45 protein-coding genes, 1 tRNA gene and 1 pseudogene (2 of these 47 running past the window's edge) are annotated in these 57,671 nt (G+C 58.1%); 36 read left to right on the top strand and 11 right to left on the bottom strand.

Features of this window, described 5'->3' with window-relative positions; all coding sequences use genetic code 11:
• Both GXB81_RS02590 and GXB81_RS02585 read right to left on the bottom strand, forming a co-directional pair.
• Nucleotides 1-2,126, bottom strand: partial view of a DUF3320 domain-containing protein gene (locus tag GXB81_RS02590; protein WP_205988286.1) — the 5' portion only. It extends 3,805 nt beyond the left edge of the window; 2,126 of the gene's 5,931 nt are visible here — the first part of the coding sequence; its start codon is at nucleotides 2,124-2,126; the stop codon falls past the left edge of the window.
• Nucleotides 2,127-2,563: 437 nt separating this feature from the next.
• Nucleotides 2,564-2,734: a type I restriction-modification system subunit M N-terminal domain-containing protein gene (locus GXB81_RS02585; protein WP_205988299.1), complete on the bottom strand. Its 171-nt coding sequence runs from the start codon at nucleotides 2,732-2,734 to the stop codon at nucleotides 2,564-2,566.
• Between the two features lie 844 nt (nucleotides 2,735-3,578).
• Here GXB81_RS02585 and GXB81_RS02580 point away from each other — a divergent pair.
• From GXB81_RS02580 to GXB81_RS02565, 4 genes are all read left to right on the top strand, one after another.
• Nucleotides 3,579-6,278, top strand: coding sequence for a DDE-type integrase/transposase/recombinase (locus GXB81_RS02580; RefSeq protein ID WP_205988285.1), 2,700 nt, complete (start codon nucleotides 3,579-3,581; stop codon nucleotides 6,276-6,278).
• A 5-nt stretch (nucleotides 6,279-6,283) separates the two neighbouring features.
• Nucleotides 6,284-7,318, top strand: a complete 1,035-nt coding sequence (locus GXB81_RS02575; RefSeq protein ID WP_205988284.1) for an ATP-binding protein — start codon at nucleotides 6,284-6,286, stop codon at nucleotides 7,316-7,318.
• The gene (locus GXB81_RS02570; RefSeq protein ID WP_205988283.1) at nucleotides 7,315-8,607 is read left to right on the top strand and encodes a TniQ family protein; all 1,293 of its coding nucleotides are present in this window, start codon (nucleotides 7,315-7,317) and stop codon (nucleotides 8,605-8,607) included. Before GXB81_RS02575 ends, GXB81_RS02570 begins: the two co-directional genes overlap by 4 nt.
• 203 nt (nucleotides 8,608-8,810) lie before the next feature.
• Nucleotides 8,811-8,906 (top strand) — tRNA-Sec (locus tag GXB81_RS02565).
• A 404-nt stretch (nucleotides 8,907-9,310) separates the two neighbouring features.
• Here the strand turns inward: GXB81_RS02565 and GXB81_RS02560 are convergent.
• The 4 genes from GXB81_RS02560 to GXB81_RS02545 form a co-directional block, all read right to left on the bottom strand.
• The gene (locus tag GXB81_RS02560; protein ID WP_241016198.1) at nucleotides 9,311-10,111 is read right to left on the bottom strand and encodes an N-acyl homoserine lactonase family protein; all 801 of its coding nucleotides are present in this window, start codon (nucleotides 10,109-10,111) and stop codon (nucleotides 9,311-9,313) included.
• Between the two features lie 17 nt (nucleotides 10,112-10,128).
• The gene (locus tag GXB81_RS02555) at nucleotides 10,129-11,439 is read right to left on the bottom strand and encodes an MFS transporter (protein ID WP_205988282.1); all 1,311 of its coding nucleotides are present in this window, start codon (nucleotides 11,437-11,439) and stop codon (nucleotides 10,129-10,131) included.
• Between the two features lie 238 nt (nucleotides 11,440-11,677).
• Nucleotides 11,678-13,135, bottom strand: a complete 1,458-nt coding sequence (locus GXB81_RS02550; RefSeq protein ID WP_205988281.1) for an argininosuccinate lyase — start codon at nucleotides 13,133-13,135, stop codon at nucleotides 11,678-11,680.
• Between the two features lie 85 nt (nucleotides 13,136-13,220).
• Entirely contained in the window at nucleotides 13,221-14,285 is a 1,065-nt protein-coding gene (locus tag GXB81_RS02545; RefSeq protein WP_205988280.1) for a LysR substrate-binding domain-containing protein, read from the bottom strand.
• A gap of 569 nt (nucleotides 14,286-14,854) precedes the next feature.
• Between GXB81_RS02545 and GXB81_RS02540 the strand changes: the two genes are divergently transcribed.
• From GXB81_RS02540 to GXB81_RS02500, 9 genes are all read left to right on the top strand, one after another.
• A complete protein-coding gene (locus GXB81_RS02540; RefSeq protein ID WP_205988279.1) occupies nucleotides 14,855-15,802 on the top strand; it encodes a dihydrodipicolinate synthase family protein in 948 nt (315 codons plus the stop codon).
• A gap of 27 nt (nucleotides 15,803-15,829) precedes the next feature.
• The gene (locus GXB81_RS02535; RefSeq protein ID WP_205988278.1) at nucleotides 15,830-16,627 is read left to right on the top strand and encodes an enoyl-CoA hydratase-related protein; all 798 of its coding nucleotides are present in this window, start codon (nucleotides 15,830-15,832) and stop codon (nucleotides 16,625-16,627) included.
• Between the two features lie 71 nt (nucleotides 16,628-16,698).
• Complete coding sequence (locus GXB81_RS02530) at nucleotides 16,699-17,883, top strand: CaiB/BaiF CoA-transferase family protein (RefSeq protein WP_205988277.1); 1,185 nt, start codon at nucleotides 16,699-16,701, stop codon at nucleotides 17,881-17,883.
• 34 nt (nucleotides 17,884-17,917) lie between these two features.
• Complete coding sequence (locus GXB81_RS02525) at nucleotides 17,918-18,895, top strand: tripartite tricarboxylate transporter substrate binding protein (protein ID WP_205988276.1); 978 nt, start codon at nucleotides 17,918-17,920, stop codon at nucleotides 18,893-18,895.
• A gap of 51 nt (nucleotides 18,896-18,946) precedes the next feature.
• The gene (locus GXB81_RS02520) at nucleotides 18,947-20,020 is read left to right on the top strand and encodes a Gfo/Idh/MocA family oxidoreductase (RefSeq protein ID WP_205988275.1); all 1,074 of its coding nucleotides are present in this window, start codon (nucleotides 18,947-18,949) and stop codon (nucleotides 20,018-20,020) included.
• A 40-nt stretch (nucleotides 20,021-20,060) separates the two neighbouring features.
• Entirely contained in the window at nucleotides 20,061-20,516 is a 456-nt protein-coding gene (locus GXB81_RS02515; RefSeq protein WP_205988274.1) for a tripartite tricarboxylate transporter TctB family protein, read from the top strand.
• On the top strand, nucleotides 20,517-22,109 hold the full coding sequence (locus GXB81_RS02510; protein WP_205988273.1) for a tripartite tricarboxylate transporter permease: 1,593 nt from the start codon (nucleotides 20,517-20,519) through the stop codon (nucleotides 22,107-22,109). It begins immediately after the preceding gene.
• 136 nt (nucleotides 22,110-22,245) lie between these two features.
• On the top strand, nucleotides 22,246-23,322 hold the full coding sequence (locus GXB81_RS02505; protein WP_205988272.1) for a LacI family DNA-binding transcriptional regulator: 1,077 nt from the start codon (nucleotides 22,246-22,248) through the stop codon (nucleotides 23,320-23,322).
• 40 nt (nucleotides 23,323-23,362) lie between these two features.
• Nucleotides 23,363-24,736, top strand: coding sequence for an MmgE/PrpD family protein (locus GXB81_RS02500; RefSeq protein WP_241016205.1), 1,374 nt, complete (start codon nucleotides 23,363-23,365; stop codon nucleotides 24,734-24,736).
• Between the two features lie 43 nt (nucleotides 24,737-24,779).
• On the opposite strand, the gene GXB81_RS02495 is transcribed toward GXB81_RS02500, so the two are convergent.
• Entirely contained in the window at nucleotides 24,780-25,658 is an 879-nt protein-coding gene (locus GXB81_RS02495) for a LysR family transcriptional regulator (protein WP_205988297.1), read from the bottom strand.
• A gap of 258 nt (nucleotides 25,659-25,916) precedes the next feature.
• Here GXB81_RS02495 and GXB81_RS02490 point away from each other — a divergent pair, with 258 nt between their 5' ends.
• The 19 genes and pseudogenes from GXB81_RS02490 to GXB81_RS02400 all read left to right on the top strand — a co-directional run bounded on the left by GXB81_RS02490 (nucleotide 25,917) and on the right by GXB81_RS02400 (nucleotide 50,478).
• On the top strand, nucleotides 25,917-27,041 hold the full coding sequence (locus GXB81_RS02490) for a mandelate racemase/muconate lactonizing enzyme family protein (RefSeq protein WP_205988270.1): 1,125 nt from the start codon (nucleotides 25,917-25,919) through the stop codon (nucleotides 27,039-27,041).
• A 231-nt stretch (nucleotides 27,042-27,272) separates the two neighbouring features.
• Complete coding sequence (locus GXB81_RS02485; protein WP_205988269.1) at nucleotides 27,273-28,208, top strand: dihydrodipicolinate synthase family protein; 936 nt, start codon at nucleotides 27,273-27,275, stop codon at nucleotides 28,206-28,208.
• Between the two features lie 52 nt (nucleotides 28,209-28,260).
• A complete protein-coding gene (locus GXB81_RS02480; RefSeq protein WP_205988268.1) occupies nucleotides 28,261-29,067 on the top strand; it encodes an enoyl-CoA hydratase-related protein in 807 nt (268 codons plus the stop codon).
• 17 nt (nucleotides 29,068-29,084) lie between these two features.
• Nucleotides 29,085-30,197 (top strand): Gfo/Idh/MocA family oxidoreductase, encoded by a 1,113-nt coding sequence (locus tag GXB81_RS02475; protein ID WP_205988267.1) that lies wholly within the window; start codon nucleotides 29,085-29,087, stop codon nucleotides 30,195-30,197.
• A 90-nt stretch (nucleotides 30,198-30,287) separates the two neighbouring features.
• Nucleotides 30,288-31,073 carry an ABC transporter permease gene (locus GXB81_RS02470; protein ID WP_205988266.1) on the top strand — a complete coding sequence of 262 codons (786 nt, stop codon included), beginning with the start codon at nucleotides 30,288-30,290 and terminating at the stop codon, nucleotides 31,071-31,073.
• A 46-nt stretch (nucleotides 31,074-31,119) separates the two neighbouring features.
• Nucleotides 31,120-31,923 (top strand): ABC transporter ATP-binding protein, encoded by an 804-nt coding sequence (locus GXB81_RS02465; RefSeq protein WP_205988265.1) that lies wholly within the window; start codon nucleotides 31,120-31,122, stop codon nucleotides 31,921-31,923.
• Nucleotides 31,924-31,979: 56 nt separating this feature from the next.
• Entirely contained in the window at nucleotides 31,980-32,969 is a 990-nt protein-coding gene (locus tag GXB81_RS02460) for an ABC transporter substrate-binding protein (protein WP_205988264.1), read from the top strand.
• Nucleotides 32,970-32,991: 22 nt separating this feature from the next.
• Nucleotides 32,992-33,987, top strand: a complete 996-nt coding sequence (locus tag GXB81_RS02455) for a 3-hydroxyacyl-CoA dehydrogenase NAD-binding domain-containing protein (RefSeq protein WP_205988263.1) — start codon at nucleotides 32,992-32,994, stop codon at nucleotides 33,985-33,987.
• 966 nt (nucleotides 33,988-34,953) lie between these two features.
• Complete coding sequence (locus tag GXB81_RS02450; protein ID WP_205988262.1) at nucleotides 34,954-36,135, top strand: porin; 1,182 nt, start codon at nucleotides 34,954-34,956, stop codon at nucleotides 36,133-36,135.
• A 157-nt stretch (nucleotides 36,136-36,292) separates the two neighbouring features.
• Entirely contained in the window at nucleotides 36,293-37,300 is a 1,008-nt protein-coding gene (locus GXB81_RS02445; RefSeq protein WP_205988261.1) for an Ldh family oxidoreductase, read from the top strand.
• 39 nt (nucleotides 37,301-37,339) lie between these two features.
• Entirely contained in the window at nucleotides 37,340-38,545 is a 1,206-nt protein-coding gene (locus tag GXB81_RS02440) for an iron-containing alcohol dehydrogenase (RefSeq protein WP_205988260.1), read from the top strand.
• A gap of 40 nt (nucleotides 38,546-38,585) precedes the next feature.
• Entirely contained in the window at nucleotides 38,586-40,034 is a 1,449-nt protein-coding gene (locus tag GXB81_RS02435) for an NAD-dependent succinate-semialdehyde dehydrogenase (RefSeq protein ID WP_205988259.1), read from the top strand.
• 15 nt (nucleotides 40,035-40,049) lie between these two features.
• Nucleotides 40,050-41,177 (top strand): mandelate racemase/muconate lactonizing enzyme family protein, encoded by a 1,128-nt coding sequence (locus tag GXB81_RS02430; protein ID WP_205988255.1) that lies wholly within the window; start codon nucleotides 40,050-40,052, stop codon nucleotides 41,175-41,177.
• Between the two features lie 279 nt (nucleotides 41,178-41,456).
• A complete protein-coding gene (locus tag GXB81_RS02425) occupies nucleotides 41,457-42,746 on the top strand; it encodes an MFS transporter (protein ID WP_205988253.1) in 1,290 nt (429 codons plus the stop codon).
• A 730-nt stretch (nucleotides 42,747-43,476) separates the two neighbouring features.
• Nucleotides 43,477-44,674, top strand: a pseudogene (locus GXB81_RS02420) (IS3 family transposase).
• 561 nt (nucleotides 44,675-45,235) lie between these two features.
• A complete protein-coding gene (locus GXB81_RS02415; RefSeq protein WP_205988251.1) occupies nucleotides 45,236-46,456 on the top strand; it encodes a cupin in 1,221 nt (406 codons plus the stop codon).
• 76 nt (nucleotides 46,457-46,532) lie between these two features.
• Nucleotides 46,533-48,086: an ethanolamine ammonia-lyase reactivating factor EutA gene (locus GXB81_RS02410; RefSeq protein ID WP_205988249.1), complete on the top strand. Its 1,554-nt coding sequence runs from the start codon at nucleotides 46,533-46,535 to the stop codon at nucleotides 48,084-48,086.
• A gap of 10 nt (nucleotides 48,087-48,096) precedes the next feature.
• On the top strand, nucleotides 48,097-49,050 hold the full coding sequence (locus GXB81_RS02405; protein WP_205988242.1) for an alpha/beta fold hydrolase: 954 nt from the start codon (nucleotides 48,097-48,099) through the stop codon (nucleotides 49,048-49,050).
• 93 nt (nucleotides 49,051-49,143) lie between these two features.
• Nucleotides 49,144-50,478, top strand: a complete 1,335-nt coding sequence (locus GXB81_RS02400) for an MFS transporter (protein WP_205988232.1) — start codon at nucleotides 49,144-49,146, stop codon at nucleotides 50,476-50,478.
• A gap of 445 nt (nucleotides 50,479-50,923) precedes the next feature.
• Here the strand turns inward: GXB81_RS02400 and GXB81_RS02395 are convergent, their stop codons facing one another.
• Nucleotides 50,924-51,268, bottom strand: a complete 345-nt coding sequence (locus GXB81_RS02395; RefSeq protein WP_167048068.1) for a helix-turn-helix domain-containing protein — start codon at nucleotides 51,266-51,268, stop codon at nucleotides 50,924-50,926.
• 152 nt (nucleotides 51,269-51,420) lie between these two features.
• On the opposite strand from GXB81_RS02395, the gene GXB81_RS02390 reads away from it, so the two are divergent.
• Nucleotides 51,421-52,053, top strand: coding sequence for a glutathione binding-like protein (locus tag GXB81_RS02390; protein ID WP_167048071.1), 633 nt, complete (start codon nucleotides 51,421-51,423; stop codon nucleotides 52,051-52,053).
• Between the two features lie 312 nt (nucleotides 52,054-52,365).
• A complete protein-coding gene (locus tag GXB81_RS02385; protein WP_205988230.1) occupies nucleotides 52,366-53,580 on the top strand; it encodes an MFS transporter in 1,215 nt (404 codons plus the stop codon).
• A gap of 287 nt (nucleotides 53,581-53,867) precedes the next feature.
• Here the strand turns inward: GXB81_RS02385 and GXB81_RS02380 are convergent, their stop codons facing one another.
• Entirely contained in the window at nucleotides 53,868-54,419 is a 552-nt protein-coding gene (locus GXB81_RS02380; RefSeq protein WP_205988228.1) for a DUF4256 domain-containing protein, read from the bottom strand.
• A 119-nt stretch (nucleotides 54,420-54,538) separates the two neighbouring features.
• Entirely contained in the window at nucleotides 54,539-55,984 is a 1,446-nt protein-coding gene (locus tag GXB81_RS02375) for a DEAD/DEAH box helicase (protein WP_205988226.1), read from the bottom strand.
• Between the two features lie 345 nt (nucleotides 55,985-56,329).
• Here GXB81_RS02375 and GXB81_RS02370 point away from each other — a divergent pair, with 345 nt between their 5' ends.
• Nucleotides 56,330-56,929, top strand: coding sequence for a hypothetical protein (locus GXB81_RS02370; RefSeq protein ID WP_205988224.1), 600 nt, complete (start codon nucleotides 56,330-56,332; stop codon nucleotides 56,927-56,929).
• A 34-nt stretch (nucleotides 56,930-56,963) separates the two neighbouring features.
• Here GXB81_RS02370 and GXB81_RS02365 read toward each other — a convergent pair whose 3' ends face one another.
• Nucleotides 56,964-57,536 carry a RidA family protein gene (locus GXB81_RS02365; RefSeq protein WP_205988222.1) on the bottom strand — a complete coding sequence of 191 codons (573 nt, stop codon included), beginning with the start codon at nucleotides 57,534-57,536 and terminating at the stop codon, nucleotides 56,964-56,966.
• Between the two features lie 115 nt (nucleotides 57,537-57,651).
• Here GXB81_RS02365 and GXB81_RS02360 point away from each other — a divergent pair, with 115 nt between their 5' ends.
• Nucleotides 57,652-57,671, top strand: partial view of a LysR family transcriptional regulator gene (locus tag GXB81_RS02360; RefSeq protein WP_167048089.1) — the 5' portion only. 880 nt of this gene lie beyond the right edge of the window; the window shows 20 of its 900 coding nt (coding positions 1-20); it begins with the start codon at nucleotides 57,652-57,654; its stop codon lies off the right edge, out of view.

The raw sequence follows: 57,671 nt of genomic DNA, 5'->3' as shown, positions 1-57,671 counted from the left end.
CCCGGCGGACCTTCAATGACAAGATTCTTGCCTTCGGCGGCAACGCAAACGGCACGCAACTGCGACGAGTCCGACAGCAATGGGGTGAACAGGTCCTGAGGCCGGAATTTCTCATCCAGGGTGCCAGGTTCGAAGCCCGTTGCGCTGTCAGCAAATGCCTTGCCGGGGTTGTTAATCAGATGGGCGACAACGCTATTTTCCTGGAGCTGCTTCTGGCGGTCCTGGAGGTCCTTCCACATCAGGTATTTCGTGAACGCGAAGATACCCAGATGGACCTGTTCCTTGACCTCCCATCCCTTCAACTCGGCTACATGCAGGCGGAAGGTTTGTAGAATCCCGCTGACGTCGATGCCATGGTCATCGGCAGGCAAGACGTCAAACGATGGCAACTTCAGGCTGAAGTCCTGCTGCAGCTTTTGCAGCAACGTCGGATTCACGAGCGCGTCGTCGTCGTGACGTGCCAGGCGGAAACCACTTCGGACAGACTGGCGGGTCAACGTGACGGGGATTAGCAGAATCGGAGCCAGGTGACTGGATTCGGCATCCTTGGTCTCCTGCCATTCGAGCATTCCGAAAGCCAGAAACAGCGTATTGGCACCACCTTCCTCCATGCCTGTGCTGGCCGTCCGGAATATCTCGAGAAGCCGACCTTCCAGCGCCTCTTCCTCGACATCCGTGACGATTTCATTCCGGCCGAGTGCGTCAGTTGCGAGGTCATCCATTGCTGCCGAGCCGTTCCGGCCGGCGTACACATTGGCGTCGCGACCGTCCGAACCGGACATCAGCTTCGGCTTCGCACGAACGCGGAATTCTTTTCCGTCCGCAAGCCGGTCTTCCAGAGCACCCGGGTCAGGGCAGATAACACGTAGCGAAGATTTCGTCGGCTTGAAATTAAGAAGCTTGTTGCGGAGCGTCAGGTCGAGCAGCTTGCTCTTCCATTTCGCCAAGCGGCCTTCCGGAGTTTCCGGCGTAACATCATCGCGTAAGGGTATGACGACGGGGTCCAGTCGCGGCAACGGCGGTACGTCCTCGATGACGGGTGTTTCGGCCTTGGCAATCGGAACTTTCTGGTCATCGACCTGCGATGAACGGGATGGGAGCGGGCGAATCTGAACTTCGCGTGCGCGCCGGACATCGACGGCATATGCGAACTCGGTTTCGTCATTCAGGTGTTCCTCACCACGAGTGCAGGCCCAGCGGAGGGACGGTTTCTGTCCGCCTGCTACTCCGGTGGTTTCGAAGACCATGAACTCGCCGGATTTCACTCGCTTACGAACCGCCTGAACATCGTCCACCAATGCGGTCGGGAAACTGGTGTCTATTAGCCAGACACCGACCCAGGCGTGACCTTCCTTGAAGAGCACGACGGGATGCAGACCTGCCTGCTCCAGACAGGAGGCAAACAGCATGGCGAGGTCGAGACACGTCGCAAGCTTGCTATCTAGGATGCGTTCCGGCGTCCGGATTTTCTGGCCGTCATTTCCGAACGACGCTGGCGGGTTGGAGTACTGGATGTCTTCGGCAACTATCGTGCTGTAGATAGCCGACACCTGTTTCCAGACCTTCTCCCGATTTTTGGACTGGTATCCGTCCATGGACAGGTCGGCCGACGTCTGGCGCAACAATCCGGAAGCCCGTGCGATGAGTTTGTCTACGACCCGCGAGTTCGGCATGCAAAACGCGGCGAGCAGTTCGGGTAACGACCGCGTACCGGCCCACTGGTCGTAGGCGAGCACATCAATGTTGTGCGTTGCCGTGACGAGTTCCGTTTCCTGGACGCGCAGCGTCGCTGTAATGACGGCTCGCTCAGACTCGTCGAGCTGGCTGAAATACTGATGGTCTGGGCGTAGGTCGACTGGTGCGAGGCGGCGGCTCTCGCCGGGTGCCAATGCCTCGAAGCGGAAGCGGACGCTCTCGGCAAAAGCTGGCACACATTTGACGAGTAGCTCGACATCAGAGAGCGTCGTCCCACCATCATTTACGACAAGAATTTCACGGACGACCGGGACGTTGTTCTGAATTGCCGCATACCCAATGGTCAGGTCTGCAATTACCTGAACGCTCGGTAGCTTCATGTCGGTGTCGGTCGTCAAATCCTCAGCGTCATCAGCCTGTCCCTGCGTCATCACCCCGTTCCTCATTATTCATACGTATATTCAACCGGGTCGCCATTGCCTTGGACGGCGTCATCCAGGTTGAGCCACGATATTGATTGCGCGATTTCCTCGCATTCGCTCGTAAGGATTTTATTCTCTCTTCACACATGCCGGTTGTGTGAACATCGCTTTTTTATCCTCTCGGTTTAGCCTGAATGGCTCGTATTACGGATTACTATTCACGAGAGCTTGCCGAATCCATGCGTATTGCATATATGCGACGCAATTTTCCTAACCAGGCTCAACCACAAGAACTGCGTATCGTCATCCCGGTGAAACATGGGTGGTGAGGTTGAGCTCATCCCTACCTAAGCGGATGTTGCCTTGGTCGCCGAGCAGCGTCACCAAGCCCAGCAGCGAGGTGTTAATACCGCCAGCCCCGTAATCCGTCGCCGGAACGGATTTTACTAATGGACGCGAGTTTGCTCAGGACCTTCGGCTTGGTGGCCTCGAACACAGTCGAGGCGACGAAGGATGGTGAACAGCAAGATGACCTTGCCATATTCCGACTGCTCATGGTCGCGGCGCAGCAGGTCGACAACCAACCAGACAAAGGATGACAGCGCCTGATGATTCATCGGTATTCGTATGGGCAGCAGGTATTCGTATATCGCTCATTGCTCAAAACGCAAATGAGTCGTGTCGGGTTTGATTTTACCTATGGTGCGGCGAAAAACGGCTCGGACTGCGTGGTGGCAGGCCAGCTCAAGGTAAATGTACCCTTGCACCGGTCATAAAACTTGAAAAATTTCCACGATTTACTACGGTAAACCCACGCTGGTGCAATACCGGCGCGTAGTTTTGAGAATGGACTTGCGACCGTAATGCTGCCCGCTCGCGCGGTTGTACCCCTATTTATGAGAGGGTACAACAGGAGGTCGCGATGCGACAGAACCTTTTCAGCACGGAAGTTCGACGGTCGAACTGGCACGGCGCGCTTGGACAGAGTCATCAGTCCCCTTTATTTTTCCCACTTTGCTTTGCCCGGTCACTCGTCTTGCGAGTCGGACTGGTATACGCACAGCTGTTTGGGCATCGCGAGAGTAGGTGTTTACCCTTTGTCTTCCCATGTGGGCCCAAATTTCCCCAGTTGCAAAATCTCCCTTGCGACTCCGGGAGATTCTCGAATTTTTCTCGCAATTTTAGGCGTATTCGTCGCTATTTTCGTGAATTTTACTGCTTGATTGGCAAAAGATGCTGCATTAGAGTGCGCTCCGATTCAGCTTTTTTCCGGCGATATTCATGCAGACACATCACGATTCTTTGCCTTCCGCGTCTCCTGCGGGTTCGCGAAGAGGTTGTTCTTCTGGAGGCGGCAAGCGCCGACCAGCAAAACCCCGAGCTCAAGCTCACGCCAACACGTCACGCCGTGGGGCGAGGCGTGTCGCAGCTGTCGAATCCGTAGCGCAGACCGGTGTGGGGATGCTCGACCGGAAACAGCTCACGGACCTGTTTGACCGACTCGGCACGCCTGAGGCCGGTCGACGACTCATTCAGGATAGCCGGGTCCAGGCACCGGTGCGCGAAGTGCAGTCGCGGGGCGGGAACGTTATTACGTTCATGGCCAGCCGAAAGATGGGCTGCGAAATCGCGACCGAAAGCCGGCATATCGAGTTTGCTGCTGCAATCGACCATGAGTTCGACCCGAAGGTGCTCGAGTTCTACGCGCAGCCGTGCAAATTGCAGTTGGAACTCATCAATGATTCGACCGGCGAGATTCGCAACATCACGCACTACCCGGATTTTTTGCTGATTTGCCGTGACGGTTTCGTGCTCGAGGAGTGGAAATCCGAAGCGAAACTTGCCGGTCTGGCGGAGAAATATCCGTACCGCTACGTCTGTGATGTCGACGGTAACTGGCGTTCGCCGCAAATTGAAAAGCAGCTGGCTGACCTGGGCATCCGCTATCGCATCAACACCGAACGTGGCGTTCCACGCCGCCGCGTCGAGAACTTTCTGGCGTTGGCGGACTATTTTCATCCGGCGGCCGAACCGTGCCCGGAAGATGTTCTTGCCCGATTGCAGGCTGCGTTGAACGAACATGGCGCGTTGTTCTTCTCGGAACTGCTGACGTCCCCGTACGATTTCGTAGCCGACCAGCTGAACTACGCCATCGCGCAAAAACAGGTCTCCACCGACCTGGATAACGAATCCCTGGCCGAGCCACGTCGTTTCCGGCTCTATCGCGATGACATGCTGCTCGAATTCATGCGTGCCGAAGTGGAAGCGGCACGCATGCCTGGCCTTGAGAGCTTTGCGTTTAACCCGGCCGCCGGCACTCGATTCGAGTACGAGGGGCGGGAGCTGGTTATAGTTATTGCTGGCGAGAAGTCGGTGGTCTGCAATGATGCGGACGGGCAGAGCATCGAGCTGAAGCTCAATTTTCTACTGAATGCTCATGAAAATGGGCGTATCCGGGTCGTCGAGATGGCCGGGCCCGAGGGCATCAATGCGGGGCAGTACAGCCGGGAGGAGCTGGCGGAGGCGCTTCGTCGGATGGTGCTACTCGAGACCGGCGACGACAGTCAGTGCCCGGCGCGTAGCCAGCGTCGCTGGGCTGCCATGCAGCGCGAAGCCGAGGCGAATGGCGGCCATCCGATTCTGGCATTGGTGCCTCGCACGAGCGCACGTGGCAATAGGCAATCACGGTTGACTGAGGGGCAGGCCGAGATGCTTGAGCGCACTTATCTTGAGGCTTGGGATACCTCGGAGGCGAAAAACTACAAGGTGTGCCACCAACATCTTGTAGTTATCTGCGGTGAGGCAGGTATCAAGGCGCCGTCGTATCCAACGCTGATTAAGTTTATCGACGCGCGTGCGACGCCGCACAACACCCGAAAACGCCATGGCAAGCGTCTGGCTTACCAGGAGAGCGGCTTTATCGATGTGCTGTATTTCGATACGCCGAAACATGGCAGCAGACCGCTGCAGTATGTGCATATCGACCACACCCTGGTGGACATCGAACTGGTGTCGGGGCGAACGAGGAAATCGCTTGGGAAAGCGTGGCTGACCTTGGCCGTCGATGCTTACAGCCGCCGTATCGTCGGCATCTATCTGACCTATGACCCACCGTCGTATCACTCGGTAATGATGGTGATACGTGACATCGTGCGCCGGTTTCATCGGTTGCCTGAGTTCATTGTCGTCGATAACGGTACAGATTTCAGGTCTCATGCCTTTGAAGCACTTCTGATGGCGATGGGAACCCACCTGCGTTTCCGTCCAGCCGGGCAACCGCGGCACGGCGCGATGCTCGAGCGAATGTTCGGTCGACTGAATCTGGACTATATCCATAACCTGTCTGGCAATACGAAGGACATGAAAAATGTCCGCTCGGTTTCCCGTTCGCATTTGCCGAAAAATCTTGCCGAGTGGACCATCGAAGACCTGTATTACGGCATCCAGTACTGGGCGACAGAGTACTACGACCAGAACATCCATCCGGCACTTGGAGAGTCGCCACGCGACGCATTCCAGCGTGGCCTTCGCGAGAGCGGTGCTCGTGCGCACATGCACATTCAGTACAACCGTGACTTCCTGATTATGACGTGCCCGCCCGTCGATAGAACGGGCACAAGAAAGGTCGACGCCCAGCGCGGCGTCAAGGTCAATGACTACCACTACTGGCACCCGGACTTTCGGCAGCCGCAGATTGCCGGACAACAATTTCCGGTGCGATATGACCCGTGGGATGCCGCTTCTGTCTATGTTCGAGTGAAGAACCAATGGCTGCATGCGACCTGCCGCAACCTGCATGGACTGGGGCAACTCACGGAGCTCGAGCGGCGGGCAATGACGGAGGAGTACCTCAATCGTACGGGTGCGTCCCTTAACGACGACAAAGCGGTTCAGCGGCTACGGGAATTCATGGCGACTTTCACCCCGGAGGGTGTGGTGGCGATTGCGCTTGAACGACAGGCCGAGGCCAAGTCGCTGTATGGAAGTCTTCTGGCAGGGAGCATTACTCCTGTTCCGCCGAAACCCAAATTTGGTCTGGCAGATGATGTGCAGGACCACACCGACGTGCAGCCGGATGCTGCTCAAACCTCTTCGCCTCAACAATCGTCAGCTGCGGATGCGGCTGCATGGGGCGACCTGACTGACCTTGACGAGTTTTAAGAACCATGAAACACCAAGAGCAATCCTTGCTGTCGCCGGTGCAACCTTCGGCAGTCTCCCTGAATGGCAAGCGCTTCATGCATCCCCGCATCAAGCAGGTTATCGATGCCGTGCGTGCAGCAGTTTATCCTGGCAGCCAGGACAGCATCATCGCCATTTGCGGCCCGACTGGCGTTGGCAAAACGACGCTGACCAAATACCTGGTCGAGAAAGAATGCGAGGCATCTGCAGCAGAGATGGATGCAAACCCTGGCGTGATTCCGGCCATCTACGTTGAGGCGCCTGCTTCTGGCGAACACGAATTCTCCTGGCGGCTGTTTTACCAGCGCATTCTGGAGCAACTCGGCGAAGACATGAGCATGCCGAAAGCGGATTATGGCGTGGCTCAGGAGTCGGGGCGGATGGTACGTCCGTTTGGCGGGCGTGGCGGTAGTCTGGCCGCACTGCGTACTGCTGTCGAGCGAGCCTTGCACGAGCGTCAGGTGAAATTCATCGCGATTGACGAGGCAGCCCACATCATTCGCCAGACACGCAGCAGCAAGTTGCACATCCAGCTCGATACGCTGAAATCGCTGGCGAATGGCGGGACGCAGATGGTCATGATTGGTTCGTACGATTTGCACCAGTTGATGGCGCTGTCCGGACAATTGGCGCGCCGCACTCACGTGATTCACTTCGAGCGCTATCGCGAAGACCGCCCGGAAGATGTCAATGCATTTAACGCAGGCCTGCGCGCATTCCAGAAAGTGTTGCCTCATCTGTGGGGCAATGACCAACTGATGCCCTATGCGCAGGCGCTTCTCACCAATACGCTGGGATGCATCGGAACGTTGAGCGCGGTATTGAGCCGTGCCGCGCGACTGGCTGAGGTGGATGGCCAGTGGTCACGGGGAGCATTGGAACGTGCGTTGCTCAACGAGACCCAGCACCGCCAGATTCTGAGCGAAATCCTTGAGGGTGAAGCTGAAATCGTCCCGAGTTTGACGCGCGAGATGCCCGCTATCCGACGTTCGGCGCGCCATGACCGGAGTGCAGCATGAACGCACTGGCAGTGAATCCCCGTTCGGAATTGCACGCGCTGGAACCCATTGGGCTGGGTACGCCTGCGGTGGAGAGTCTGCTGAGCTATCTGTGCCGACTGGCCGTGTCGCACACCGTTTCGCTGGCGACCCTGTCGCGCAAGGTGGCGTCGACGATGGGGTGGGAGATTTCGGGGCGCGACGATTGGAGCTTGGCGAATATCTGCGGTATGGGTGAAGCGGCAAACAACTGGTCGGCGGCGCTTTCGGCGATGACCGGTGTCGAGCGCTTGGATAACCTGACGTTGCTGCCGTGGCGAGATGTTGTCTCCCAGCTTGGTTTGACGAACCGGTCGTTGCGCTGGTGCCCGGAGTGTTTCGCCCGGGACAAAGCACATGGCCGGTCGCCGTACTTCCGCTTGGCGTGGACGGTGAATGAGGTGACGGTGTGCCCGGAACACAAGACCGAACTGGTTAACATCTGCCCTGATTGCGGACGCACGGAAGGACGGCGTAAATCCGCTTACGTCGTGCCGGGTTGGTGCAGTCATTGCGGCGGATTTCTTGGTGCCGACGGTGAACGTGGCGCGGCCACACCCGAAGCATTGTGGAAAGCAAATCAGGTCGGCGCCATGCTGGCCACGCAGCCGACGTTGGTTCATGCTCCTGAACAAGACGTGTTGCAGAGTACCATCCAGCATCTCATTACTCGCCTCGATAACGGCAAGAGTGCCTATTTTGCCGAGCGAATCGGGTTGAATCGAGCGACAGTCCATCATTGGATGAAAAGTGGCGGGTGCCCGGGCTTGCCTGGGCATCTTCGTATTGCGTCGCAGACCGGACTGTCACTCACGAAAGTGCTCACCGGTGACTTATCTGGCTGGACACCGATGTCAGCCAGCGTGCATCAGTTGGCGCTGCTGTTTCCCGAGCATGGAGCGAGGTCGACTCCACGGACGCTCGATTGGGACAAGGTCCGAACGGAGATGATGGTGATGGCCAGGTTGCCGACGCCTATCAGCGTCGCCGAAGTTGCACGCCGACTCGACATCAATCTGCACGGGCTTTACCGGAACGCCAATCGGGAGGCTCGCATTCTGAGCGAGCGATGGAAGCAGTATATGAAGCGAAAAGGGGAGCAAAGCGTCGAGCAGACTCGGAGCATCGTCGAGGCCGCATGCTTGGGAATGGTCGCCGATGGCCAGGCGGTCAATCTTCGCTCGCTGAAGACGCGACTGACGCCCGAAGAGTTCGGCAAAGTCCAGGGCGCTGTCTACCTGCTGCAGGAGTTCCGGGACGAGCTGACGTAGGCCAGAGGTTCCCATCACATGCCCAGTGGGCACAATGAGACCGGCGTGACGCCGGTTTTTTTATGCCCATTTTCGGCACTCTCCCAGCAAAACCTTTTAAACTACCACGGTTGTCTGATAACGCATAATGTGGCCAATCGTGCAATCAAGCATAACTTGGCCAAGTGGCCACTTTATGGTTAACGGCACATGCAATCACCGAAGGAAGACATTCGCATCCGGTGGTGCGGCTGAGCTTCAAACTCAGTTGAGGGCGTCAGACGCTCTCAGGTCGGTTCGACTCCGGCTGTCTTCCGCCAGTACGTGACTGGGTGACTGCGTCAACAAGGCAGGCTGTGCCACAAACTTGCGCCGCGTAACGTCCCCCGCTTCGCTGTCGGAATCGGAACAGAAAGACCTTGCCACAACGCACAGCGGTATATTGAAGTTCACGCCGCAGAGGCGCCCGCGTCGCTGTGGTATCGAGGACCTCGGCGGCTGGTATTCGGCTTACTGTTGGCTATGGTCGCGATTCATGCCTAGTTCCCGACGCAGTTTTCTCTCATCGCCGCAAGCTCAAAGGAAAGCAGAAATGCAGCCAGATCGCGTAACTGATCATCTCGGAAGGAAAGCGATAATGGCAGTAAAGGTGACTCTCATTAGTTTTCGTAGCGATCGTTCCTCTAAAAAAACAGTTCAATATCGTTATCCTGAGGATATTTGATCAATTGAGACGTAGTAAAGGGAGATCCACCCTGGCGGACTGATCGTCAAGAGTGTGTTTTGGAAAGCTCTCGAGCAACAGGGGGTCATGTCCGGGAATGATATGGTCTGCGCTATCTGCAAGCCTCTCCAGCTTGCCATAGCCCTCTAGTGTGGCAGACAAGTCTGCGACGACCGGAAAAGGAGCGCGTTTCCTGAGATTTTCCCAAAAATGAGCTGCGTCTCCAGCCAGCACCACATGCCCGCGTTTGGTTCGAATGCGCAACACCTGCAACCCCGGTGTATGACCGCCAATACGATGAACGGTAATTCCTGGCGCAAGCGTATAGTCGCCATCATGGAATACGAGTCGATCGTCGAAAAGAGCTCGTACCGCATAGACGACATGTTCTACGTTGAACGGCTTGCGAAAGACACTGTGGCACATACAACGTCCCGTACAGAATTCCATTTCCGCGTCTTGAATATGAAATCTGGCTTTCGGAAAATAGCGCATTCCGCCTGCATGATCCCAATGCATATGGGTCAGAATAACGTCTTCGACGGACGAGGCATCGATGCCAACAGATTTCAGTGCGTCGACAGGCGAACGAATTGCCGCGCGATTTTTTTGCGCACCCGATTCGGGATCAAACCCTGTATCGATGACAAACGTTCTGCCGCCTCCCTGGGCGACGAAAATATAGAAATCTAGCGGACTGACCTCCCCATCATGATCGTCGGCGTAGAGAAAGTTCTGAGTTTGTCGGCGTCCATCCGAACGAGCGTATCGTACGGCAGTGATTTCGTAAGTCGGCTCCATGATTGATCTCTCCATATTTATTTATAGGATTGAAGGTCTGTTTCGTGCACCGGCCGGTGAACCAGCGCGGCAACAATACAAGCACCGACGCCTCCGATGCCTGCGCCGATGAACAAGGTCACGATGAATGATCCTGTGAGATCGAGAGTGTAGCCAGTGACCAGCGGCGAAATCGCCCCGCCGAGAGAGAATGCAAAATTGAAGAGTGTGCCAACAGAACCAACAAGTCGGCGTGGTACGAGCACTGCCGCCGCCGTCCACATACCCGAAGTCGCCGCGGATGAGCAGAGAAGCGCAAAGAAGCTAAAGGTGATCGATGCTACGACGCTGTGTGAATAGCCTGTTAATGCGGTGAATAATGCGAGTCCTAAAATTCCGAAGACGATCGGTAACTTTCTGCTTCGAACAGCACCGATCCCGATCTTATCGAGACGGTCTGAAACAAAACCGCCAATCAATGCGCCCGCTACACCGCCGATGAACGGTAGGGCCGCAAACACTCCGGTCTGCGCCAGACTCGTCTTGTACTGGGTTTCCAGCATAAGCGGCATCCAACCGATAAAAATATATCCCGCCCAGCCTTGAACGAACGACCCGATCATGAGCCCGATGATCGTCTTGAACCTGAACAGGCGCAGCCACGAATCCAGCGTGATCACGCTTTGTGGTTCTTCGTCTGCACCTGCTGTGAGATAAGTTTCTTCCTCGCGGGTGAGATCGGTCTTCTCGATGTCGCGATAGAGTACATAGTACGTTGCCGCGAAGATCACACCGACAATACCCATCGCAATAAACATCCCGCGCCAGCCGAGCGTAACGAGCAGAGCGGTCAGGATAGGCGGCGCGAATGCTGGGCCTAGTTGTGTCCCGGAAACATATATGCCGGTTGCCGTACCTCGCGCGCTCTTAGGAAACCAACTGGCGACCACTCGCGCATTCGATGGGCCTGTTGGCGCTTCGCTGATACCGAGACACAATCTCGTGGCCAACAATTGGGCAAAGCCCGTTGTGAATCCGCCTAGCGCCTGGAAAATCGACCAGATAAAGATTGAGCCGCTTGCCATACGACGAACGCCCAGCCGATCGACGAGAAAACCGCTCGGCAGCGATGATAGAGCATAGGCGAACGACCACACGGACAACAGACTCCCGATCTGGGTTGCCGACAATCCCAGCTCGCTGCGAATGGTCGAGGCGCTGATCGTGATCGTAGCGCGGTCCAAAAAATTGAATGCAATTGACGATACGCATAACGTGATGAAAATGCGCTGATATCTGCGTAGACGCGCTGAACGATGTCCAGCATCCTCCATGGCTACGGTGGCCATCTTCTGCTCCTTTGTACTGCAACCTTGCAAAATGTCTCCCGGAGAGCTCGCGCAGCGGAACGCTGTCTACGACGTAACCGAAAGGCTGGAGCGTATTTTTCGGCTTCGTGATGTCCACGATTTAGCCCATATACATGACGGCGCCCCGGTGGCTGATGTGCTAGACAGCAGCCATAGCAAGGTTGTCTCCTTTGTTGTATTGATTCTGATAGCTAGCCATGGAGGCCGGCCATGAACGTCAGTGCGCAAGCGCTACAGTCAACTGTTGAAGCTCAGCATGGGTCTCGGCAAGGTGCGCGCGCGTTGCGCGATTCCAGTCGAGTGCCGCCGCCGTCGCACGGCTCTCGTCAGCGAACATCCGCGCGACCTCGTCGAGCTGGGGGCCCCCTCTGCCGCGTCGGCTGAATACCATCTGCGCGGGATCCACGCACTGCGCGAATGCAGCTTCATCGAGCGGCATCGGCTCGTCATTGGCCTGCTCGTATAGCCGCGCAGCCTCGGCGTAGCCGATGTCACACGGGCGCTTGCGCTGTGCGCGACCGTAGTCCGTCAGCACCGACGCGAAATGATGGCCGATCCGGAAGGGCACATTCGCACGCTGCATCAGCTTGTCGGCGATCTCGGTAACGGTCGAATAGTCGGCGTCGACTTCCGCGCGCGCCTGCTCGCGGTTCACGATAAGCGCACGAACCACGCGCTCGAACAGCGCCAGCATCGCAACGGGCCGCGTCGTCGGCAGCGGGTCGTACGCACGGTAGTCGAACATGCCGGTGCGCACGTTGTGCGCGAGCATGAAGGGGCCCTGCATGTCCGCAAGCAGCAGGCTGCATTGTGCGCGCAACTGTTCGAGGGCCGCGGGATTGCGCTTCTGCGGCATCAGGCTGCTGACGCCGATCAGATCGCCCGCCTGTAGTGTTAGCCACGGCACGGGCGCTGCGTACTGCGCGTGAATATCCTGCGCAAACTGGCCGATCTGTACTGCACAGACCGACAGCGCGTTCGCGTAATCAAGCGCGCTGTCGACCGGTGCGAAATGATTCGCGTCATAGGCATTCTCGATGAGCCCGTCGAAACCGAGCAGCGTGGCGAGCCGGTTCCGATCGACCGGAAAACTCGATGTCGACAGCGCGGCTGCGCCCAGGCTGCTCAGGTTCAACCGCTTCCACGCCTCGACGAAACGTTCGAGCTGTCGCCCGATACTGCCCGACAGCGCGAGCAGATAATGCGCCAGCGTAGTCGGCTGCGCCTGCACGCCATGCGTGTAGGCGGGGATGATCGTATCGCGATGCCCGTCGGCGAGTTCGATAACCGCGGCTCGCGCCGAGGCGAGTGCGTGGTGCGCATTCAGCAGATCATCGCGCAGGTTCATTCGCGAGAGAGTGGAAGCGATGTCCTGCCGGCTGCGCCCCGCATGCACAAGCGAGGCCTGCGGGCCGATCCTTGCGACGAGCCGCTGTTCGTACTGGAGATAATCGCCGGACTGCGGCGCGTCCTGATCATCGTCGATTGCAAGAATGCCTGCTGCGATCCGCGCCGCGATATCCGCCGGCACGATACCGGTCTCGACCAGCATCACGAGTGACGCCTTGTTGATCTGCGCGAGAAATTTCAGGGTACGTGGCCCGCCTCGAAACGCCTGGTTGACGTCGACGATGGGATACAGGTGGCTGTCCACGCGCTCGGTGGGATTCGACATCGACTTTCCGCTCCTTGTTCCTGCCCGTTGGAATGCGTGAAAGTCTGCGCGCCACCCATCATGCAGTCAAATGACTTATCCCGTATCAATCATTCCTTCCAAGGAATGATTGGGCGAGCAGTTCCTTGCCGTTCGGGAGCCGGGCGGCGAGTGCTTCGGGCGGCTGTCCGGGCAGCAGCAGCCGGATAAAGTCGAACGCGAATACCTTCAGAAGATGGTCGGCTCGCACGGTAATCATTGCGCTGGGTGACGGAAACAGATGGCTCACGTCGATCTGCCTCAGGCGCGGATCAGTCTCATCTTCCATCGCCATTTTTTGTAGTACCGCGATGCCTATGCCTTGCGCGACGTATGCCTTCACGACACTCGCGTCCATCACGCGGACCACGATGTTCGGCTGCATCCCTTGCATCTGGAACGCCCGCTGAACGACCGCGCCGGCCGTAAAGCGTTCATCGTGCACGACCCACGGCCATCTAGCGAGTTCTTCGAAGGTAATCGCGTCGATATCGAGAAGCGGATGCCCGGCGGGTACGATCAGACAGCGCTCCATTTCGTATGCACGGATTGCGAGAATCCTTGCCCGTGTGCTTTCCGGCAGAGCACTGAGCCCAATGTCGAGCGTCCCGTCTCGCACACCGAAGTAGATTTCCGAGGGCGAACACATCGAGTATTCGAGCTGCACCTTCGGATAAGCCTCCAGGAATCGCTGGGTGAGACTCGGCAGTCGGTAGCGTGCGTGAATGTGCGTGGTACCGACGTGCAATACCCCGGTGATCTCCGAGCGGCCCGAGCTTGTGTGCAACCGTTGCAGCGAGTGCGCGTCCTGCAGCATGCGCCGCGCGAGAGCGTATGCCTCGCGGCCCTCGTCCGTGAGCCCGATGAGGCGATTGCCGCGCCGCACGAAGATGTCGATGCCGAGCTCGCTTTCGAGGGAGCGGATCATCTTGCTGACACCGGGCTGCGTGGTGAATAGCATTTCCGCGGCTCGCGATACACTGAACTGGTTGTCGACTACCTGCCGGATGCAGTTGAGTTGTGCAAGCGTAATTGCCATGGTTGTAGCGTGTCCGGCCGGCTTTTTGCCGCACCGCACATCGCGCCGCGCTCGTTTGACGCCCGATGTGCGTTCGTGCGGCTCCTGCAGCACGAGCCTCAGACGTCCGCAGTATCTTTTATGAAAGGGTCGCCAGTGTAACGCCAGTTAATGGAGACTTTCGCGTACGTCCGTTCGGCCGGGAATTCGCAATCGAGCATAGGTCGTCATCAAACAAACACCGCAGTCTATTTCACGAATTGCCACATCGGCCTGGGTGTGCCGATGTGCGTCCTCGCTGGCTACTGCCGATATCTACACAGCCTATTCGCAGCGGTTCCATCTATCGGGCAAAGTCGGAATTTTTATCGATTTTCTCTCGGGCTCCCTGAATCGCGACGGCGCCTGCTGACGGTTCGTTGTCGCTCCATCATCCGTCTTCCAGTCTCGTCCGACGCTGGGCAAAGCGGGTCGGCAGCGTGCCGTCTTTCCATATAAAGCGCTTCCTTAAACTATCGTTAACCCCATAAAAAATAGCATTGACCGTCTATGAAAGCGATTTCATAATGGCCTAACTTTCGGATGACATGTCTGGTCCGTCGTGGGACGCACGTCACCGGCAGCATCGTCGGACGCGCTGCGCGTCGGGACTACACAACCGTATTCATCAGGAGACGTGAATCATGAGTCACAGCCTGGGACAAGGCGTTGTCGCCGCCCCCGTTCTGCCATTCCTCGAAAGCGGCGAGATCGACTGGAATACGCTCGACCGGTACATCGCCGAAGTGGGCGCCGCGCAGCCGCGCGCTGTCGCGATGAACATGGCGTTGAGCGAAGTCAGTTCGCTCGAGGTCGACGAGCAGCTCGAGGTCATCCGGCGCTGCCGCGCCACGCTCGGCAAATCCGTCGCGCTGCTGTCGGGCGTGAATGCCACGCATACGAGCGCGGCGGTGGCGCTCGCGAAGCGCTTCGAGGACCTCGATGTCGACGGGCTCGTGCTTTTCCCGCCGATGCCGGCATTCGTCGGCACGCCCACGGTCGACATGGTGTTCGACTATCACGCGGCCGTCGCGGACGCGGTGAAGCTGCCGATGCTCGCGTTCCAGAACGTGTTCAGCAAATATCCGCCCGGAACCATCAGGGCGCTTTCGAAGATTCCGGGCATCGAGGGCATCAAGGACGCGTCGTTCGACGTCGAGCAGACCAACGAGAACATCAAGGAAGCGCGTGAGGCGGAGCGCCGTATCGGCGTGCTGACCGGCAGCGACACGTTCATTCTCGAGGCGATGCTGATGGGATGCGATGGCGCGCTGATCGGCTTCGCGGCCACGGGCACCGCGGAGATCGTCAGGATGCAGAAGCTCGCGGCCGAGCGCAAGGTTGCCGAGGCGTATGAGATCTGGTTCCGTCTCGGCCCGCTGGCGCGCGCGTGCTGGCGCACGCCGCTGCGCGACTACCGCGTACGCACGAAATACGCGTTGATGAAGCAGGGCGTGCTGCCGAACATGAAAGTGCGTGCACCGTTGACCACGCTTACCGACTATGACCGCCGGAACATCGACGCGATCTTCGACGAGCACGATCTGTTCGATCCGCGCTTCCGTCCGGGCGGCGCGCAGTTCGTTCGCTGAAATCGACGAGGACGTTCAGGAGGTGTTGTGGACTACGGAGATTCAGCGGACGTGAAGTGTGTCGTGTGCGAGTGCAGCACGGAGCATGTGCTGGTGATTCACATCGACCGGATCGAAAAGCGCAACGCGCTGAGCAACCCGATGGTGATCGAGATGGGCCGCGTGCTGGCGGACGCGGCGCATGATCCATCGGTCAGATGCGTCGTGATCACGGGCGGCGAGACCGTGTTTTCGGCGGGGGCGGACATGAAGAACATGCTCCATTACGGCGTGATCGATGTCGTGTCCGATCCTCGCCGGATCGACGCGTGGCAAACGATCTCGACATTTCCGAAGCCGATGATTGCCGCCGTGAATGGCGTTGCGGTCGGCGCGGGCAATGAACTCGCGCTGTGTTGCGATTTCATCGTCGCGGGATCGAATGCGCTGTTCGGCCAGCCGGAAGTGCGCAACGGCGGGCTTGCCGGCGACGGCGGTACACAGCGTCTGCCGAGAAAGCTCGGACCGCAACTGGCGGCCTACATGCTGCTGAGCGGCGAGATGATCGATGCGCAAACGGCGTTGCGAGTCGGCTACGTGCTCGAAGTCTGCGAGCCGGCCGACACGCTCGGCCGCGCGCTCGAGATTGCCCGGACTATCGCCGAGCGCTCGCCCACGTCCGTTCAGCTTACGAAGGCGTGTATTCACGAGGCGGTCGGTGCGAGCGCATCGAACGGCCTCGCTTATGAGCGTGTGGCGATGTTTCGTAATCACCGCTCGCGGGACAGGCAGGAAGGCCTGAGTGCATTCAAGGAAAAGCGGCGTCCGCGATTCACCGGCGAATAACCGCATATCGAACGACTGCCAGCGTCATCAAATTCGTCGATGACGTTTGCCGTCAACCAGTCCAGGAGGAAATGGTGCTGCTGAATTCAATGAAGGTCGTGAGCTTCTGTCATGTTCTGCAAGGCCCCGCGTGTACGCAATATCTCGGCGACATGGGGGCGAACATCATCAAGGTCGAGCCGCTTGGCGGCGAGCGTTCGCGTCGCTGGGCGGGTGCGGACATGGGCGGCGCGAGCGGTCTGTATCTGTCCGCGTTTCGCAACAAGCGGCTTTTCGCGGCCGATCTGAAGTCGCCGGAAGGCAGGGAAGTGATTCTCTCGCTGATCGAGCAGGCGGATGTCGTCGTCGAGAATTTCCGGCATGGCGTGATGGCGCGGCTTGGTCTGTCGTATGAGGACATCAGGAAGCGCAAGCCCGACATCATCTATGCGAGCGGTACCGGCTGGGGCAATGCGGGGCCGATGCTCGCGCGCGAATCGCAGGATCTGATCATTCAGGCGCGCACGGGTCTGATGAGCGCGACCGGTCATCGGCATGGTGAAGCCAAGGCGGTGGGGTCGGCGGTCATCGATCAGCACGCGGGCGCGCTGCTCGCGATGGGCATCGTCGCCGCGTACGTCAAGAAGCTCACGACAGGTGAGGGTGGCCGGGTGGAAAGCTCGCTTTTTACCGCGGGTCTCGATCTGCAGACCGAACCGCTGACCGTGTACATGTCGGTGAGACCCGGCGCGCAGACGATGAATCGCGATCCGCATCTTGCCACCTGGTATCACCATGCACCGTACGGTGTCTATCAGCTGAAAGACGGTGAAATGGCGGTCTCGACCAATCCGGTCGAGAAACTCGCCGAGGCGCTCGACAGTCCCGAGCTGCGTGAATTGCAGCGGCTCGATCCGTACAAGGATCGTGATCACATCGCAGCGACCTTCGCAAAGGTGATGAGTACGAAGACCTACCAGGAAGCCGCTGCGGGATTCGACAAGCTCGCGATCTGGTACGGCCCCGTGCACGATTTCGACGACGTCGCTGAAGATCCTCAGGCTGCCGCGATGGAAGTCTTCCGTCCCGAGGACATCAACGGACGCAAGGTCGTGTTAGTGAACCATCCGATCCGCTACGACGGGAAAGTGCCGCCGCTGCGCATCAAGGGCTTGAACATTGGCGAGCACACGCGCGAGATCCTCGCCGAGCATGGGTACAGCGGGGAAGCAATCGACGATCTCATTGCCAGAAAGATCGTGGGCTCGCCGGCTTGACGCGGGCAACGACAATAAACAAAGGAGACGAAACATGAAAAGTACCTGGAAGTCGTGGCTCGGCGCGTTGATGCTGTTCGGCGTCATGTCGATGGCTGCGTCGGCGGCGGACACTTATCCGTCGCGGCCCATCCAGTTCATCATTCCGTATCCACCGGGCGGTGCATCCGACGTGATCGCGCGAATTCTCGCGCCGAAGATGTCCGCGGCGCTTGGTCAGCCGGTCGTGATCCAGAACCGGCCGGGCGCAAACGGCAACATCGCCACGGATGACGTCGCGCGCGCCAAGCCCGACGGCTATACGATCCTGATGGGCAACGTCGGCCCGAACGCGATCAATCCGGCGATCTACAAGAACGTGAAGTTCGATCCGATCAAAAGCTTCGTGCCGATCGTGCAGACAGGCAACGTGCCGATGGTCGTCGTCGTGAACGCGTCGCTGCCGGTCAAGAATATGCAGGAATTCCTGGCCTACCTGCGGGACAGCAAGCAGCCGCCGATCTTCGCGACGGGCGGCATCGGATCGGCGACGCACCTGACGTCAGGGCTGCTCGAAGTGATGGGCAAGATCAAACTGACGCACGTCCAGTACTCCGGCGACCCGTTCACGCTGAACGACATGATCGGCGGCCACGTGATGATGGGCATCGTGACGTTGCCGGCATTGCTGCCGTTCATCAAGAACGACCATTTGCGCATTCTCGCGGTGACGACCGCGAATCGCACGCCGAAGCTGCCCGATACACCGACCATTGCCGAGTCCGGCATTCCGGGTTTCGACTCGGCGTCGTGGGGCGGCGTATTCGCTCCGGCCGGAACACCCGCGCCAATCGTCGACAAACTGAATTCGACACTCGTGACGATTCTCAAGGACCCGGGCGTTGCGCAGCAGCTTGGACAACTGGGCGTCGACATCGTCGGCAATACGCCGCCGCAATTTGGCGACTACCTCGGGCAGGAAGTACGCAAGTGGGCGGGCGTCGTCAAACAGACCGGTATCTCAGCAAACTGATTCGGCGCGTCGCGCTGAACATCACAAAAGCAGGCAGGAAACCTGACGATCATGAAACGTATCCAGTTGGCTATCGTTGGATGTGGGTGGGCGGGTGACATTCACATGGAAGGTCTGCGGCCGCTCGCGGACAGATTCACGGTCCGCGCGTGCGTCGACACGAGCGCGGAGCGACGCGCGGAGTTCGCACTGCGGCATGACATACCGATACAGGCCGAAACGCTGGCCGAAGTACTCGCGATGAGCGAAATCGACGTCGTCGTGATCTGCACGCCGCCGGTTCTACATCATCCAATGGCCATCGAGGCACTGAACGCGGGCAAGCACGTGATCTGCGAGAAGCCGCTCACAAGTTCGATGGAATTGGTCGACGACATTCGCGCGGCCGAAAGCCGTTCCATTGGCCGCGTCATGCCGATTTTCCAGTATCGCTTCGGCAATGGCGCGGAGAAAGTCCGCAGCGCGATTGCGTCCGGAGCGGCCGGCAAGCATTTCGCCACCACGGTCGAAATTGCCAGAACACGCGGCGCCAAGTACTACGAACAGGCGTGGCGCGGCAAGTTTGCGACGGAGCTCGGTGGTCTGTGGGTGACGCAGGCGATCCATATTCACGATCTGCTGTATTCACTGATCGGACCGGCCGTGGCGGTCGCGTCGTTCAACGACACGCGCGTCAATCCGATCGAGGTTGAAGATTGCGGCGTCGCGTGTTTGAAGATGTCGGACGGATCGCTCGTATCCGTTGGCGCGACGCTTGGGTCCGTCAAACAGCAGACCCGCATCCGCATGTGCTTCGAGAACGTGACGTTCGAACGCCTCGTGAATCACGAGACCGAGCGTATCGCCGACGATCCGTGGATCGTGCTGCCGAGAAGCGACGAAGCGAAACGCGAGATCGACGCGGCGATGGATGTCGAAACCAGCCGCTTCAGCTATTTCAGTCGCCAGTACGAACTGTTTCATCAGGCGCTCTCGTCGGGTACGCCATTCCCGGTCACGCTGGACGACGCGCGCGCTTCGATCGAACTGGTCACGGCGCTGTATCTGTCGGCGCGCAATGGTTCGACGGTCAATCTGCCGATCTCGAAGAAGCAGGATGAATACCGCGGATGGGCTGTCCGGTAGGCATTGGAGTCGCTACAACGATTTGCATGGAGACGCATTCATGAACAGAGCATGGGGGGTGTCGCGCGACCAGATTGGCGGGGCATTGCTGATCTTGCTGGGTGTGGGCGTGACGGTAGGGGGATTTTCGTTCCACGTCGGCACGCTATCCGAGATGGGCTCCGGTTTCATCCCCGTCGTGCTCGGCGTGCTCATGGTGTTGATCGGTGGCGCCATTATCGCGACGGAGAAAAAAGAGGAACGCGAAGAGATACGGATTCAGCCGCAATGGCGCGGCTGGTTCTGCATTCTCGGCGGTGTTGCCGCATTCGTGCTGTTCGGCACGTATGGCGGCCTGATTCCTGCGACTTTCGCATCCGTCCTGATCGCGGCGCTCGGCGACAAGCAGAACCGGCTGCGCGACTGCCTCATCCTCGCGGTGCTGGTCACCGTGTTTGGCGTGGTCGTGTTCGGTTATGGGCTTGGATTGCAGATGCCGCTTCTCGCTTGGGGTTGAATGATGGGACACAGTATCGTCGATCTGCTGTACGGTTTTAGCGTCGCGCTCCAACCCGGTAACCTGATGTGGTCGTTTTTCGGCGTGCTCGTGGGGAATCTGATCGGCGTTCTGCCGGGCATGGGTGCGCTGACGACGATTTCGATGCTCTTGCCGCTGACCTATTTTATTGCACCGGTTCCCGCAATTCTGATGCTGGCCGGCATTTTCTACGGCTCGCAATACGGTGGGGCGATCGGCGCGATTCTGCTGAATCTGCCTAGTCACCCGCCGCATGCGGTGACCTGTCTGGATGGCTATCCGTTGACACAGAAAGGCAAGGGCGGCACGGCACTCGGCATTACGATGATGTGTTCGTTCTTCGCGGCGTCGGTCGGCATTCTCGTGATGATCTTTCTGTCGCCGCTGCTGGTGAGTGTCGCGTTCAAGTTCGGACCATCGGAACTGTTCTCGATCATGCTGATGGGCCTCGTCGCGGGCGCGACGATGTCGCGCGGGTCGCCGCTGAAAGGTATTGCGATGACGCTGTTCGGTCTCGTGCTCGGCGTGGTCGGCACGGACCCGACTAGTGGCACCATGCGATACACGTTCGGCTCAGCGGAGCTTTCGGACGGCATCGATTTAGGCGCGCTGTGCATGGGCCTTTTCGGTATCGCGGACTTCCTGTCGAGCATCAATCGCGTACATATGCAAGCCAGGACGACGCGAGTGCGCATGTCGGAAATGCGTCCGAGCTGGGCCGAGATCAAGCAGTCGTTCAAGCCGATGCTGCGCGGCACGTTCATCGGCACGCTGTTCGGCGCGATGCCGGGCACCGGCCCGACGATTACGACGTTCATTGCCTATGCGTTCGAACGCAAGATATCGCGCAACCCCGAGCGTTTCGGCAAAGGGGCGATCGAAGGCGTTGCCGCGCCCGAAGCGGCTTCGCATTCGAAGACGCAGGTCGACTTCATTCCGACGATGACTCTCGGTATTCCTGGGGATGCCGTGATGGCGCTGCTGCTGGGCGCGCTGATCATCAAGGGTGTGCAGCCGGGACCGCAGTTGATAACGGAACACCCGGATATCTTCTGGGGATTGATCGCGAGCTTCTGGATCGGCAATGTCCTTCTGGTCATACTCAACGTGCCGATGATCGGTGTTTGGGTTCGGCTTCTGCAGGTTCCCTACCGATTCCTCTACCCTGCAGCGTTGTTCTTTATCGCAGTCGGTGTCTATAGCTCGCACAACAGCCTGTTCGAAGTTGGCGAGGTAGCGGTGTTCGGCGTGATCGGCGCGATCTGCCTTGCCTTGAAGTTTCCGGTGTCGCCGATAGTCCTGGGCTTTGTGCTCGGCCCCATGCTCGAGCAGAACTTCAGGCGTGCGATGTTGCTGGAGCGCGGCGATCTCACCACCCTGGTAACGCGGCCGATCAGCGCAGCGTTTCTTTCGATTAGCACCTTGCTCATTCTCTTTCAGGTTTTCACGTTCGTGCGCAGCCGGATTGCTGCGAGCCGCGCGAGAAAGAGTGGCAGGGCGCAGCAGGAGAAGAACCGCGAGAGCGGGTTGCAAGACGTGGTCGATGCCGTTTCGAGGCAGCAAAGCCATTGATGGCGTCGCGTTTCGCGTGCGGCGTTGACCTCGGCTGAACGTCGTCCGGCGGTCCGTGACCGGTCAGACGCCGCGATATACTGCGAAATGGCACGCTTTCGTGCGGGAATCTTGAACGGATGGACGAGAGCGATTTATGAGTATTAAAACCGTCGACAAGTCGGTGGCAATGAAGCGAGTCCGTAAAACCGGTGCGAATCCTGTGCGCCTCTCGGACGTTGCCCAGTTGGCCAAGGTATCGCCTGCATCGGTCTCGCGCGTGTTCAATGATCCCGATCTGGTATCCGAAGATGTCAGGCAACGCGTGCTGCGCGCCGCGCAGGTGTTGAACTGGGTGCCCAATGGCGCAGCCCAAGCCTTGGCGTCGTTACGATCACGCACCATTGGCGTGTTGATTCCGACGCTCAGCCACCAGAATTTCGCGAATCTGATCGAAAGCTTGCAGCGCCAACTGGGCAAGGCGAATTACACGCTGATTCTCGGATGCATCGAGCCAGACCCGAACATGCATCTGCAACAGGCTCGCAAAATGGTGGAGCGCGGCGTCGACTGGATGGTGCTGGTCGGCGAAGCGCAGCCGCCCGCGCTGATCGAGTTGCTGAAGGCTCACAATGTGCCGTACGTGATGACGTATACGAATGGGCGCAATTCAGAAAACGTCTGCATCGGTATCGACAATTACGCAGCCGCTTCGACGATCACGCAGCACCTGCTTGACCTCGGGCATACCCGCTTCGCAATGCTCGCACATCAATTCGACGTCAACGACCGGATCCAGCAACGGATGGAGGGGGTGCGCGACACGCTCGCGAATGCGGGACTCGGTATCCGGCCCCAGCATGTCGTGCGGGTCGACCGCAAACATATTGCAAGCGCGCGCGAAGGGTTACGGCAGATCATGACCAGTGAGCGTGTCAAGCCTACTGCGATCGTCTGCACGAACGACTACATCGCATCGGGCGCGATCATTGAAGCGAGCGCACTTGGTATTGCCGTTCCGCAGCAGTTGAGCATCGTCGGTTTCGACGACATCGATACCTCTGCGCATTTGAGCCCACCACTCACGACGATCCACGTTCCCGCGCAGGAAATGGGTGAGGCGGTCGCTGGATTTATTCTCGATTCGATAAGCGGAGTAGATACACCGAAAATACCTGAACTAACCGCGGAGCTCGTCGTTCGCGGGAGTACTGCGGTGCCTCCTGCGGCGTAGTGTTGAACTGGCCAGATTCCAGCCAACGAGGACACTTGTGATGTTGACATCCCGATTCGGATTGGACGTTGCCAACTTCGCATCGCATGCGCTCGCGACCGCGCTGCCAGCCGATGTCGAGCGACACGCGAGGAATCATATTGTCGACACCATCGGCGCGCTCGTGTCCGGTTCGCGAATGAGTGCTGGCCGGGCTGGGCAGCGCTACGCGAGGATGATTGGCGGCGCGCCCCAAGCAGGAATCGTTGGTACGCGGATCCGTGCGCCGCTGGTGGAGGCGGCACTGGCAAACGGCATGGCAGCGCACGCTGACGAATCAGACGACTCGCATCAGGAAAGCCTGACGCATCCCGGCTGCGGCGTTCTGCCGGCTGCGCTGGCGACCGCGGAATGGACTGACGCAAGCGGGCGTGATTTCATGCGCGCGGTCGTGCTTGGCTATGAGATGACAACACGGTTCGCACGAGCATTTGGCGCCGACATGAGTTCGAAACGCGCCTCTCTCGCGAGCCACGCATATGGTCCGTTGTTCGGCGCTGGCTATGCCGCTGGTGCGTTGATGAAATTCGACGCCGAGCAGTTCGCGATCCTGCTCAACTATCTTGCACAGGAAGCGTCGGGGCTGACGACCTGGCGGCTTGATACGAGCCACACACTCAAAAGTTATTGCTTCGCCGGAATGCCGGCCAGCAACGGCGTGAAGGCGGCGCTGCTGGTTCGCGCAGGCTTTACCGGCTCAGGTGATGTGCTTGACGAGAGGCAGCGCAGCATGCTTGAGTGCATCACGCGATATCCGCGGCCGGAAGCACTGGTAGACGGACTGGGTGAGCAGTACGCGATCGCCGGGAGCGACATCAAGTACTACTCCGTCGGCTATCCAATCGCCGCACCCGTGATGGCGGTGGAAAAAATCCTCGCGCTCGAGGGTTTCCCGAAGCACGCGATCGAATGCGTGAAGCTTTATTACCACCGGGACTGGTACGCCGTAGTGGGAGATCTGTCCATGATGCCGGACGTCAACCTGCGTTATTGCCTCTCGGTAACATTACTCGATGGTCGTTTGACTTTCAGCGCTGCTCACGACGAAGCGCGCATGCATGCTGCAGACGTTGTGCAGATGTCGCAGCGTATCGAGTTCCTCGATTCCGATTCAAGTCTCAGCTACTTCGACGCGCGCGTTGAAATCGAGGCAGGCGGAAAAACGTGGCGAGCGGAACAGGATAAATATGTGCTCGGGCGAATCGAGAATCCGATGTCCGATGCGCAGGTTCGCGAGAAGGCAAGTCAATTAATGACGCCCGTACTGGGCACCGCGTCGTGCGAGCGTGTCATCGAGTTGCTGGATAACGTGGAATCACTGACCAATATCACGGAACTCATCGACCTAATGTGCTGCGACAACAACGACCGTTGAATCTCACTGGATGCGACGCGCATGCAATTGGCGGCACTCAGTGTCACGCTCCGCGAAAGAGCGGCGTGGCGATATTGAGAAACGCTTCCGCCAACGGCGACTGCGGCGAAGACCGTTGCCACATGATGCCGACCGTTCGAGATGGACACGGCTCGGGCAAGGTGTGACGGGCGAGCCTGCTGTCGAGTGGGCGGGCGAAGGTCCAGTCCGGTAGTAGCGACACACCCAGCCCTTCGGCAACGAGCCGTGCAATGGGTTCGATGCCATCAAGTTCGAAGCGCACGCGAGGACGCACGCTGAGTCTACGCAGATAGTCATCAGCAAGCTTGCCACCGACGACGTTCCGATCATATCGAACGTAAGGCTGTTCACGAACCGTTTGGATCGGATCATTCACGGGCAGCGACGCGGGCGTGAGCAGGATCAGCTTCTCGCTTCTCAGGCTGAGCCATTCGAAGGTTTTCGGCAGTTCGAATAGCGGGCATACGAGGACGGCCGCATCGACGTCACCGTTCATTAGCCTTGAGTAGAGCTGCGTCGACGAGCTTGGCTCGATGAACACCTCGATGTGTGGATGACTGGCTATCCATGCTTTCAGAATCAATGGAACCATCTCCATTAATGCCGAAGGTGTCGCGCCCAGGCGCAGCGGCCCTGCAGGAAGGGCGGTGTCGGATGCGGCGGATTTCAGCGTGCGCACTTCACGAAGCACGGCACGTGCATGGTCGATAATCTTCAGTCCAGCGATTGTCGGCTTGACAGTTCTGCCAACGCGCACGATCAGCGGTGTTCCCAAGGTGTCTTCGAGTGCCTTGAGTCGTTGTGAGATCGACGCCGGCGCGAGATCCAGATGACGCGCCGCTTCCGCTATCGAACCAAGCTCGACGACACACAAGAAGCTTTGAAGAAATCTCGAGTCCATGGCAATCGGGAAAAGAGTGGTCTGGATGTCGAAAATTGTAGTCAATAAAGCGGCCTTGTCGATCCACAAGAACGAGTGTTATCGCGTGACGCAGCTTCGCTGCACGTACACGTTCTCATAATGGACGATACATGCCACACATCGGAATTTTCGACGTCTGAAGAAGTGTGCGCAAGGTTGTTCCGTTCGAAATGGGTGGACACAATTCGCTTGTACTTGTTTCTCCATCCGCATTGAACCACTTGCAGGGAAGAACAGATGCCAAAAATTTCTTCGATCGATGTATGTACCGCGAGCGTGCCACTGGATCGCGCGACGTCGTTCTCAAACCGTAGCGTCGCGGTTCGGCATTACGGGCTAGTGAAAGTTCGCTCCGATGACGGTGTGCAGGGAATTGGCTTCTGCTATATCGGCAGTTCGGCAGGCCGGATCTTCGATGAAGCGGTGGCCGCGTTATTGGCACCGGTTGTGCTGGGCCGTGATTCGTACGATATCGAGGGTATCTGGTCGTCGATGTATCAGGAGTCGCTGCTGCAGGGCCGCGCTGGCGTCGTTATGCGAGCGATCAGTGCTATCGACACCGCGTTGTGGGATCTGAACGCGAGAACGAATCGGTTGCCCCTTCATCGCTATCTGGGGGCGGCGTTACCGGAGTCGGTGCCCGCTTATGCGAGTGGTGGATACTATCTCGACGGCAAGACCGATGCGGTGCTTGCGGACGAAATGCGGCACTACGTGGAGCTGGGTTTCCGCGCGGTGAAGATGAAAACCGGCCGTTTTTCGCCAAAGGAAGAAGCATCGCGTGTGCGGGCGGCTCGCGAGGCGGTCGGCAAGGACGTCGATCTGATGCTGGATTGCAATAACGCGTGGCTCGATCTTACCGAGGCATTGCGATACGTGCGCCGGTTCGAGGAGTTCGAACCGTATTTCATCGAAGAGCCTTTCGGACCCGATGACATCGAGAACCACGCACGGCTCGCGCGCGGCACACAGGTACCGATCGCAACGGCAGAGATCGGATATGGCCGCTGGTATCACAAGGCGCTGTTGGACTGCGGCGGCGCGTCGATTCTGCAGACGGATGCCGCAGTCTGCGGCGGCATCACCGAGTGGAAGCGTATCGCGGCGACAGCTTCGAGCTATGGCGTGGTGCTCTGTCCTCACTGGTTCCACGATCTGCACGCGCCGCTTGTTGCTGCAACGCCGAATGCCCGCTATGTCGAGCTGTTCCCCGACGATCAGGTCCTGAATTTCCGACGTCTGATCGATCGTCAATTGGAGTTCAAAAATGGTCGCGTGATGCTCCATCAGGAGCCGGGCCTCGGGTTCGATTTCGACGAAGTCCAGGTTGGCAAGTATGCGCAATGGCAAAACGTGAAATAGACCGCATTTCAGCATGCGCTTGCCGAGACGCTGTCTGTGGTCGCACGTTGAACTGTTCATTTGCACGGGGCTGTCCCGATCGAGCCCGCGGACGCAACAGGCTCGGAAACCAGGATGTATCCCGGGTTGACACTTAAAAGAAAGCGATTTCATAATAATTTCCAACCCGTCGTAAGAGCGGGATATGACACTTACGGATTACATAGAAAATCCGTGTCAGGAGACTAAATAATGGATCTGGCAACTGGCATCATTGCAGCTCCGGTTTTGCCGCTCGATGAAAGCGATTCCATAGATTGGTCGACGCTGGGCCGATACATGGAGGGTATTGCAGCCGGGCGGCCGCGCGCCATTGCGATGAACATGGCGGTGAGCGAGGTTAGTTCGCTTTCGATTGCCGAACAGATCGAAGTGATCCGGTATGCGAAGCGTGTGCTGGCCGACGGTTGCACGCTGGTGTCGGGCGTCAATACGACGAATGGTCCCGCCGCTGTCGAACTCGGGTGCCAGATGATCGAGGCCGGCGCCGAGGCGCTGGTCGTGTTTCCGCCGGTTCCTGCCTTTCTTGGCCCGGTGACCGTATCAATGGTCGAAGACTTCCACGGCTATATCGCAGAGCATCTTGGCGTTCCGTTGATTGCTTTCGAGACCAACTTCATCAGCTATCCAGCTGGAAGCATCACTGCGTTGTCGAGGATTCACAACGTCGTTTCGATCAAGGACGCCTCGTTCAACATCGATCACACCGTCGCGAATGTGAAGGAAAACGCGAAGTCGGATCGCCCGATCGGCATGCTGACAGGGAGCGATACGTTCGTCCTCGAAGCCATGCTGATGGGTTGCGATGGCGCATTGATCGGGTTGGCTGCGACGGCAACGGCGGCTCTCGTCGAAATGCACGAACTCGTCGCGGCGCGAAAGATCACTGAAGCTTTCGACATTTGGGATCGCATCGCCCCGATCGCGCGTATTGGCTGGCGCGCGCCGATACGGGACTACCGTGTTCGAATGAAATACGTGTTGATGCGGCAAGGCGTGATTCCAAACATGCGCGTGCGCGTGCCTTTTCCCGGTCTTTCGGAGATCGACCGCAGCGATCTCGACGAGGCGTTCGATCAATGCGGATTCAACGCGCCGCGATTTCATCCTGCTGCCGTGAAGCGCTGATTGTCGCGATACCAATCAAGTTTGCCAATTTATGTATTTCAAGGAAAAGGCAATGAGTTTGACTAGCGAATCGAAGGAAGACGCCGAGTTCATTGAGTCGGTACACGTGTCGCCGCATGTGCGCCTCATCCGTATCGCCCGGCCGGAAAAACGCAACGCGATGACCAATGGCATGGTGATCGAAATCGGGCGTCTGCTTCGCGTGTACAAGGATGACGTGAACGTTCGGTGCGTCGTCATCACCGGCGACGAGAAGGCGTTTTCCGCTGGCGCCGATCTGAAGAACATGCACAAGTTCGGTTCGGCGGCAGTTGTTAACGACGTGCGCCGAGCAGCAGCATGGGAAGAAATCGAGCGCTTTCCGAAGCCGTTCATTGCGGCGGCCAACGGTTATACGTACGGCGCGGGAAACGAACTCGCGATGTGCTGCGACTTCGTGATCGCGGGCAGCAACGCGCTCTTTGGTCAACCTGAAGCGAAAACGTCAGGTATGGCGGGGGACGGCGGCACGCAGCGTCTGCCGCGCAAACTAGGTCCGTCGATGGCCGCCTACATGATCATGACAGGGGAGCCGATCAGCGCGCAAGCCGCGAAGGAGTTCGGCTACGTGATCGAGATCTGCGAGCCTCAACGGACTGTCGAGCGTGCGCTAGAAATAGCCGAGGTTATTTCGATGCGTGGCCCGCTTGCGGTGCAGGCGATGAAAGCGTGCATGCGCGTCGCGGCCGGTGCGACGCACGAGAACGGGCTCGCGTACGAACGGATGATGGTCGTGCGCAATCAGTCGACGCCGGATCGCGCAGAAGGTTTAGCGGCATTCTCGGAAAAGCGTGAACCGAAATTCACGGGACTTCGCTGATGAACGAGAGCGCTGCGATGGACACAGAAGTATTGAATGTCGCAATTATCGGTTGCGGATGGGTTGCCGATTGGCATGTACAAGATGGATTTGCGCATTTGCCGAAACGATTTAACGTGTTGGCTTGTTGTGACCGCGACATCGAACGCGCGAAGCAATTCGCGGAACGATACCGTGTAGAGCGCGTAGTGGGCGATCTGGGCGAAGTGTTGTCAATGCCTGATGTCGACGTCGTCGTGATCTGTACGCCGCCAGCGTTACATTATTCGATGGTTGTCGCCTGTCTGCGCAAAGGCAAGCACGTCGTGTGCGAAAAGCCTTTCGTCGCATCGCTCGCGCAAGTCGATGCCGTGATCGCTGAAGAGGCGAAATCGACCGCGCGCGTCATGCCTATCTTCCAATACCGATTCGGTGACGGGCTCGCGAAGGTGAGACATGTCATTCGTTCGGGCCTTGCCGGCAAGCACTACGTGTCCAGCATCGACACCGCGAAGCGGCGCGATGCCAACTACTACCAGGTCGAATGGCGTGGCAAGTTTGCTACCGAGCTAGGCGGTGTTTTGCTTACGCAAGCCATCCACATCCACGACGTGCTGTTGTGGCTCGTTGGTCCCGTGCAGGCGGCGGCTTGCTTCAAGACAACACGCGTGAATCCGATCGAAGTCGAGGACTGCGCGGTCGCGAGCTTGCAGTTGCACGATGGATCGCTCGCGTCGTTGTCCGCAACGCTCGGCTCCGCGCGTCAGACCACCCGGCTGCGCCTGTGCTTCGAGAACGTCACATTCGAGAAGACTGGCCATGACGAGAACTCATCGCGGCCCGCCGATGAACCGTGGACCGTGATCCCGCGTGTCCCCGAATTGGCCGCCGCTATCGAGCAGAAAATGGCCGAGGTAGCGCCTGGTTCAGCGTGGTTTGTTCGGCAATACGAGCTTTTTCACGAAGCGCTTGCATCGGGGGCGCCCTTTCCCGTCACGCTCGCTGACGCGCGCGCGTCCATTGAACTGGTGACGGGCTTATTCGCCGCGAGTGAATCATGCTGCGTCGTCGAGTTTCCAATTGGTGCGGATCATCCGAAGTACAACGGATGGTTCGATGCACCCTTATATACCAACGATGCCGGTGCGTGAAAACGGATAGTTGTCCAATCGTGGAAGTCATCTTGCGGAGACAATATTGTGGAATCGCACAGGAAGCTTTCCAAGCCTTCATCGTGGACCATGAGCGCTACAGCAAAAAAACGCTCGAAACGATCGATTGCTGCGGGTCTGTATCCCGTCCTGGCTATCGCAGCCTTTTTCCTGATCTGGGAGGGCGCGGTACGCGCGCTGCATATTCCCTCGTATCTGTTGCCAATGCCATCGGATATCTTTGGGGAGATTTATCAGAACGCTGGTGTGCTTGTGCATCACGGACAGGCGACGTTGCTTGTGATCCTTGCTTCGTTCATCACGTCAGTATTGCTTGGCGTGCCATTGGCGTTGCTGATCTCGTTTTCACCATTCGCGAGACGCATGATCTACCCACTGATCGTGTTTTCGCAGATGATTCCGAAGATCGCGATTGCGCCGCTTTTCGTTATCTGGTTCGGTTTCGGCTTCGTTCCGAAACTTTTGATCGCAGTTCTGATTTCGTTTTTTGCTGTAGTCATTCAATCGATTGTTGGCTTCACCTCACTGCGTCCGCAACCGATACGCGTTGCTCAGTCGATGGGGGCGACGCGCCTGGACCTGTTTTTCAAAGTCCGTCTGCCGCACGCGCTGCCGAACATCTTCGCCGGGTTGAAGATGGCGATGGCGTCGTCGGCGATTGGTGCAATCGTCGGCGAGTTCATCGCATCGCAACAGGGACTGGGCTATCTCGTGCTGGTCGCGAACGGCCAGATGGACACCAAGCTGGCTTTTGCCGGCATGCTGATTCTCAGCGTGATGGGCATCGTTCTCTACTTCATCGTCGAGCTTGCCGAGCGAATGATGACAGGGTGGAGAACAGCTCAGCGCGGCTGAGGTAGGTCACTTGTGAATTCGAGCGTACGTAGACGGAGACACATCAATGCAGAATATTCAGGCAGTTTCCCGATCATCGGATGCGCAGGTGTCGTTCGATCGGCTGAAGAAGATCTATGTGACGGACGATGACGATCTGCTCGCGCTCAACGAAACCTCCTTTTCGATCGGCAAAGGCGAGTTTGTTTCCGTGCTTGGGCCAAGTGGATGTGGGAAAAGCACACTGTTGCTGATGGCCGCGGGACTGGAGTCGTCGTCCGGTGGTACCGTAACGATCGGTGGACAGGTAGTCGAGAAACCGTACACCGATATCGGCATCGTCTTTCAGGAGCATGCGCTCTACGAATGGCGAACGATTCTCCAGAACATCATGCTGCAGGCGGAGATTCGTCGTCTGTCGAAGAGCAAGATCGAAAGTCGCGCTTATGAATTGCTGGAGCAAACCGGATTGAAGGAATTCGCGCACAAATATCCGTCCGAGCTTTCCGGTGGAATGCGGCAGCGCGCTGCTATCTGCCGTGCGCTGGTGCACGATCCGTCTGTGCTGTTCTTCGACGAGCCATTTGGCGCGCTCGATGCGCTCACCCGCGAGCAAATGCGCATCGACCTCGAAAAGATGTGGCTCGAACAACGTCCTACGGTGTTGTTCATTACGCACGGAATTTCGGAAGCCGTTGCGCTCTCTGACCGCATCATTGTGATGACACCACGTCCAGGGCAGGTCGACGAAGTACTGGCGATCGACCTGCCGAGACCGCGTACGAAGGAAGTGCTGAGCAGTCAGAAATTCATCGACTACTGCGATCGGATAACAGAGAGCTTTATGCGTCGAGGCATTATCAAATACTGACCCGGCATGCAATCGATTACGTTTCGATGCGCGCAATCAGGATGGAGGAGACAAACATGGGATCAAGACGGAGTTTCATCGCGGGTTCGATGGCGTCGGCGGCGACGCTGTTGTTGGGCGCGCGCTCAGCGAAGGCACAGCAGTTGGAGAAAGTGTCGTTCCGCTTCAACTGGGCGTGGGTCGGTAATTATTCACCGGTCGTTCTGGGCCGAGAGCGTGGCTACTTCAAGGAGCTAGGTATTGATCTCGACGTCGCGCAAGGGAAGGGTTCCGGCGCCACAGCCCGGCAGGTCGGATCGAAGAACGACATGTTCGCGTGGGCTGACACCGGCGCAGTGATGGTCGCGCGCGCGCAAGGGATTCCGATTGTCGAGGTGATGACGCTAGCCAGGAGCAATCTCGGTGTGCTATGGATTTCTGGTCGGGGGCTCGAAGTCAAAACGGCGCGTGATCTCATCGGCAAGAAAGTCTCGGCGACGCCGGGCGACGGCAATTCGCAGATCTGGCCGGCAGTGCTCGCCGCGAACAACATGAAGGCGAACGACGTCGAGATGGTATATCTCGATGGTACGGCGAGTCTTGCGGCACTTCGTGAGGGAAGAGTCGATGCGGCATTCGGTGGGTCTTCTGACCAGCCTGTCACGTTGCGTGCTAACGGCTTCGATGCGAAGTGCGTAACCTACGCCGAATTGGGTGTGCCTACGCTCGGTTCCGGCGTGATTACACATGTCGACACACTGAAAGAGCGCCCCGATCTGGTGCAAAAGATCGTTAAAGGAGTGCAGCGTTCCTGGGAGGCTGCGCTCAAGGAGCCGGACGCAGCGGTGAATGCGTTGATGAAGATCAGCACCACGCCACTGAATATCAAAGTGGTGCGAGATAGCCTCCATGTATTTCAGGGCCTTGCGACCAACACCTCACCGACCGGTTATATGAATCCCACGGACATGGAAAAGACGCTCGATATCATGAAGCGGTATGCGGGCGTCAAGACGGATCTGCCGGCAACTGCCTTCTACACGAATCAGTTTATCAAAGCGACCTGATACTCAGGAATGGAGCAAACGCATGTCTGCTGTTCGAAACGAAGCTGTTGCATTGATCGGTAGATCGATCGCAGTGATTGGTGGCGGGACGATGGGTGCGGACATCGCAGCCAGCTTTTCCGCCTGCGGATGGGTGTCGCACATTGTCAATCCGCCCGACGAGATGTTGCTCACGATGGATTGCCGATTGCGCTCGGCGATGTCGAAATTGGGCAAGGTGTTCCAGAGCGAGAGCTTCGCGCATCATCTCGATCTCAACTCAGTTCCTTGGGATGAGATCTATCTTGTGATCGAAGCAGTACCAGAGGAAATCGAGATCAAGCAGCAAATCTTTGCCAGACTGGAGCGGCTGACGAAGCACGACACGCCGCTTTGCAGCAACTCGTCGGCGATCCCGATCAGCAAGATCGGCGAGGGGTTGAAGACGCGCTATCGGATGTTGGGGACGCATTACTTCATGCCGGCGCATCTCGTTCCTGCGGTCGAGGTCGTGTGTTCGACGCATACCGATGTCGCTGTCGCCGATCGTGTCGCCGAATATCTGAAAAGCGTGAGCAAGGTCCCGGTTCGTGTGAAACTCGACATTCCGGGTTTTCTTGCCAATCGAATCCAGCACGCGCTATCGCGCGAAGCGCTGAAACTGGTTGAGAGAGGTATTGCCACGCCGCAGGACGTCGACAACGCGGTCCGATACGGATTCGGATTCCGCTATATCGCGGCGGGCCCGCTGCTTCAACGCGATCACGCGGGGCTCGACATCCACAACGCGGCGGGCACGACGATCTATCCGGATCTCTGCAACGACGACGCCCCGAGCCGCTACATGAGCGAACTCGTGGAAACGGGAAGCATCGGAATGAAATCAAAGGACGGATTCTATCGATGGACGCCCGAGAAGATTGCCGCGGAAAAGGAGCGTTACGAGAAGGCACTGCAGGGCGCTCGAGCGATTCTTGCTGCAGAAGGCGAGCTGGATGTGCTCGACGTTAATGTGCCGCCGTCGTTCAAGTCTTTGTGATCGCAACGATGACAGCGTGACCATGCAGGGAACAGCGTTCGCAATGAGCGCCACCATAAAAAAATAATAGTTCTCTTCATGGTCGTGCCGTTCTTCATGGGGAAATCGGACGGCACGATACTCGCGACGGCATTGCTATCGATGCTGTTAGCCTTCGGCGAGACGCCTGCATCGCCAGGCGTACTGGTTTCGCGTTGAACTCGACCGCACGCTTGTGCTGGTCGGTGTTCCTGCCGCCAAAGACCTTTCTCCGGAGACTGTTGCGGGTGCTCTATCAACAGGGTAACTCGTGGCGTCGGCGAAGCAGTCGGAGGCACAAAAACGGGGTTCCGTCGAAGCGATTTATGACGGATTGAGGTGAGTTACCGTGCGAGTCGACCATCTTCTGAAGCTATTCGCATTCGACTTCATCCGGCTGCTGCTGTCCGGACAATCTCCCCAAGCGCTTGTCACCCGACTCCCGAACGGGAAAGAACTGCTCGCCCAATTATTCCTTGGAAGGAATGATTGATACGGGATAAGTCATTTGACTGCATGATGGGTGGCGCGCAGACTTTCACGCATTCCAACGGGCAGGAACAAGGAGCGGAAAGTCGATGCTGAATCCCACCGAGCGTGTGGACAGCCACCTGTATCCCGTCATCGACATCAACCGGGAGACATGCTGTTGATTTCCACGAAAATCCCTTTTTGCGGTGCGCGGTTGGCTAGCAAGACGTCGAGCGCTGCACATGTTCTGTGACACAAACACTGCGCAGCATGCGGAAGATGTGATGACGAAGCAATAGCGTGTCTCAAGTCTTTCCCAGGTAGCGCCGCCCGAGCGGGATTCCCGACTCGGGTGCGCACCGATGATATCTGAAATATGAAAAATAAGGATTGCTTTTTTTTGTTGAAGCTGTTGGATAGGTTGGATTATTTAAAAAAGCAGATGGTCAATAAATTTTATAATCTGGAGGCAAAAAAATGAAATTTATGTGCTGTGTAGCGACTGGTGCATTCCTGTTTGCCGGCAATGCATATGCTCAGAGTTCTGTAACTCTCTATGGCATTGTTGACGAAGGCATTAACTACAATAGCAACATGAATGGAAGCAGATCGTTCGCCATGCAGGGCGGAGTCATGCAAGGGAGCCGATGGGGGTTAAGAGGTACGGAGGACCTTGGCGGCGGATACGGTGCGGTATTCGTTCTGGAGAACGGATTCGACGTGAATACCGGAAAGCTCGGTCAAGGTGGATTGCTGTTCGGCCGTCAAGCGTCTGTGGGCATTACCACGCCCTATGGGGCTTTCACTTTCGGTCGTCAATATGCGTCGGCCATCGACTTTGTGAGTCCCATTGCGGTGAGTAATCAGTGGGCGGGCAATGTTGGAACCCATCCGGCTGACGTGGACAACCTCAACGACACTTTCCGCGTCAATAACACGATCAAGTTCAAGAGTATCTCCTACTCCGGATTTTCGTTTGGCGGCGATTACAGCGTGGGGGGCGTTGCTGGTGACGCAACGCGCAATCAGGTGTGGTCTTTCGGTGCGGGCTATGTGATGGGCCCTCTTCAAGTCGGTGTGGGCTACCTCAATGCCCGAAATCCGAATATAAGCCTATTTGGCAACGCCACATCGGGAACAGCTTCACCTGCCTTGGCAAATACAACATATCCAGTTTTCAGCGGTTTTACTTCCGCACACGCTTACCAGCTTATCAGCACCGGTATTGCGTATACGCTGGGGGCGGCGACTCTGGGCGCAACTTATTCAAACATCGCGTTTAAGGGTCTCGGGGATATCACAAGCGGACCGAACCCGTCGGGCTACAAAGGGAGCGTCCATTTCAATAGCGCCGAGTTGAGCATGAAATACCAGATAAGCCCTGCTTTGCTGGTCGGTCTTGCATACAACTACACCAATAGTAGCAGTGTGTCTTCTGCCACAGGAATCAATAACGGGGGGACATATCACCAGGGTATGGCGGGCATCGACTACTTCCTGTCCAGGCGCACCGACATATACCTGCTTGGAACCTACCAGAAAGCATCGGGCACTGACTCCCGGAATCTGCCCGCGATTGCATCAATCAACAACCAGTCGTCGCCTTCGGATAACGACCATCAGGCGGTCATTCGGATAGGGATACGCCACAAGTTCTGATAAGGCGGCGGTGTGCGGTTCCGGTCGGGATGGGAGATGCACGCAGTTCACGCAACAAGACCTCGATGGCAATACGGCTTTTCGGAGATATTTTGATGGAACTTAGTTTAACCAACATACGATCCATGGAATCGGATTTCATCTTGGATTTCAAAGCATGACGGGTGCAGAAATTATTAGTTCATCCGAAGCACGACGGGTTGCGCTGGCTGTGCTGGAAAGAGCGGGTGTGCCTGCCGAAGCCGCTGTGGTGCAAGCGGACCTGTTGATCGAAGCAGATCTGCGCGGTCGGCCATCGCATGGATTACTGCGCCTCCCACGCATCGTCGAACGTATCGCCAACGAGCTGATCGCCCCCGCCACGCGCGGCGTGTCGCAGTGGAAGAAGGACGCCTTACTGGATGTCGATGGCATGCGGGGGCTGGGTCCGGTGGTGGCTTTCGCCGCGCTGGAGCAAATCAGCGAGCGCGCCAGGTCGACCGGGGTTGCCTCGGCCGTCATCCGTAACAGTAACCACATCGGCATGCTTGCCTTGTATGCCGAGCGCTTTGCGGAGCAGGGCCAGGTCGTGATCGCGTTGAGTACCAGCGAGGCGCTGGTGCATCCGTGGGGCGGGCGGCGCGCATTGTTGGGTACCAATCCGATCGCGATCGGTGTGCCGGCAGATCCCGAGCCGTTCGTCATGGACATGGCTACTGGCCTGATCTCAATGGGACAGGTTCACGATTACGCCCATCGCAACCTTCCTCTGCAGCCGGGTTGGGCGCTGGATGCCGCTGGCGAACCCACTACTGATGCCATGGCCGCGAAGTCCGGCGCGATCGCGCCTTTCGGTCAAGCTAAGGGCTATGCCCTGGGCCTGGCATTCGAGGTGCTGGTGGGTAGCCTGACCGCCTGCTCGCTGGGTACCGAGGTGCGCGGCACGCTGGATTCGACTCACGCGTGCAACAAAGGGGACGTGTTCGTCGTCCTGGAGCCTGCCAGCACGGGCGTAGTCGGCGCCGTGTCGGCGTACCTGGATGAAATCCGGAACTGTGCGCCGGTTGATCCGCGCTCGCCGGTGGTTGTGCCGGGTGACGGCGCACGCAGGCGCCGCGCCAGGAATCTGGAACAAGGCATCAGCCTTCCCCGCGATGTCTGGGAGCGGCTGCAGGCGCTTGCGTGACCGGGCACGCAGGATTAGATCACGACAAGGAGGAAGGGCATGCAGGAGATATTTGGTGTAATGCGGACTCCGCATTCGATATTGTTTGGCGTTGGTCAGCGCCATGTGATCGGCGAGGTCGTTGGCGCCGTCGGGCGCCGTGCGCTGGTGTGTACCGACCAGCGTTTCGCGGCCTCGCGCGAGATGAACGAGATCATGGCCAGCCTGCGTCAGCGAGGCGTGGATACCCAGGTCTTTGACGGTACGCAGGCGGAATTGCCGGTACAAGGCGTATATGACTGTGTGGATCAATTCCGCGCATTCGCGCCACAGGTCATCATCGGTCTGGGCGGCGGAAGTTGCATGGACCTGGCCAAGCTGGTAAGTCTCGCGCTGAGCCACGGCACGCCGCTGGACCAATACTACGGGGAGTTCAAGGTCCCTGGTCCCATCCTGCCGGTGATCGCGGTGGCCACCACTGCAGGCACTGGGTCCGAAGTGACGCCCGTGGCCGTATTGGCCGACCAGGCGCGCGATTTGAAGGTGGGCATCTCCAGTCCCTACCTGATTCCGCATACCTCCATCTGCGATCCTGAATTGACCGTCACTTGCCCTCCTGGGTTGACCGCATTGTCTGGTGCGGATGCACTGACGCATGCCATCGAGGCCTATACCGCCATTCGCCATCCCTTCGAGCCCGAATTGGCCTTGAAGCGGGTCTTCGTTGGAAAGAATCATTTCAGCGATCACCATGCCTTGTCGGCCATCCAGGCCATTGCCGGTCACTTGCGCAAGGCTGTGGACAACGGCACGGACATGCATGCACGAGCGATGCTCATGGCGGGCGCTGTGTCGGCCGGTTTGGCTTTCGGGGTGGCCGGCACGGCCGCCGCGCACGCTATCCAATACCCGGTTGGAGCACTAACCCACACTGCCCACGGCTTGGGCGTCGCGGCATTGTTGCCCTACGTCATGGCCTACAACGCACCGGTCTGCCAGCAAGAACTGGCCGACATCGCCGTAGCTATGGGAGCCGAGCGTGGCGGAACCGATGTCGCCGCGCGGGCAGTCTCGATGACCCGGGACCTGTGCGCATCAGTCGGTATCCCGCATACGCTGGCAGATTTGGGGCTGGCCGAAGACCGGCTCGGCTGGGTGGCTGAGCAGTCGATGCTTTCGGCCCGCCTGATCAATAACAACCCGCGTCCGTTGCAGGTCGACGATGTGCGCGAAATTGTCGACTGCGCTTTCTATGGTCGCGCCTGAGCGGATGCATTCACCGAACGATACGAAAGAACCCCTAATCATGGTCACCTCATTGAACGATTTGCCTACCGACCTGCTGATTGGCGGTCAATGGAAGCCGGCGGCTTCCGGCCGCCGCATTGATGTCTTCAACCCTTCCAGTGAGGAACTGATCGCTACTGTTGCCGATGCAGCCCCGGAAGACGCTGTGTCGGCCGTGGATGCCGCCGCCGCGGCCGCGCCCGGATGGGCTGCTACCTCTGCGCGCCAGCGCAGCGAAATCTTGCGCAGATGCTTTGAGCTCATGCAGCGCGATGCCGAGACACTCGCGCGCCTTATCTCTCTGGAAAACGGCAAAGCCCTGAACGATGCCCGTGGCGAGGTTGCCTATGCCGCCGAATTCTTCCGCTGGTTTGCCGAAGAGGCCGTGCGCATCAATGGCGACATCGGCATGTCGCCCTCGGGCGCGGCGCGCATTGTCGTGCAATACCAGCCGGTGGGTATCGCCTTCCTGGTCACGCCGTGGAATTTTCCGGCTGCAATGGCAACGCGCAAAATCGCACCTGCCTTGGCCGCCGGCTGCACCTGCATTCTCAAGCCCGCTACCGAAACACCTTTGACCGCCTACGCCGTAGCCGCGTTGTTGATGGAAGCTGGTGTACCTCCCGGAGTGGTCAATGTGGTGACTTCGTCGATGGCCGGCAAGCTGGCCAACGCCGTGCTGGATGATCCGCGTGTGCGCAAGCTGTCGTTCACGGGGTCTACCGAAGTAGGGCGCGTGTTGCTGAAAAAGGCGGCCGACCAGATCATCAACTGCTCCATGGAGTTAGGCGGCAATGCGCCGTTCGTCGTGTTCGACGACGCCGACATCGACCAGGCGGTCGAGGGGGCCATGGTGGCCAAGATGCGCAATGGTGGCGAGGCCTGCACTGCCGCTAACCGCTTCTACGTGCATCGCAAGGTGCTGGCCGAGTTCAGCGAACGCCTGGCGCAGCGCATGAGCGCTTTGAAGGTCGACGATGGCGAGCGACCTGATACGCAATGCGGTCCACTGGTCAATGCTGCATCCGTGGCCAAGATCGCGCAGCTCGTGGCCGATGCACAGGCCAAGGGTGCGCGAGTGTTGGCAGGCGGTACCCGCCTGGATCGCCCGGGCCACTTCTATGCGCCCACGGTGCTGGCCGATGTTCCTCTGAACGCAGATCTGCTGCATGAAGAGATTTTCGGCCCGGTGGCGCCCATTGTCGGCTTTGAAGACGAGGCAGAGGCGATCCGTTTGGCCAACGACACGGAGTATGGTCTGGTCGCTTACGTGTATACCCGAGACCTGGCGCGCGGCCTGCGCGTATCCGAACAGATTGAAAGTGGGATGATCGCTCTCAATCGCGGTCTGGTTTCCGATCCGGCAGCACCCTTTGGCGGCGTCAAGCAAAGCGGCATAGGACGTGAAGGCGCCCACCACGGCATTCTCGAGTTTTGCGAAGCGAAATATATTGCAGCAACCTGGTGAGAGAGGAAACCTGATATGGCAATCGCAGAGGTAGAGGCATTCCAGATGGTCTGGGATGGCCCGAACGAACGGCCCACGGCCTTCGTAAAAATCACGACGGATGATGGAATCGTCGGCTATGGTGAATGCACGCCAATGCATGGCGGTATTCATGTCCTTACGATCATCGCGAATATGTTGGCGAAGCCGCTGATCGGGCGGAATCCGCTGGATCACGCGGTTATCGCAGATGAACTGCTTCACAAATACATGAAGCTTGGCCCAGACGGCAGTTTGACGGCGGCCTTGGCAGCAATCGACATCGCGCTGTGGGACATTAAGGGAAAGATGTTCAATCAGCCGATCTATCAACTGCTCGGCGGTGCCTGGAGAACCGAGTTGCCGTTCTATACGTCGCTGGGACAAAACGCCCATCGTACTGTGGACGAGACGCTGCGAGAAGTTGAGAAGCGTTTGAAACGAGATGAGCCGTCCGCGCTCAAGATCCGCTTCGATCCGGATCGGACAACCGTCGATGCGGATATCGCGAACGACATTGCCAAGGCGAAGGCTGTCAGGAAACTGGTCGGAGACAGCTTCCCGCTCGGGTTCGATGGAAACAACGGTTATTCCGTTGCGGGAGCGATCAGGGTTGGGCGGGCGCTCGAAGAGCTGAATTTCGCGTGGTTCGAAGAGCCTGTTCAGCATTACTACGTTGAAGCAATGGGAGAAGTCGCCCGTCGGCTGGATATTCTTGTGACGGCGGGTGAGCAGACCTACACGCTGCAAGGCGCAGCCGATCTTATTAAGGCTGGTGTGAAAGTCATTCAGTGTGATCCTATCAAGATGGGCGGAATAACCGGCGTCATGCGATGCATGGCTTTGGCTTATGCCCACGGCGCGGAAGTCGTTCCCCATCAGACTCAGCCAACGGTTGGCCATGCTGCGAATCTCCAGATGATGGCTTGCAAAATGCACGCGTCGAAACCGGTTGAGTGGAACGATCCGGTTGAGAGAAATACAGAACTTATGGAGACGCTTCTCAAGACACCTTGGACTAGGAAAAACGGGAAGTTTTCTCTTCCGACGGGGCCGGGACTCGGAATCGAGTTGGACGAAGAGGTGATCCGTCAGCGCAAGCGTTCTGTCGCGAGCGTGAGCTGACATCAAAGTATCTTGTCGACCGTCAAGTGAGGTCATTTGAAGGTCGGCAAGATTCTCATGATTCAAATACCTGGTGCGCTATTTCTGCGCAGAGCCGTTTTCTAGCCAGCGCGGATTGCTCTGGCGAAGCCGCTTTTCTGGTCCGCTCGCGCTATGGGGCCATTCATCGTCATGGTTCGGGCACCGCGCCATTTAACTGACCGCAAAACGTCTTGTCGACGGCTGGATTGCTCCTGCGATCGGCATTTCCAGTGACACAAAAAATCAGGTGAGGAAGTTATGTCTTTTTCCCAAGCGGATACAAAAAATATAGTTTCTCGTGTCGTGTGGCGCCTGATGCCATTTCTGCTTCTTCTCTACTTCATGGCGCAGTTGGATCGCGTCAACGTGTCGTTCGCAGCCGTGACAATGAATACGGATCTGAAGTTGTCGGCAACAGCCTATGGCTGGGGTGCAAGTATTTTCTTCGTAAGCTATGTGCTTCTCGAAATACCAAGCAATCTAATTCTGGAGCGCGTGGGAGCACGACTCTGGATTGCCCGAATCATGTTTACCTGGGGGCTGCTTGCTGTGGGTATGGCCTTCATCCGTGGCCCACTAAGCTATTTTTCGGTTCGGTTCCTTCTGGGAGCTGCGGAAGCCGGCTTCTTTCCAGGCGTCATTTTGTACATGACGTATTGGTTTCCCCACAACTATCGCGCGCGAGTGATGTCCATTCTGGCTTTGGCGACGCCTCTGTCCACGGCCGCTGGCGCGGTGATCGCTGCGCCGCTCCTGGCGATGCACGGTCTGCTGGGGTTTGCGGGTTGGCAGTGGCTTTTCCTTATCGAAGGCCTGCCGTGCGTGGTGCTTGCCGGCATCACCTTGCTCTATTTGCCGGATCGGCCGGCTGAAGCCGGTTGGCTTGCACCCGATGAACGCCGTTGGTTGAGCGAAGAAGTATCGACAGGACCGTCGCGCGCCGGGGTTGACGTCCATGGGTCTTTTGCCGAGAGTTTGCGCGATCCCCGTGTGCTGCTTCTCACAGGTATCAGTCTTTGCCGCGTCACCTGCCTTTACGGTGTCACGTTCTTTCTACCGCAGGTCGTAGGGACGATTGGAGGATCGATGACGACCACGGCCCTGCTGTCCGCTATTCCATATATGGTGGGCGCTCTCGGAATGCTCGTCCTGGCTTATACATCGGATCGCATGCAAGAGCGGCGTTGGCACGTGTTCTTCACGTTCATTTTGATGGCCGCGGGTCTCAGCGCATCGGCCATTCTCGGCAAATCCTCCTGGGCTATTGTGGCGTTGTCGATCGCGACATTGGGCAACACGGCCATGCCGGTTTGCTTCTGGCCCATTCCTTCGTTGTTCCTCACAGGTGCAGCGGCGGCCGGTGGGATCGCACTGATAAATGCTGTCGGCAACGTTGGCGGTATTATTGGTCCCTATGCAGTTGGTGTGCTCAAGGACATGACAGGTGGCTTTGCCGCAGGACTGCATTTTTTGGCCGGCGTTGCCTTGCTCGGTGCGATTCTCACCGTTTTTATCCAGGTCAAACCGGTAAACCGGACGAATGCATGAGTCAAGTCGGAGACATGCGATGAAACCCGGCGCGCGCACCTCATCGCCCAGCGAGAGTTTCCGGCTGCCCTTCGCCAGACGGGGGCATACTGCGCTGGTCAGCATGTAGGTGCTGCGTCAGCAAGGCAGGCTGTGCGACAAACTTGCGCCGCGTAACGTCCCCAGCTTCGCTGTCGGAATCGGCACAGAAAGACCTTGCCACAACGCTCAGCGGTATGCTGAAGATATGACAAGGTAAGCGATTGTCTGTTACTGGCGCTACGTAAATTCAAGGAAGCAGTCATCGTGCGCTCGCATGCGCTTTGATGCTGATTGGCGGATCACGGTCATAGATTCAGCAGACGATCTGATCGCGTCGCGCATGACAAATGATTGTCGAGTGCCCGAGGTTTTAGCTTGCGGTCTAATGAACGCGAGCAAATTTTCTTCGACGAAAAATCTCGTTCCCAAAAACCATCCTCTACAGCGCTGCTTGTTCAATGAAGTTGCGGTGGAGGGTTTGTCCCTTCTTTATAGACTTGCCGTGATCTAAGGCACATTGTTTTTGGGGGCTGATGACTGTCCGGCGAATTTCCATTGATCATGGATTTAGTCGTGCTAGCCGCCGTTTTACTTCCGGTTACCCAATGTGTCGGCTGGAGCGGCCCCACGTATCTGAGGTCACGAGGACTCTCTTAAAATAAGGGATAGTCTTGTGCCTAACAGTAAGCCTGGTCATTACGTGGAACCCATCGAAATTCTGAGCGAGCCGGAGCGCCGTCGTCGGCTCACGCCACAGGAAAAATCGCCATCGTGCAGGAAACACTGGAGCCGGGAGCGTCCGTGTCGGGCGTGGCACGTCGGCACGGCGTCAACGCCAACCAGGTGTTCGGCTGGCGAAAGCAATACCAGGAAGGCAGTCTGGCGGCGGTGAAGGCAGGTGAATCTGTTGTGCCCGCATCCGAACTGGCCGCCGCCATCAAGGAAATCAAGGAACTGCAACGACTACTCGGGAAAAAGACAATGGAAGTCGAAATCCTGAAAGAAGCCGTGGGATGGGGCCGCTCAAAAAACCTGATTGCGCGCTCGCCCTTGCTGCCGGGGGACGACCATTGAAGACGGTCTGCGAAGTTCTCGGCGTGGCGCGCTCTGCCGTGGCGGTGAAGCGGAGTCGTCCGTCCGGTTGGCGGGATGGTCGCCGTGCCCGCGTGACCGATGATGCCGGTCTGGTCGAGGAAATTCGAGGACATGTGGCGCATCTGCCAACCTACGGCTACCGGCGTATCTGGGCGCTGCTGCGCCGTAGTCGGGAGATGACCGGTGTGCCGTGCGTCAACCACAAGCGTGTGCATCGGGTTATGCGTGAGCACCAGTTGCTGCTGCGTCGCCCCGGCGTGCGGCGAGACAGGCGGCGGCATGATGGTCGCGTCGCCGTGGACCGCAGCAATACCCGCTGGTGCTCTGATGGCTTCGAGTTCCGGTGCGACGATGGAACGCCGCTGCGCGTAACGTTCGCGCTGGACTGCTGCGACCGTGAGGCGATTAGCTGGGCGGCGACAACAGGCGGACACAGCGGCGATGTGGTGCGCGACGTGATGCTGGCCGCTGTCGAGCAGCGCTTCGGCACCACGCAGGCCGCACAGTCCATCGAATGGCTGTCGGACAACGGCTCAGCCTACATCGACCATCGCACGCGCAGCTTCGCCCGCGAGCTGGGGCTTGAGCCGTTGACCACACCGGTGCGTTCGCCGCAGAGCAATGGCATGGCCGAATCGTTCGTAAAGACCATGAAGCACAATTACGTCGCCTATATGGACAAGCCTGACGCACCAACGGCGCTCTCTCGTCTGGCTATCGCGTTTGAGCACTACAATGAGCGCCACCCACACAAAGCCCTGAAATACCGCTCGTCTCGCGAGTTCAGGCGCGCTGCGATGTCATCAACCTAACAGTGTCCGCGTGTCCTGAGTTACAGGGGCAACTCCAAACCGCTCGCACCCCATTGCCGATACGCTTCATCAATGGATGACGCCGCAACGGGCACGTGCCAGTGAAGGTTCGGCAAGACACAGGTACTGATCGATAACAACGGGTGTGAAAACCTCAAGGATGTGCTCGCACGCTTGCCGACACATCCTGCTTCCCGTATCGATAAATTGTTGCCGCAGCGGTAGCGGGTAGCCGCATCCATCTAACTTGCACGTCGTCAATACGGAATTGCCGTGTGCTGACCATTCACCTTTCCGGCGCGCGGCATGAAATCCATGAGGATCACTGACATTCAACCCGGATATGAACTCGCCCGTCAAGGGAAGTGGGTAATGACAAGCCACGTGAGCCGTTTACGGAAAAACCCCGATGGAAAAATCTATACGTCGATCTGTCATTGACACCCGTTACGGTATCGTGATTCAATCATGTCGTTCCATATAAGCGTATATCGTTCCTTATAAAGGAACAACTGAGGCGGTCTTTGCCTGAAAGATCAGCCCGTAAAAGGAGAGATAGCGATGCCGCATGAAAAAGACCTTGCCCACTGGCATGAACCCGCTGGACACAAGAAAGCCGGTTTTGGCGAGTTCAAGAAGCAACCGACGCCCTATGACATTTTCATGGAAAGCGAAGGTGTTCCGGTCTTCCGTGACATCGGTATCAAGGACGTGCGCGATCTGCCGATGGTGGAATGGAAGCGTAAGGGCGGTCGTGGCCACTACATCCAGCTGCTGGGCACAGAAACGAAGTGGGGCTGCTATGTGGTTGAAGTGCCCGCAGGCGGTGCACTGAACCCCGAAAAGCACATGTTCGAAGAAATCTACTGGGTGGTCGAAGGCCGCGGCACCACCGAGGTTTGGCTCGAAGGCGAAGGCCGCAAGCACGTCTTCGAATGGCAAGCCGGTTCGATGTTCTCGATTCCGATGAACGCATGGTTCCGCATCGTCGACGGCTCGAACTCGGGCGCGATCCTGCTCGCCGGCAACACGGCACCGAATGTGATGAACCAGATCAACAACGTCGAAGCGGTGTTTAACAACCCGTTCGTGTTCCGTGATCGCTTCAGCGCAGACGAAGACTTCTACAAGCCGCGCGACGAGATCGAAACGGATCCGGTCCGCGGTCTTGCCCGTCGTCGTACCAACCTGATTACCGATGCGGTTAACTGCGATCTGCCGCTGGACAACCGTCGTTCGCCGGGCTATCGCCGCGTTGAGCCGTTTATGACGGAAAACTGCTTCTATTTCTGGATCGGCCAGCACGAACAGGGCCGCTACTCGAAGGCCCACGCTCACACGTCGGCAGCAATCCTCATCTGCCTGAAGGGCGAAGGCTATACGTACACGTGGCCGGAAGAATGCGGCGAAAACCCGTGGGCCGACGGTCACGCAGACAAGGTTCGTCGCCTCGACTACGGTTACGGCGGTATGGTTACCGCGGCGCCGGGCGGCGCACGCTGGTACCACCAGCACTTCAGCACGTCCAGGGAGCCGTTCCGTCTGACGGCATGGTTTGGGCCGCACAACCCGGGCCGCGATCCGGGTGCCCCGGGTTCGAAGCACAACGACTACACGGCTCAGGACGTCGGTTCTGGCGGCACGGCTATCCCTTACTGGATGGAAGATCCGTACATTCGTCAAGAGTACGAAGCACGCCTCACGAAGAACGGGGTCCAAAGTCGTATGGATCCATCGTGGTACGTCAAGCCGGAAAAGAATGTCGGTGACTCGGTGGTCTAACGCGTTCGCGTAGTTAGTCCATAGGGCTGTGTTCTTTCGGGGACACAGCCCTAACTTTTATGTATTGGAGACAAGCATGAATAGTGAGACGCAAGAAGGTCGCATCTTCTTTACCGATACCGGCCGGAGCCTGGAGGAAGAAGACGAAATCGAACTAACCAGCGTGGGCATCGACGTCGGGTCCTCCACTTCCCACATGGTCGTTTCGCGCATCGTTCTCGAACGCACGACCACGCGTTACATCGTTGCGGAACGTACGATTCTTCACGAATCGGATATCTTGCTTACACCCTATACCGACGACCTGACTATCGATGAGGCCCGGCTGGGTGCGTTCATTGATGAGCAATACCAGAAGGCAGGGGTCACGCCCGAACAGATTGATACCGGCGCCCTGATCCTCACCGGGTTGGCGGTTCGCCGTCGTAACGCACGCGCAATCGCGGATCTGTTTGCCGCGCAGGCGGGCAAATTCGTTTCGGTCTCGGCTGGCGACGGCCTCGAGTCCATGCTGGCGGCATTCGGTTCCGGCGCTGTCTTGCGAGCACTGCGTCAAGGCACCCGTCTCCTCCACCTGGATATTGGCGGCGGGACCACGAAGATCGCTATCTGCGAAGAAGGCGAGGTCAAAAGCGTTACCGCTATCGACATCGGCGCCCGCATCATTACCCTCGACGAAAAAGGCCGAATTGCTCGTGTCGAAGCCGCAGGCGAGCGTTTTGCCCGCGAGCTTGGCGCCACGCTGACCGTGGGTGATCCTCCGCTTCCCGGTGTACTGGAGGCCATCGTTGACCGCATGGCCGAGCGCCTGTGTGACGCGTCGATGAAAAACGGCGCGGAACTCGATCCGGCAACTGCTTCATTGCTGCGTCTCCCGCCACTGGCAGGCGCTCGGGTCCCCGATCTCGTCACGTTCTCCGGTGGTGTTTCGGAATACGTTTACGCCCGCGAAACGCGGGTATTCGGTGACTTGGGCTTGATGTTGGCCACCGCTGTTCGCAAGCGCATCGAAGCCTCGGGAGCCGAAATCAAGGAAACGGATGAGGGTATCCGGGCTACGGTCGTCGGCGCCTCGCAATACACGGTTCAAGTGAGCGGCAGCACAGTTTACGTCGAACCGCAGTCGGTGCTTCCCTTGCGCAATCTCCCGGTGGTGGTTCTCGATCTGGATCTTGAGCCGGATCAACTCGACCCCAAGGACATCGAAAAGGCAGTGACGACAGCGCTCGAGCGGATGGACCTGCAGGAGGACACGAAATGCGTTGCTCTCTTCTACCGGTTTGCCGGGACGGCATTCTATCGCCGGATGGACGCGTTTGTTGTCGGTGTCATGAACGCCATGCGCATGCGGATCGAAGCCGGGCAACCTATCGTCCTGGTTGGAGAGGGCGATGTCGGCGGCTTGATCGGTATCCACTTCAAGCGGGAACGTGGTCTTCCGGTGCCGATCGTGTCCATTGACGGGATCTCGCTCAAGGAATTCGATTTCGTCGACATCGGCGAACTGCTTCCCACGGCCTCAGCGGCACCTGTGGTGATCAAATCTCTGGTGTTCCCGGCGTCAAGCGGCTTGGGCCAAACCGCATTCGAACCCGTGACCGAAATCGCAACCGAAGCCGCGACCGAATAGGGGACTGGCGATGCCCTATCTGCGCGATCTTTATCCCCCGAGCATGGCTCGCGAATCCGGTTGGATGGATGTCAGTGGAGGTCATCGCGTTTTCTGGGAGGCTCATGGCAATCCCACGGGTATTCCCTTGCTGCATCTATGCGGGGGCCCTGGTGGTTTTCCTGGCCGCCAGGATTCCCGGTTCTTTAACCCCATGGGTTATCGAATTGTGCTCATTCACCCACGTGGGGCCGGTCGTTCTACGCCTGCGGCCAGCGTAGAACATAACACGATGGCCGATCAGATCTCCGATATCGAGCAGCTACGCACCCTGCTTGGTGTTGAACGCTGGATTGTTTCCGGCGCATCCTGGGGGACTACCGTGGCCTTGGTCTATGCGCAAACCCACCGGCAAAGAGTCCGTGCTCTGCTGCTGCGCGGCGTTTTTCTTTGCACCGAAAACGAACTGGAGTGGCTTTACGGAGGGGGCGCCGGTCGCCTGCATCCTGAGGCCTGGGCACGGTTTTCCGGGTGGACCCGGGCCGCAGGGCATCAAGATCTTTTACAGGCCTACGGAGAGGCTTTGAATTGCGGCATCCCCGAAGAGGAATACGAGGCGGCTTATGAGTGGTGCGCCTGGGAAAATCATTTGGCCGGATTTCGGGATCAGGAGCGCGACACGGAGCCGCAAACGAAAGCGCAGGAATTGGCGATGGCTCGCATCTCCGTGCACTACTTCCTGAATGAAGGATTTTTATCACCTCATCAGCTAGTCAGTCATGCAGGTCAATTGCACGACATTCCCGGTACGTTAATTCATGGTAGCTGTGACGAGGTTACCCCTATAGGCGTATACCCTTTAATGCAGGCGTGGAGAACGTCAGTGTTTCACCTTGTGGATGGCGGAACCCATGTAAGCAGTGACCATCCAGGAATGATCGATTGCATTATTCGCAACTCAAGTGAGTTGATGAGTTTGAAATAGGTGGCAGGTAACTCCCCATTCCTTAAGTATCGTGTACATCACATACTCCGTCACTCGTGTATGCACTACGCTGGCAGCTGGAGATCATCGATAATGGATTACGAAGTAAATTCACAAACGATTCGCATCACTGAGTTTGTCGACGAACAAAAGATTGGCCCATTCATCTGGACAGTCGTATTCATTGGCTTTCTATGCCAACTTTGTGACGGCTATGATCTTTCGGCCGCCGCATTTGCGGCGATTGGTATCGCCAGCGAGTTCGGGATCGAGAAACACGCCTTGGCCCCTCTGTTCAGTGCCGGTCTCTTCGGTATGCTGTTTGGTGCCCTGGGTTTCGGCTACATCGGCGACCGCTGGGGCCGGCGTGTGGCTATCCTCTCTGCGGCACTGCTTTGTAGTACGTTTACCCTGCTTAGCGCGACTGCCGAATCCTTTTCTACACTGATCGTTTTCCGCTTCTTCACCGGCGTTGCTCTCGGAGGCCTGCCTGCAAATACAGTGGCTCTGACAGCCGAATACGCACCGCAGCGTAAGCGCGCGTTGTTGATCACGATGATGTTTGTGGGTATGACTTTTGGCGGTGCTCTGCCGGGCCAGCTAGGAAGCATCATTCACCCTACGCAATGGCGCCTGATTTTCACCATCGGTGGTGTGGCTCCGCTGGTAACCGCAGTCCTGGCGTACTTCTTCCTGCCTGAGTCGATCAAGTTCCTGGTCGTACGTAACCCGCACGATCCGCAGATCGTGAAGCTTGCGCGCCGGATCCGTCCGGAGTTGAACATCCCGGTCGAGCCGAGATTTCAGATCCATCACCTTGCGGAAAAGAAATTCCACGTCAGCCAACTCTTTGAAGGCAATCTGCGCATCATCACTCCACTCATTTGGGTGATGTCGGTCACGAACCTGTTCGCGAACTTCTTCATGAACAGTTGGATGCCGACACTTCTGCATTCGCTGGGTCTGAACCCGCACCAGGCCGAACACGCTGCCTCCATGTACTATCTGGGTGGCGTTCTCGGGGGCCTTCTGATGTCGTTGATGCTTGATCGAGGGCGTCTTTGGGTCGTGCCGCTGTATATGGCGCTCGGAGCCGTGGCGGCCCTGTTCCTGGGGCAGCAAACGCACTCCGTTACGCTCACCCTTGGCGTGTTCGGTATCGGTCTCTTCATCCTGGGTACGCAGTCGGGTACGAATGCTCTGATGGCCGTTTGCTACCCAACTCAGATTCGCGCCTCGGGTACGGGTTGGGCACACGGTCTGGGACGCTTTGGCGCAATTGCAGGTCCCTTGACCGGCGGCGAACTGATCCGCATGCACGTGCACATGGCGCAGATCTTTTGGGCGCCGGCAATCATGTCGGTCATCGGTTGCGTGGCCACGATTTGGCTCTCGCGTGTGGCACGGCATCGCTTCCCGAAGAAGTAACCGAAGACTGTAGTCGTTCCCCGGGGCTTTGTGGAGTTGCCCCTGTAACTCAGGACACACGGACACCGTTAGATGGATGACGCCGCTGTACGCTGAGGAAAGCGAATGCTCTTTGCCGATCCATCGCCGACGGTTGAGTCGTCGCGGTTCCAACGGCAGGTTTCAGAGTGGAACGGCCCTACTGCGCCTTCGTCCATGGACTCGTATTCGGTCGAAGCCGACAGTCGCCGATTGGACACAGCACGGCCGCTGTGGGTCACATTGCGGCCATTCGCAAACCGGTGCCTGTGAACGTTTGCTATCTCTATCGATGAATGAGTCTCACCGACCCGAGCGGCGAGTGGACATGTAAAGACAGGCGCTTGAAATGCGCGCGATAACGTCCACTCGGAACGCCATGTCGGCTTTCGCGCGAGCTTGTGTCGACCAACCAGCCGCATCCAGCTTAGCGGTCTGCATTGGCGTTGCCAGAGATGTTTCTCCCCTTCAACCACAGCCCAAACTCCTTCAGTACCGCCACTACGGGTTCCAGGCGCTGGCCATCTTCCGTCAGCGTGTACTCCACACGCACAGGGGAAGTCGGGAAAACAGTACGCCGAACGAGCCCGGCATCTTCAAGCGCGCGTAGGTCTAGCGTCAGCATCCGTTGCGAGATTTGCGGGACATCACGGCGTAAATCGTTGAATCGCTTCGGGCCATCTATCAAATACGAGGCAATCAACAAGCGCCATCGACCACCGATCAGGCGCATTGACTCCTCGACAGAACAGCCAGACAGGTTCTCTTTCATGTTGGTCTCGAAACAGTCATCCAGGTATATTTTTTGTACCTAGATGACACTTTACTGCCTTCTTCCATTTTTAAACCTGATTCTTACAATCATGGCTGTTCGCCTTGGCGCCGAGTGCGACACATGTCATCTAACGAATCGAGGACTGACTTATGAAGCTGTATTACATACCAGCCGCATGTTCGCTGTCGCCACACATCGTCGCCAGGGAGTTGGGGCTGGAAATCCAGTTGATAAAAGTCGACTACAAGACACATCGCACCGAGGACGATCGTGACTTCTACGAGATGAGCCCTTTCGGCTATGTTCCGCTGCTGGAACTGGACGACGGTACAACCCTGCGCGAGGGGCCCGCGATTGTTCAGTATCTTGCAGATTTGAAACCGGATGCGAATCTTGCTCCTGCAAACGGCATTGTTGATCGATATCGATTGCAGGAGTGGTTGAGCTTTCTGACATCTGAGATTCACAAAGGCTTTATCCCGTTGCTTTACGCGCGGCTGGCTGGTCAGTACGGCGTCGAGACCGCGAAGCCCAGGTTGGAAAGCCGGTATGCGTGGTTAAACGAACATCTGGCAGGCAACAACTACCTCATGGGCGGCACGTACACTGTCGCCGATGCTTACCTCTATGCGCTCACGCAATGGGGCCAGGCCGCGTGGTTAGAACCCACTTACAACGCGAACATCTCATACGATGGACTGGACAATCTCAAGGGTTGGTATCAGCGAATGCGTCAGCGGCCCGCTGTCAGGAGCGCGCTGGATTTCGAAGGGTTGAAGTAGCCGTCCGCGGTCCAGGCTCGACTGAGCGTCGAGCCTCGGAATGCTGGTTTTCGAACGGACAGTCTTCACGGTCGGGGGAGTGTCCGCGGGACACGCAGGCCCGGCCGTCTGAGATGAGTATTCGAGTAGCACTTCGTGGCCGGTTGCACGCGTTCAGTGTTCGACCTCGTAAGCTATTGGTCACATACATTCGCCTGGGTCAGTGGTAACTCTTTGACTTCTTGGTTACCAAGCGCAACCCGCCACTATCAGCCACCCGCGAGCAATGCGACGTAGCCACCCATATCACCCTAATCTGGAGCCAGTGAGTTCATGCAGACCGAATCGCCAATCCGCGTCCTTCGCCTGATTCCTCGCACCGTGTGGGTTCTGGGCTGTGTCAGCCTGCTGATGGATGTCTCCTCCGAGATCATCCATAGTCTGTTACCTATGTTCCTGATGGTTGGCCTCGGGGCGAACGCCGCCACGATCGGCGTCATCGAGGGTATCGCGGAAGCCACGGCACCCGTCGTCAAGGTCTTCTCCGGAACGCTGAGCGACTATCTCGGCAATCGCAAATGGCTGGCGGTGACGGGGTACGGACTCGGCGCACTCAGCAAGCCGCTGTTTGCGATTGCGCCGACAATCGGCATCGTCGTGACCGCACGGATTATCGACCGGGTTGGCAAGGGAGTGAGAGGCGCGCCACGGGATGCCCTGGTGGCTGACGTGACCCCCGTGCACCTGCGCGGTGCCGCGTATGGATTGAGGCAGTCGCTCGACACCGTGGGTGCGTTTCTCGGGCCGCTGCTTGCCGTCGTCGTCATGCTGACGTGGGCGGACAACTTCCGGCTCGCTTTCTGGCTCGCCGTCATCCCGGGATGGCTCGCTGTCGCACTGCTGACGTTCGGAATCGCAGAGCCTGCACACGCACTCGACACGAAGCGCGTCAACCCGATTCACTGGGATAGCCTGAGGCAGTTGGATCGGACCTACTGGTGGGTCGTCCTGGTTGGCGGTGTGTTCGCGCTGGCGCGTTTCAGCGAAGCGTTCCTGGTGTTGCGCGCGATGCACAGCGGTGTCCCCGTTGCGCTCGTTCCTCTCGTGATGGTCGCGATGAACGTCGTTTATTCGCTCTCCGCCTATCCGTTCGGCAAGCTGTCGGATACGACGAGCCATACGAAGCTGATGGTTGCGGGCTTGTTCGTACTGGTTGTCGCCGACGTTGTACTCGCCGGCAGCGCCCATTGGGGGGCCGTACTGACTGGAGTCGCGCTTTGGGGTTTGCATATGGGAATGACGCAGGGACTGCTGGCGACGATGGTGGCCCATGCTGCGCCTCCCGGTCTACGAGGTACGGCCTTCGGCTTTTTCAATCTCCTGAGCGGTATCGTGACGCTCGCCTCCAGTGTCATTGCCGGCATCCTGTGGGATCGACTCGGCGCGCCGACTACGTTTTATGCGGGAGCGGCGTTCAGTGTTCTGACTGCGGCACTGCTTCTGTGCAAGTCACGGCCGTCGGAAGCGGCGCGCAGTGGTTTGCAGTAGCGCAGGCACGGAACAACGCGTAGGAGGCAGCTTGCTGTACCGTCGGCCCGTTTGGAGCATTCGATCGGGGTAGCAAGATCGTTGACGACACAGGGCTGCGCCTCTGTTTTATGGCGGCGAAGTCTGAGGGGTAGTCTTTGGAAGGACACGCTCACAATGCGGCCATTGCGGCCGTCGGCACGATCGCGGACCATGGGCCGCTATGGGTTGCTCTGCAGTCGTTAGACCGCTCACTACTTATGGATGAAAAGGGAGAATTCAGCCATTGGGTTTTGCCGATCCCCGTGCTAGACCCGCAATATGCCGCGAAAACCCCTCGCTGCGTAGTACGACTGTGCGCCATTGTGATACACGAAAACCGTGTCATAGCGCCTGTCACAGAACAGCGCTCCGCCAAGTTTCCTGATTTCCGGCGGCGTCGCAACCCAACTGGAAGTCTTGGCATCAAAGCAGCCGAGTTTTTGCAGATCGCGGTACTGCGCCTCCGACAGCAACTCGATTCCCATTGCCGCCACCGTGTCCAGGACATTACCCGCTGGTTTGTTCTCCTTTCTGGAATCCAGCGCTTCACGATCAAAGCAAAAGCTTCTCCGGCCGCCGGGACTTTCAGCGGAACAATCACAGAATATGATCTGTCCGGTTTTCTCGTCGTGACCAATGACATCTGGCTCACCACCCGTGGATTCCATCTCGTGAAGCGACCGCAATTTTTCTGGATCTGACGTCATCCGCGATTGAACCTGCGTCCACTCGATGTCTTTGTGACGGCTCAGATTTTTCTCGAAGCGGGCTTCAAGTGTGGAAATCAGGGATTCACTCTGCTTCTTCGTCAGGCTCATGGAACCTCTCCTCAAGACTCACTACTGACTTTCGATTACGTACGAATGCTGCCTGGGTACCCAACCAGTAGTAGACGGACTCGTCGGTCCATCTACGGTTAATAGTGCGGACAAGCATATCAAGGTTGGCGTTTACCGCGGCCACCAGCAGGTTTGCCAGCCGGCTTACGTGAACTCGCAATTGGCTTGCCGGCGGATTTGCTGCGCGGCTTCTGCACGCTGAACGGGCTACCGCTAGACAAAGCTGTGCCTTTACCCGCGGCCACAGCACGTTGCGCCGCAGGCTTGTGCCTGTTTTCGCCACTTTGCGGGTGCGGCTTTTTGCCGGGCACCTGCGTTGCGCCCGGCGCGGCGAACGGCACCTTGGGCTTCTTCGGTTTTTTCGGTTTCCTGATGATCTGTCCCGTCGCGCTAGTTTGCGGCACGCGGTGTTCAGCTTCAAAACCGGGCTCTTCCTCACGGCGCAGCGTTTGCCGGATCAGCGCTTCAATCGCGGCCAGCTGCGGCGCTTCATCGGCACACACAAGGGACACCGCCACGCCGCTGGCACCTGCACGGCCGGTGCGGCCAATACGGTGCACATAGTCTTGCGCCACGATCGGCAGATCAACGTTGATCACCAGCGGCAGATCGTCGATATCGAGCCCGCGCGCAGCCACATCGGTGGCGACCAGCATCTGTACTTCGCCTGTCTTGAAGCGCTCCAGCGCACGCAGGCGCGCGGGTTGCGGTTTATCGCCGTGGATGGTGTCGACCGCATAGCCCGCGTCATCCAGCATGGCCGCCAGGTAATCCACGCCATTGCGGGTTTTGACGAACACCAGCGCGTGCTCCCAGTTGTTCTCGGCCACAAGGTGCATGAACAGGTCAGGCTTGTTCTTTTTGTCCACCGTCACCACCCACTGCCTGATCTTGCTGGCCGTGGCATTGGGCGGGTTGACGCTGATATCGACCGGGCCGCGCAGAATGCCAGACGCCATGGCGCGGATATCCTCGGTAAACGTGGCGGAGAACAGCAGGGTCTGGCGCTGGGCCGGCAACGCTGCGAAGACGGCGTTGAGTTCGCGCGCAAAGCCCAGATCCAGCATGCGGTCGGCTTCATCCAGCACCAGCGTTTGTACCTGATCAAACTGCACTGCGTTCTGGCGATGGAGATCCAGCAAACGGCCCGGCGTGGCAACGAGCACATCCACGCCTTTGCGCAACTTCATCATTTGCGGGTTGATACTCACGCCGCCATAAGCGGCCAGAAATCGCAAATCGAGGCCTTTGCCGTAACCGACGAAGCTTTGCAGCACCTGTTCGGCCAGTTCACGTGTGGGCACCAGCACCAGAACGCGCGCGCGGTTGCTGGACACCGCCGGGCCGTGTTGCACCAGCCGCTGCAACAGCGGAAGCGCAAAACCCGCCGTTTTGCCGGTGCCGGTCTGTGCCGCCGCCATGACGTCCTTGCCACTGAGCACGGCAGGAATCGCCTTGACCTGCACCGGCGTAGGTGTCCGGTAATTGAGGTCCTGCACATTACGCAGCAAGTGATCGATCAGGCCAAGCGAGGCAAATGACATGGGCGTATTCCGGGCTGAAACTGTAATTCTAGCGGTTGTGTTGAGTGGCAATGGATGAATTGAACGTCTGGGCGTTTCGTGGCCACAGAGTCGATCAATGGATGGCGGTCGGAATCCCGCATGCGACGAATAAATCCTGGCGATCCTATGCAGTCGCCCGAAACCGGGCCGGCAAGCGACCGCTCGCTGCGCCGTTGCGTCAAATCTCCGTGTGTTCTGTCATTTCAAGCGCAAGCCATTGCGAAGAATAGGCCTGCTAGAATCACCAGGCCTGATTATTTCGCTATATATAGCTTGCGTCGCCGCATGCCCAGAGGGCGATCGCAAGCGCGAATGGAGAGTGCAATGCCGTTGAGTCTGAATACCCAGGACACCCATTGGCGCATCCATGAACTGGTGTGGGGCGGATTCCACGCCCTTGATGACATCGAGGCGATCATCACGGATGAATATCTCGATCCCGACGACCTTAACGCCGACGACCTGGTCTGGGTGAAATCCGAGGTGGCCCAGGCGACAGCCGCCAAGCGCGCCATGGAAGCCGAATGGTCAAACCCTACCGAATACGACCGCCTGGAGAAAGTGTTCCAGGCGCTTCGGGTTGAACACTTCATCGCCCTGCATTGCGCGGGCAATACCAACCAGGAAGGGAAAGACGATGCGCGGGAGGCGTGGAAGGCCGCGGGCGGCCCAGGCTCCGGGCTGCTAGGCTACTGTTTCTATCACAGCCAGGACGTAGATCGCGTCGTCGATACCGGCCATCTTTACCTGTCTTTCAGCGGCGTCGGCCCGACTCCGCAGGCCCGTGACGAGCATACCCTGCTGCTCTCGCGTCGCCTGATCGAACTCCTGCGGGAGGCGGGCTTCGCTACTCACTGGAGCGGTTCGATTGAAGAGCGAATCGACATCGACCTGGGGCAGTGGCGCAAACGTAGCCCGCAATAGAGCCGGCTCTCGCCGACGCTATTCCGCTGGTCACTCAGATGACACGCGCGACGAATTTAATCTCGATCAGCTGACCGACGAACGCCAGGCGCGGCGTTGCCAGCATCGTACTCGTCACGATCGGCATGTTGCTGCCGTAAGCCTGCCGTCGAATGTCGCCCGCCACGGCAAAGGCCGTGTCCACGTCGAGAACCAGGAGCGTTTCCTCGACCACATTTGCCATCGTGAAGCCGAGCAGTTTCAGCACCTTGGTCGCATTCGCGTAGGCCTGGCGCATCTGCAGGCCCATGTTGGAGAAATCGACGACTTTACCGTTGGCATCGACCGGCGCCGGGGCGACCAGCTTGCCCGTATCGTCATGGCTGAGCTGACCCGATACGTAGATCGTGTCGCCGACGCGAATCGCCTGCACGTAGCCGTAGCTCGCTTCCCAGGGCACCCCCAGGTTCACCCATTGCTTATCGGGGCAGGTTGCGGCCGAGGCCGTCGTAGCCAACAGGCCGGACGCCGTTGCTGTTGCTGCTGCTGCTGAAGTCGCGAGGAATCTGCGACGCCCCGAAGTCAGGTCGGGGGCGCTGCCGTTCGCGGGTGCCGTTTTATTGCTCATGCCGTACTCCTTGCTTGACGTGATGGGATGGGGCTTTCACGATGCACACTCTATAAATTCTGCCGCGCTAGATAAACAGCAGGCAGCCTGATGGTTTGTCCACGAGAGAGAGACAATGGATCGTTTCCACGAGAT

This window comes from Paraburkholderia sp. Ac-20336, assembly GCF_017105025.1.
Classification (GTDB): domain Bacteria; phylum Pseudomonadota; class Gammaproteobacteria; order Burkholderiales; family Burkholderiaceae; genus Paraburkholderia.
The sequence above is the reverse complement of the archived record's forward strand: the minus strand, read 5'-3'. Positions and strand labels throughout refer to the sequence as shown.

Coding starts and splice junctions, on each gene's coding strand:
- GXB81_RS02585 (WP_205988299.1), bottom strand. CDS start 2,734: ATGAATCATCAGGCGCTGTCATCCTTTGTCTGGTTGGTTGTCGACCTG.
- GXB81_RS02580 (WP_205988285.1), top strand. CDS start 3,579: ATGCTCGACCGGAAACAGCTCACGGACCTGTTTGACCGACTCGGCACG.
- GXB81_RS02575 (WP_205988284.1), top strand. CDS start 6,284: ATGAAACACCAAGAGCAATCCTTGCTGTCGCCGGTGCAACCTTCGGCA.
- GXB81_RS02570 (WP_205988283.1), top strand. CDS start 7,315: ATGAACGCACTGGCAGTGAATCCCCGTTCGGAATTGCACGCGCTGGAA.
- GXB81_RS02560 (WP_241016198.1), bottom strand. CDS start 10,111: ATGGAGCCGACTTACGAAATCACTGCCGTACGATACGCTCGTTCGGAT.
- GXB81_RS02555 (WP_205988282.1), bottom strand. CDS start 11,439: ATGGCCACCGTAGCCATGGAGGATGCTGGACATCGTTCAGCGCGTCTA.
- GXB81_RS02550 (WP_205988281.1), bottom strand. CDS start 13,135: ATGTCGAATCCCACCGAGCGCGTGGACAGCCACCTGTATCCCATCGTC.
- GXB81_RS02540 (WP_205988279.1), top strand. CDS start 14,855: ATGAGTCACAGCCTGGGACAAGGCGTTGTCGCCGCCCCCGTTCTGCCA.
- GXB81_RS02530 (WP_205988277.1), top strand. CDS start 16,699: ATGGTGCTGCTGAATTCAATGAAGGTCGTGAGCTTCTGTCATGTTCTG.
- GXB81_RS02525 (WP_205988276.1), top strand. CDS start 17,918: ATGAAAAGTACCTGGAAGTCGTGGCTCGGCGCGTTGATGCTGTTCGGC.
- GXB81_RS02520 (WP_205988275.1), top strand. CDS start 18,947: ATGAAACGTATCCAGTTGGCTATCGTTGGATGTGGGTGGGCGGGTGAC.
- GXB81_RS02515 (WP_205988274.1), top strand. CDS start 20,061: ATGAACAGAGCATGGGGGGTGTCGCGCGACCAGATTGGCGGGGCATTG.
- GXB81_RS02510 (WP_205988273.1), top strand. CDS start 20,517: ATGATGGGACACAGTATCGTCGATCTGCTGTACGGTTTTAGCGTCGCG.
- GXB81_RS02505 (WP_205988272.1), top strand. CDS start 22,246: ATGAGTATTAAAACCGTCGACAAGTCGGTGGCAATGAAGCGAGTCCGT.
- GXB81_RS02500 (WP_241016205.1), top strand. CDS start 23,363: ATGTTGACATCCCGATTCGGATTGGACGTTGCCAACTTCGCATCGCAT.
- GXB81_RS02495 (WP_205988297.1), bottom strand. CDS start 25,658: ATGGACTCGAGATTTCTTCAAAGCTTCTTGTGTGTCGTCGAGCTTGGT.
- GXB81_RS02490 (WP_205988270.1), top strand. CDS start 25,917: ATGCCAAAAATTTCTTCGATCGATGTATGTACCGCGAGCGTGCCACTG.
- GXB81_RS02485 (WP_205988269.1), top strand. CDS start 27,273: ATGGATCTGGCAACTGGCATCATTGCAGCTCCGGTTTTGCCGCTCGAT.
- GXB81_RS02480 (WP_205988268.1), top strand. CDS start 28,261: ATGAGTTTGACTAGCGAATCGAAGGAAGACGCCGAGTTCATTGAGTCG.
- GXB81_RS02475 (WP_205988267.1), top strand. CDS start 29,085: ATGGACACAGAAGTATTGAATGTCGCAATTATCGGTTGCGGATGGGTT.
- GXB81_RS02470 (WP_205988266.1), top strand. CDS start 30,288: ATGAGCGCTACAGCAAAAAAACGCTCGAAACGATCGATTGCTGCGGGT.
- GXB81_RS02465 (WP_205988265.1), top strand. CDS start 31,120: ATGCAGAATATTCAGGCAGTTTCCCGATCATCGGATGCGCAGGTGTCG.
- GXB81_RS02460 (WP_205988264.1), top strand. CDS start 31,980: ATGGGATCAAGACGGAGTTTCATCGCGGGTTCGATGGCGTCGGCGGCG.
- GXB81_RS02455 (WP_205988263.1), top strand. CDS start 32,992: ATGTCTGCTGTTCGAAACGAAGCTGTTGCATTGATCGGTAGATCGATC.
- GXB81_RS02450 (WP_205988262.1), top strand. CDS start 34,954: ATGAAATTTATGTGCTGTGTAGCGACTGGTGCATTCCTGTTTGCCGGC.
- GXB81_RS02445 (WP_205988261.1), top strand. CDS start 36,293: ATGACGGGTGCAGAAATTATTAGTTCATCCGAAGCACGACGGGTTGCG.
- GXB81_RS02440 (WP_205988260.1), top strand. CDS start 37,340: ATGCAGGAGATATTTGGTGTAATGCGGACTCCGCATTCGATATTGTTT.
- GXB81_RS02435 (WP_205988259.1), top strand. CDS start 38,586: ATGGTCACCTCATTGAACGATTTGCCTACCGACCTGCTGATTGGCGGT.
- GXB81_RS02430 (WP_205988255.1), top strand. CDS start 40,050: ATGGCAATCGCAGAGGTAGAGGCATTCCAGATGGTCTGGGATGGCCCG.
- GXB81_RS02425 (WP_205988253.1), top strand. CDS start 41,457: ATGTCTTTTTCCCAAGCGGATACAAAAAATATAGTTTCTCGTGTCGTG.
- GXB81_RS02415 (WP_205988251.1), top strand. CDS start 45,236: ATGCCGCATGAAAAAGACCTTGCCCACTGGCATGAACCCGCTGGACAC.
- GXB81_RS02410 (WP_205988249.1), top strand. CDS start 46,533: ATGAATAGTGAGACGCAAGAAGGTCGCATCTTCTTTACCGATACCGGC.
- GXB81_RS02405 (WP_205988242.1), top strand. CDS start 48,097: ATGCCCTATCTGCGCGATCTTTATCCCCCGAGCATGGCTCGCGAATCC.
- GXB81_RS02400 (WP_205988232.1), top strand. CDS start 49,144: ATGGATTACGAAGTAAATTCACAAACGATTCGCATCACTGAGTTTGTC.
- GXB81_RS02395 (WP_167048068.1), bottom strand. CDS start 51,268: ATGAAAGAGAACCTGTCTGGCTGTTCTGTCGAGGAGTCAATGCGCCTG.
- GXB81_RS02390 (WP_167048071.1), top strand. CDS start 51,421: ATGAAGCTGTATTACATACCAGCCGCATGTTCGCTGTCGCCACACATC.
- GXB81_RS02385 (WP_205988230.1), top strand. CDS start 52,366: ATGCAGACCGAATCGCCAATCCGCGTCCTTCGCCTGATTCCTCGCACC.
- GXB81_RS02380 (WP_205988228.1), bottom strand. CDS start 54,419: ATGAGCCTGACGAAGAAGCAGAGTGAATCCCTGATTTCCACACTTGAA.
- GXB81_RS02375 (WP_205988226.1), bottom strand. CDS start 55,984: ATGTCATTTGCCTCGCTTGGCCTGATCGATCACTTGCTGCGTAATGTG.
- GXB81_RS02370 (WP_205988224.1), top strand. CDS start 56,330: ATGCCGTTGAGTCTGAATACCCAGGACACCCATTGGCGCATCCATGAA.
- GXB81_RS02365 (WP_205988222.1), bottom strand. CDS start 57,536: ATGAGCAATAAAACGGCACCCGCGAACGGCAGCGCCCCCGACCTGACT.